This window comes from Streptomyces sp. GS7, assembly GCF_009834125.1.
GTDB lineage: Bacteria > Actinomycetota > Actinomycetes > Streptomycetales > Streptomycetaceae > Streptomyces.
Genome location: NZ_CP047146.1, coordinates 8,686,890 through 8,744,560, shown reverse-complemented (window position 1 = coordinate 8,744,560; position 57,671 = coordinate 8,686,890). Strand labels below are relative to the sequence as shown.

Annotated in this window: 42 protein-coding genes, 1 tRNA gene, 1 other RNA gene and 1 pseudogene (2 of these 45 cut by a window edge); 31 read left to right on the top strand and 14 right to left on the bottom strand. The window is 72.7% G+C overall.

Annotation, left to right across the window (positions count from 1 at the left end; all coding sequences use genetic code 11):
* Nucleotides 1-77: the 3' end of a terpene synthase family protein gene (locus tag GR130_RS38065; protein ID WP_159510497.1), read on the top strand. Its footprint begins 2,200 nt before the window's first position; 77 of the gene's 2,277 nt are visible here — the last part of the coding sequence; its start codon lies off the left edge, out of view; its stop codon occupies nt 75-77.
* A 98-nt stretch (nt 78-175) separates the two neighbouring features.
* On the opposite strand, the gene GR130_RS38060 is transcribed toward GR130_RS38065, so the two are convergent.
* Together GR130_RS38060 and GR130_RS38055 are read right to left on the bottom strand one after the other, a co-directional pair.
* Entirely contained in the window at nt 176-595 is a 420-nt protein-coding gene (locus GR130_RS38060; RefSeq protein WP_159509049.1) for a hypothetical protein, read from the bottom strand.
* 131 nt (nt 596-726) lie between these two features.
* Nucleotides 727-1,038 carry a hypothetical protein gene (locus GR130_RS38055; RefSeq protein WP_236573853.1) on the bottom strand — a complete coding sequence of 104 codons (312 nt, stop codon included), beginning with the start codon at nt 1,036-1,038 and terminating at the stop codon, nt 727-729.
* Nucleotides 1,039-1,200: 162 nt separating this feature from the next.
* On the opposite strand from GR130_RS38055, the pseudogene GR130_RS38050 reads away from it, so the two are divergent.
* The 6 genes and pseudogenes from GR130_RS38050 to GR130_RS38025 form a co-directional block, all read left to right on the top strand.
* Nucleotides 1,201-1,860, top strand: a pseudogene (locus tag GR130_RS38050) (DUF5753 domain-containing protein); the annotation flags it as partial.
* Between the two features lie 623 nt (nt 1,861-2,483).
* Nucleotides 2,484-4,142, top strand: coding sequence for a helix-turn-helix domain-containing protein (locus GR130_RS38045; protein WP_236573852.1), 1,659 nt, complete (start codon nt 2,484-2,486; stop codon nt 4,140-4,142).
* A 143-nt stretch (nt 4,143-4,285) separates the two neighbouring features.
* Nucleotides 4,286-6,874 carry a SpoIIE family protein phosphatase gene (locus GR130_RS38040; RefSeq protein WP_159509047.1) on the top strand — a complete coding sequence of 863 codons (2,589 nt, stop codon included), beginning with the start codon at nt 4,286-4,288 and terminating at the stop codon, nt 6,872-6,874.
* 353 nt (nt 6,875-7,227) lie between these two features.
* The gene (locus GR130_RS38035) at nt 7,228-8,700 is read left to right on the top strand and encodes an amino acid permease (RefSeq protein WP_201305116.1); all 1,473 of its coding nucleotides are present in this window, start codon (nt 7,228-7,230) and stop codon (nt 8,698-8,700) included.
* A gap of 268 nt (nt 8,701-8,968) precedes the next feature.
* Nucleotides 8,969-9,172 carry a hypothetical protein gene (locus GR130_RS38030; protein WP_201305115.1) on the top strand — a complete coding sequence of 68 codons (204 nt, stop codon included), beginning with the start codon at nt 8,969-8,971 and terminating at the stop codon, nt 9,170-9,172.
* Nucleotides 9,173-9,295: 123 nt separating this feature from the next.
* A complete protein-coding gene (locus GR130_RS38025; protein WP_159509045.1) occupies nt 9,296-11,245 on the top strand; it encodes an ABC transporter ATP-binding protein in 1,950 nt (649 codons plus the stop codon).
* Between the two features lie 36 nt (nt 11,246-11,281).
* Here GR130_RS38025 and GR130_RS38020 read toward each other — a convergent pair whose 3' ends face one another.
* Nucleotides 11,282-13,981, bottom strand: coding sequence for a SpoIIE family protein phosphatase (locus GR130_RS38020; RefSeq protein WP_159509043.1), 2,700 nt, complete (start codon nt 13,979-13,981; stop codon nt 11,282-11,284).
* A gap of 466 nt (nt 13,982-14,447) precedes the next feature.
* On the opposite strand from GR130_RS38020, the gene GR130_RS38015 reads away from it, so the two are divergent.
* Nucleotides 14,448-14,930: a hypothetical protein gene (locus tag GR130_RS38015; RefSeq protein WP_159509041.1), complete on the top strand. Its 483-nt coding sequence runs from the start codon at nt 14,448-14,450 to the stop codon at nt 14,928-14,930.
* Nucleotides 14,931-15,006: 76 nt separating this feature from the next.
* Here GR130_RS38015 and GR130_RS38010 read toward each other — a convergent pair whose 3' ends face one another.
* Complete coding sequence (locus GR130_RS38010; protein WP_159509039.1) at nt 15,007-15,447, bottom strand: DoxX family membrane protein; 441 nt, start codon at nt 15,445-15,447, stop codon at nt 15,007-15,009.
* A gap of 224 nt (nt 15,448-15,671) precedes the next feature.
* Here GR130_RS38010 and GR130_RS38005 point away from each other — a divergent pair, with 224 nt between their 5' ends.
* The 3 genes from GR130_RS38005 to GR130_RS37995 all read left to right on the top strand — a co-directional run bounded on the left by GR130_RS38005 (nt 15,672) and on the right by GR130_RS37995 (nt 22,372).
* Nucleotides 15,672-16,901, top strand: a complete 1,230-nt coding sequence (locus GR130_RS38005; protein ID WP_159509037.1) for an amidohydrolase family protein — start codon at nt 15,672-15,674, stop codon at nt 16,899-16,901.
* Nucleotides 16,902-16,991: 90 nt separating this feature from the next.
* Entirely contained in the window at nt 16,992-17,915 is a 924-nt protein-coding gene (locus GR130_RS38000) for an FkbM family methyltransferase (protein WP_159509035.1), read from the top strand.
* A gap of 443 nt (nt 17,916-18,358) precedes the next feature.
* Nucleotides 18,359-22,372 carry an nSTAND1 domain-containing NTPase gene (locus GR130_RS37995; protein ID WP_159509033.1) on the top strand — a complete coding sequence of 1,338 codons (4,014 nt, stop codon included), beginning with the start codon at nt 18,359-18,361 and terminating at the stop codon, nt 22,370-22,372.
* A gap of 233 nt (nt 22,373-22,605) precedes the next feature.
* Here GR130_RS37995 and GR130_RS37990 read toward each other — a convergent pair whose 3' ends face one another.
* From GR130_RS37990 to GR130_RS37975, 4 genes are all read right to left on the bottom strand, one after another.
* Nucleotides 22,606-23,364, bottom strand: coding sequence for a glycosyltransferase family 2 protein (locus GR130_RS37990; RefSeq protein WP_159509031.1), 759 nt, complete (start codon nt 23,362-23,364; stop codon nt 22,606-22,608).
* A 3-nt stretch (nt 23,365-23,367) separates the two neighbouring features.
* A complete protein-coding gene (locus tag GR130_RS37985; RefSeq protein WP_159509029.1) occupies nt 23,368-24,156 on the bottom strand; it encodes a GntR family transcriptional regulator in 789 nt (262 codons plus the stop codon).
* A 32-nt stretch (nt 24,157-24,188) separates the two neighbouring features.
* On the bottom strand, nt 24,189-25,553 hold the full coding sequence (locus tag GR130_RS37980) for a sensor histidine kinase (RefSeq protein WP_443043790.1): 1,365 nt from the start codon (nt 25,551-25,553) through the stop codon (nt 24,189-24,191).
* Nucleotides 25,554-25,659: 106 nt separating this feature from the next.
* On the bottom strand, nt 25,660-26,337 hold the full coding sequence (locus GR130_RS37975; protein WP_159509026.1) for a response regulator transcription factor: 678 nt from the start codon (nt 26,335-26,337) through the stop codon (nt 25,660-25,662).
* A 120-nt stretch (nt 26,338-26,457) separates the two neighbouring features.
* Between GR130_RS37975 and GR130_RS37970 the strand changes: the two genes are divergently transcribed.
* Entirely contained in the window at nt 26,458-27,867 is a 1,410-nt protein-coding gene (locus tag GR130_RS37970) for a DUF2079 domain-containing protein (RefSeq protein ID WP_236573851.1), read from the top strand.
* 313 nt (nt 27,868-28,180) lie between these two features.
* Here the strand turns inward: GR130_RS37970 and GR130_RS37965 are convergent.
* A tRNA-Ser gene (locus GR130_RS37965) sits at nt 28,181-28,265 on the bottom strand.
* 120 nt (nt 28,266-28,385) lie between these two features.
* On the opposite strand from GR130_RS37965, the gene ffs reads away from it, so the two are divergent.
* The 10 genes from ffs (at nt 28,386) to GR130_RS37915 (ending at nt 39,660) form a co-directional block, all read left to right on the top strand.
* Nucleotides 28,386-28,484: signal recognition particle sRNA small type (gene ffs, locus GR130_RS37960), an RNA gene on the top strand.
* Nucleotides 28,485-28,570: 86 nt separating this feature from the next.
* A complete protein-coding gene (locus GR130_RS37955; protein WP_159509024.1) occupies nt 28,571-31,066 on the top strand; it encodes a DNA polymerase III subunit gamma and tau in 2,496 nt (831 codons plus the stop codon).
* A gap of 261 nt (nt 31,067-31,327) precedes the next feature.
* Nucleotides 31,328-31,678 (top strand): YbaB/EbfC family nucleoid-associated protein, encoded by a 351-nt coding sequence (locus GR130_RS37950; RefSeq protein WP_078893978.1) that lies wholly within the window; start codon nt 31,328-31,330, stop codon nt 31,676-31,678.
* A gap of 51 nt (nt 31,679-31,729) precedes the next feature.
* Entirely contained in the window at nt 31,730-32,329 is a 600-nt protein-coding gene (recR, locus tag GR130_RS37945; protein ID WP_159509022.1) for a recombination mediator RecR, read from the top strand.
* On the top strand, nt 32,322-32,984 hold the full coding sequence (locus GR130_RS37940; RefSeq protein ID WP_159509020.1) for a DUF5063 domain-containing protein: 663 nt from the start codon (nt 32,322-32,324) through the stop codon (nt 32,982-32,984). Before recR ends, GR130_RS37940 begins: the two co-directional genes overlap by 8 nt.
* Nucleotides 32,985-33,316: 332 nt before the next feature.
* Nucleotides 33,317-34,588, top strand: a complete 1,272-nt coding sequence (locus GR130_RS37935) for an aspartate kinase (protein WP_159509018.1) — start codon at nt 33,317-33,319, stop codon at nt 34,586-34,588.
* Nucleotides 34,585-35,715 (top strand): aspartate-semialdehyde dehydrogenase, encoded by a 1,131-nt coding sequence (locus tag GR130_RS37930; protein WP_159509016.1) that lies wholly within the window; start codon nt 34,585-34,587, stop codon nt 35,713-35,715. Before GR130_RS37935 ends, GR130_RS37930 begins: the two co-directional genes overlap by 4 nt.
* Nucleotides 35,716-36,221: 506 nt before the next feature.
* The gene (locus GR130_RS37925) at nt 36,222-36,797 is read left to right on the top strand and encodes a SigE family RNA polymerase sigma factor (protein WP_201305259.1); all 576 of its coding nucleotides are present in this window, start codon (nt 36,222-36,224) and stop codon (nt 36,795-36,797) included.
* Nucleotides 36,798-37,288: 491 nt separating this feature from the next.
* Nucleotides 37,289-38,284 (top strand): hypothetical protein, encoded by a 996-nt coding sequence (locus tag GR130_RS37920; RefSeq protein WP_236573850.1) that lies wholly within the window; start codon nt 37,289-37,291, stop codon nt 38,282-38,284.
* A gap of 344 nt (nt 38,285-38,628) precedes the next feature.
* The gene (locus GR130_RS37915) at nt 38,629-39,660 is read left to right on the top strand and encodes an SURF1 family protein (protein WP_236573849.1); all 1,032 of its coding nucleotides are present in this window, start codon (nt 38,629-38,631) and stop codon (nt 39,658-39,660) included.
* Nucleotides 39,661-39,843: 183 nt separating this feature from the next.
* Here GR130_RS37915 and GR130_RS37910 read toward each other — a convergent pair whose 3' ends face one another.
* On the bottom strand, nt 39,844-41,793 hold the full coding sequence (locus tag GR130_RS37910; protein WP_236573848.1) for a S9 family peptidase: 1,950 nt from the start codon (nt 41,791-41,793) through the stop codon (nt 39,844-39,846).
* A 68-nt stretch (nt 41,794-41,861) separates the two neighbouring features.
* Between GR130_RS37910 and GR130_RS37905 the strand changes: the two genes are divergently transcribed.
* Nucleotides 41,862-42,704: a class I SAM-dependent methyltransferase gene (locus GR130_RS37905; protein ID WP_159509014.1), complete on the top strand. Its 843-nt coding sequence runs from the start codon at nt 41,862-41,864 to the stop codon at nt 42,702-42,704.
* A 378-nt stretch (nt 42,705-43,082) separates the two neighbouring features.
* A complete protein-coding gene (locus tag GR130_RS37900) occupies nt 43,083-44,123 on the top strand; it encodes a hypothetical protein (protein WP_159509012.1) in 1,041 nt (346 codons plus the stop codon).
* Nucleotides 44,124-44,240: 117 nt separating this feature from the next.
* Here the strand turns inward: GR130_RS37900 and GR130_RS37895 are convergent, their stop codons facing one another.
* The 3 genes from GR130_RS37895 to GR130_RS37885 all read right to left on the bottom strand — a co-directional run bounded on the left by GR130_RS37895 (nt 44,241) and on the right by GR130_RS37885 (nt 47,800).
* The gene (locus tag GR130_RS37895) at nt 44,241-46,334 is read right to left on the bottom strand and encodes a M3 family metallopeptidase (protein WP_443043740.1); all 2,094 of its coding nucleotides are present in this window, start codon (nt 46,332-46,334) and stop codon (nt 44,241-44,243) included.
* Nucleotides 46,335-46,556: 222 nt separating this feature from the next.
* Nucleotides 46,557-47,015, bottom strand: coding sequence for a hypothetical protein (locus GR130_RS37890; protein WP_159509010.1), 459 nt, complete (start codon nt 47,013-47,015; stop codon nt 46,557-46,559).
* A gap of 38 nt (nt 47,016-47,053) precedes the next feature.
* Nucleotides 47,054-47,800, bottom strand: a complete 747-nt coding sequence (locus tag GR130_RS37885; protein WP_159509008.1) for a TetR/AcrR family transcriptional regulator — start codon at nt 47,798-47,800, stop codon at nt 47,054-47,056.
* A 37-nt stretch (nt 47,801-47,837) separates the two neighbouring features.
* Between GR130_RS37885 and GR130_RS37880 the strand changes: the two genes are divergently transcribed.
* A complete protein-coding gene (locus tag GR130_RS37880; protein ID WP_236573847.1) occupies nt 47,838-49,373 on the top strand; it encodes an FAD-dependent monooxygenase in 1,536 nt (511 codons plus the stop codon).
* A 348-nt stretch (nt 49,374-49,721) separates the two neighbouring features.
* Here GR130_RS37880 and GR130_RS37875 read toward each other — a convergent pair whose 3' ends face one another.
* Nucleotides 49,722-50,303, bottom strand: coding sequence for a hypothetical protein (locus GR130_RS37875; RefSeq protein WP_159509006.1), 582 nt, complete (start codon nt 50,301-50,303; stop codon nt 49,722-49,724).
* Between the two features lie 405 nt (nt 50,304-50,708).
* On the opposite strand from GR130_RS37875, the gene GR130_RS37870 reads away from it, so the two are divergent.
* The 6 genes from GR130_RS37870 to GR130_RS37845 all read left to right on the top strand — a co-directional run.
* Nucleotides 50,709-51,788 carry an ABC transporter substrate-binding protein gene (locus tag GR130_RS37870; RefSeq protein ID WP_159509004.1) on the top strand — a complete coding sequence of 360 codons (1,080 nt, stop codon included), beginning with the start codon at nt 50,709-50,711 and terminating at the stop codon, nt 51,786-51,788.
* 95 nt (nt 51,789-51,883) lie between these two features.
* Nucleotides 51,884-52,903, top strand: a complete 1,020-nt coding sequence (locus GR130_RS37865) for a FecCD family ABC transporter permease (RefSeq protein ID WP_236574076.1) — start codon at nt 51,884-51,886, stop codon at nt 52,901-52,903.
* Entirely contained in the window at nt 52,900-53,724 is an 825-nt protein-coding gene (locus tag GR130_RS37860) for an ABC transporter ATP-binding protein (RefSeq protein WP_159509000.1), read from the top strand. Before GR130_RS37865 ends, GR130_RS37860 begins: the two co-directional genes overlap by 4 nt.
* A 315-nt stretch (nt 53,725-54,039) precedes the next feature.
* A complete protein-coding gene (locus GR130_RS37855; RefSeq protein WP_201305114.1) occupies nt 54,040-55,449 on the top strand; it encodes an MFS transporter in 1,410 nt (469 codons plus the stop codon).
* Nucleotides 55,450-55,465: 16 nt separating this feature from the next.
* Nucleotides 55,466-57,292 carry an asparagine synthase (glutamine-hydrolyzing) gene (gene asnB / locus GR130_RS37850; RefSeq protein ID WP_159508996.1) on the top strand — a complete coding sequence of 609 codons (1,827 nt, stop codon included), beginning with the start codon at nt 55,466-55,468 and terminating at the stop codon, nt 57,290-57,292.
* Between the two features lie 11 nt (nt 57,293-57,303).
* A protein-coding gene (locus tag GR130_RS37845; protein ID WP_159508995.1) for a cytochrome P450 family protein crosses the window boundary here: on the top strand, nt 57,304-57,671 show its 5' portion. 910 nt of this gene lie beyond the right edge of the window; 368 of the gene's 1,278 nt are visible here — the first part of the coding sequence; its start codon is at nt 57,304-57,306; its stop codon lies off the right edge, out of view.

Sequence of the window (57,671 nt, the reverse complement as noted above, 5' to 3'; positions counted from 1 at the left end):
AGACGGTGGGGGCGGGGACGGGGACGGCGGCGACCCGGTTCGTGCCGGGGCAGGAGGCGGTGGGGTTGTTGTGGTGAAGTGGCGGCCGGTGCGCACGAGTTGTCCCCTGCCGCGCCCACGGCCTGGAGGAGGGCGCCTCTCCTGCCAGGCCGTTGCGCTATGGGGTGCGATCAGGTCAGCGCACGGTGACGATCACGTTGTGGGAGACGGCGCCGCCGGCGGTGACGCGGTAGACGGTCCGGCCCTTGTGCGCCGGCTTGATGTGCAGCTGGTACTCGCCGTGCTTCTGGACGGTGGCAGTGACCGGCAGGTTGACCCAACGGCGGTGGTCCTGCTGCTGGAGGCGGACCTTCGAGCCCGGACGGACGCCGGTCACCTTGCCGGTGATGCGGAGCTCCTGCCCGGCCCGGACGTCGCGCTTGTTCGCCGCCGCGGACACGGTGACCTTGGCGGGCTTGCCGACCTTGTGGACCGGGTGGTGGGCGGCTGCCACGAGGGTGCCGGGCGCCGGGGCGGCGACGGCCGCGGCCGTGCTCCCGGCGATGGCTGCGGTGCCGATGACGGCTGCGACGGCGAGGCGGTGAACACGCTTCATGATGTTGTCCTCAGGGGCCTTGCGGGTGCCCGGAGCGGCACCTCTCAGCAACCCCAAACTCCTCTGGAACTCCTGAAGTTGCGGGTGGGAACCCGCTTCACAGCAGACTCTTATGTTCAGAGTCCTCATGTTCAGAGTCTTGCTGTTCCTGGAGCTGACGGACATCCGTACTCGGGCCGGACCCGGTGCGGACTGCACGCGACGATGCTGACGGAGAGGAAGCGGTTGCCGGTCACCCACCAGCCGCCCACGCGGTCCTCACCTGCGGCGAGGGCCCGAACGGTCGCCTGGCGGGCGGCGGGTGGGGCGTAGGTGCCGGTGAAGAGCGCCGCATGCCGTGCGACCTGCTCCGCGTACCAGTCCGCCCCGTCCTCCGGTGTGTGGAGCGTGGCCACGATCCGCGCGGCCGGCTTCAGCAGCCAGTCGGCGCACTCCAGCGGCATGACCTGCGCCGAGCGGAACTCGGGGTGGGCGGGGCGGCGTTGGGCGTCCCCGAGCTTGATGAGGACGTCGCCGTGGCCTAGCCAGAGGTAGGCGTGGTGGTGGGGGGGTGGTCATGGTTCTCCGGGTGGGTGGGCGGCCCCGGGCCCGCCGGGCTCCGGGGCCGGGCCTGTCGGGCCGACAAGGAGGCGGAGGGGTTGGTCGCCCAGTCCCTCAACGCCGAGTCGATGTACACCGAGTGGCGCCACCAAGTGCGCGACGGACTGCGGCAGCTTCAGAATCGCTCGGCGCCGTTGTTCCGTGAGACTCGGCTCTTCCGCGTGTACTCAGCGACCTTGGTGCCGGGACTGCTCCAGACCGAGGGCTACGCGGCGGCTCTGCTGAGCACGATCGCCGATTTCCGCGGGCTCCCGGTGAACGACGGTGCCGAGGAGGCGGCCCGCGTGCAGCGCTCCCGCGTCATCCACGAGACGGGGCGCCGCGTCGTGCTCCTGGTCGAAGAGTCAGTGTTGTACCACCAGGTGGGCAACACCGACGCAATGGCAGCCCAGTTGGGGTACTTGCTGACCGCCGGGGCTCTCCCCGCCGTGTCGCTGGGTGTGATTCCCAAGACGGTTCGGGAGCGAAAGCACTGGCCGATCGAGACATTTCACGTGTACGACGACCGCCTCGTGTCGATCGAACTGGCCTCCGCCCGGGTAAGGATCACCCAGCCTGACGAGATCGCGCTCTATCTCAAGGCATTCGAGCGCCTGCGGGAGATGGCTGTGTACGGCGCCGCGGCGCGGGCGCTCATCGTGCGGTCCATCGAGGCGCTGGGCTGACCCTCGTCCAGGTGGAGATGGCCACAGGAGACGTTCCACGTCTATGACGAAGAGCCGGTGTCGGTGGAAGCCGTCCCGGCGGAGGTGAGCATCACCCATCCCCACGAAATCGCCCTCTACTTCACAGTGTTCGATCGGCTTAGGGAGATGGCCGTGTACGGGTAGCTGGACGCGGACGTCGTCGTCTCATGGGTGACGCTCGCCGTGGACAGCCCGGCGCAGGCGGCCGGGGCGATCGGTGCGGATGCGCGGAGGACGGCCGGTGGGCTGTCCGGGCGGGCGCGGCGGCGGGCGCTGTCCGGGGTGGACGGCGGCGGGCGCATAGGGGCCGTCGCCGTGTTGCACCGGGGGAGGTGTGCGGGCGGGCGTGGGAATGCGGCGCGGTGTGGGGGTACCCCAGACTCCGTCCGGCGGTGGTGGGGCGTGCGGGGGCGCGTTGCCCGGTGCTCGCCGGGGAGGCGGTCGGATTCGTGTGAGGGCGGCGGTCCGCCGCAGGACCGCGCGGCTAGCATCGGTCCTGAGGCCGATCCGGTCCGATCCGGTCAGGTCCGGTCCGAACGAGCTGGGCAACGAGCAGGACACCGGGCAAGGCAACGTACGAGGCAACGGGCAAGGCACCGAGCATGGATGCAGATTCCGCGGCTGCGGGCACTCCGAGCGGTGATGCGGGCAGTCCGAGTGGTGAGGGGATCAGCCTGCGGCAGTTGCTGATGGCGCTGGGGGAGCCGTTGGTGACGTTGCAGGCGGCGCCGGTGGGGCTGGATGTGGTGATCCGGAGTGTGGCGCTGCTGGATCCGGAGGATCCGGCGGTGGCGCGGGCCGGGGAGCTGGTGCTGGCGATCGGGGCGCGCGGGCGGGCGGCGTTTCCGGCGCTGCGGGCCGGGGGGCGGGACGGGGCCGCGGCGGTGGCGGTGAAGCTGGACACGCCGGAGCAGGCGGCGGCGCTGCGGGAGACCGCCGTGGAGGCGGGGGTGGCGCTGCTGTCCGTACGGGCCGACGCGCGCTGGGACCAGGTGGACGCGCTGGCGCGGGCGGCGCTGGAGGACGTGGCGTCGGGGCGCAACGGGGAGGGCGGGGACGAGGGGGACCTGTTCGCCCTGGCGCAGACGACGGCGGTGCTGACCGGGGGGATCGTCAGCATCGAGGACGTGGCGAACCGGGTGCTGGCCTACTCCCGGTCGGCCGACTCCGCGGAGGTCGACGATCTACGGCGGCTGTCGATTCTGGGGTGGCAGGGGCCGGAGCCGTATCTCGCGCGGCTGCGGAAGTGGGGGGTGTTCCAGCGGCTGCGGGCCTCCGACGACGTGATCCAGATCGAGAGCCATCCGGAGCTGGGCATCCGCCGGCGGCTGGCGGTGGCGATCCGGGCCGGGGAGCGGCAGCTGGGGACGATCTGGGTGCAGGAGGGGTCGACGCCGCTGAGCGAGCGGGCGGAGCAGGTGCTGACCGGGGCGGCGCGGGTGGCGGCGCTGCATCTGGTGCGGCGCCGGCGGGAGCTGTCCGCGGATGTGACGCTGACCCGGACGCTGTCGGCGGGGCTGCTGGACGGGAGTACGGGGCCGCAGCCGCTGGCGGCGCATGTGGGGCTGGACGTGGCGCGGCCGGCCGTGGTGCTGGGGTTCTCGTACGGGGCCGCCGGGGCGCCCGAGTCGGAGCTGACCCGGGCCGAGGTCGGCAACCTGATCTCGGTGCACACCGCGGCGCGGCACCGCAGCGCCCTGGTCACCCAGGCCGACGGGCGGATCTATGTGCTGCTGCCGCAGCTGCCGCGGAGCATCGACGTCGGGACGTTGCGCGGGTGGGGGCAGGAGATCGCGGACGCGGCGCGGCGCCATCTGGGGCTGGAGCTGCGCGGTTCGGTGGGCTGCGTCGTACCGGGGCTGGGCGGGGTGCCGGAGTCGCGGCGGGAGGCGGACCGGATCCTGGACGCGATGGTGAGCGCGGGGGTCGGCACCACCGTCGCGGCGCTGCCGGACATCCAGGCCGAGGTGCTGGTGAGCGAGGTGCTGGCGCTGATCTCCGCGCATCCGGACCTGCGGGATCCGCGGTTGAGCGCGCTGCTGGCGCACGACCGGCGGCACCAGGGGCGGTTGGCGGAGTCGGTCCTGGCGTATCTGAACGCGTTCGGGGACGTGCGGGCGGCGGCCGAGCATCTGCATGTGCACCCGAACACGCTGCGGTACCGGATCCGGCGGGCGGAGGCGCTGACCGGAATCGATCTGAGCCGGCCGGATCAGCGGCTGCTGGCGATGCTCCAGCTGCGGCTGCCGGGGGAGGGGTGAACGGTGTCGCGCAGTGGTGCCGGGTGGCCCCCCGTACGCCCTGCTCCGCCCCCGTACGCCCGGGCTCCCGGGCGCCGATTCTCCTAGAATGAGCATGGTGTTTGCGCCACTGGGGCAACGGTCTGCAACGGGCTGGCGATGAGATGACCTCGGAGACGGACCGGCCGGAGCGGCCGGGCGACGGGGCGGGCGGCAGGGTGGGCGACGGCGGGGACCGGGCGGCCTGGGACATAACCATGGCGGCCGTGGCCGAACTGGACGCGCGGGGGACGGTGGTCGCCTGGACGCGGGCGGCGGAGCGGCTGCTGGGGTATCCCGCGGGTGAGGTGCTGGGGCACGGAGCGCTGGAGCTGCTCGCCGTGGCGGGCGATGCGGAGCGGGCGGCGGCGGTGGCGCGGTGGTGCCGGGCGGGGGACGGCTGGAGCGGGTCGGTGGCGGTGCGCCACCGGGACGGCCGCGCGGTGCAGCTGGCGGTGCAGGTGTCCCGGGTGGCCGGCATCGCGGAGGCCGGTACGGAAGGTGCCGGTACGGCGGATGACGGTGAGCCCGATGACGGCGCGGGCCGCGGCGGCGAGCGGTGGGCGGTGCTGGCGCTGGAGGAGTGGCGGGTGCCGGGGGGCGGGGTGAACCAGCTGATGCTGGAGCCGTTCCTGGCGCAGGCGCCGGTCGGGATGGCCGTCCTGGACACCGAGCTGCGCTATGTCTGGGTCAACGACGTGCTGGAGCGGCTGATACCGCTGGAGCGGCGGCTGGGGCGGACGGTCGGGGAGGTGCTGCCGCCGGAGGAGGCGGCGGCGTTCGACGAGCGGATGAAGCGGGTGCTGGCGACCGGGGTGCCGGTGATGGACTACGAGTTCCGCAGCCCCACCTACGCGGACCCGACGCAGGAGCGGGCGTATTCCGCGTCGTTCTTCCGGCTGGCCGGCCCGCACCGCCGGAAGGCCGGGATCTGGTACATGGTCATCGACGTCACCGAGCGCTGGCGGGCCCAGGAGCGGCTGGCGCTGCTGAACGACGCCAGCGCCCGGATCGGCAGCACGCTGGACGTGACGCGGACCGCGCAGGAGCTGGCCGACGTGGCGGTGCCGGCGCTGGCCGACTTCGCCGCCGTCGATCTGCTGGACTCGGTGCTCCGCGGCGAGGAGCCGGTGCCGGGGCCGGTCGACAGCACGCCGACGATGCGGCGGTCGGGGCAGCGGTCGGTCCGCGAGGGGTGCCCGGAGGCGGGGCCGGCGGTGGGGGAGGTGGTGCGGCGGGCGCCGTCGTCGGCGGTGGCGCGCTGTCTGCTGTCGGGGGAGCCGGTGGTGGAGTCGCAGCTGGCCGCCGGCAGTTCCTGGATGACCGAGGATCCGCAACGGGCCGATGTCGTCAGGGAGTTCGGGTTCCGGTCGATGATGGTGGCGCCGGTGCGGGCCCGGGGCGTCACGCTCGGCGCGGCGACGTTCGTACGGTCCCGGCGGCTGGGGCCGTTCGCGGCGGACGACGTCCGGCTCGCCGAGGAGCTGGTGGCGCGGGCCGCCGTGTGCATCGACAACGCCCGGCGGTTCACCCGCGAGCGCACCGCGGCCCGGATGATGCAGCGGAGCCTGCTGCCGCACGCGCTGGCCGGCGGTTCCGCGCTGGACGTGGCGTCGTGGTACTACCCGGCGGACGCGCCGAGCGGGGTGGGCGGCGACTGGTTCGACGTCATCCCGCTGTCGGGGGCGCGGGTCGCGCTGGTCGTCGGGGACGTGGTGGGGCACGGTATCGACGCCGCGGCCACCATGGGGCGGCTGCGGACGGCCGTGCGGACGCTGGCCAACCTGGACCTGCCGCCCGACGAACTGCTGGCCAGGCTCGACGACTTGGTCATCGGGCTCATGGAGACCCGGCGGGACGGCGGGTCGGCGGCCGGCGAGGACGACGGCACCCCGGCCACCCCCATGGGGTTCATGGGCGCCACCTGCCTCTACGTCGTCTACGACCCGGTCAGCAGGCGCTGCACGATGGCTCGCGCCGGCCATCTGCCGCCCGCGGTCGTCGCCCCGGACGGCACCGTGGCGTTTCCGGACCTGCCCGCCGGGCCGCCGCTCGGCCTGGGCGCGCTGCCCTTCGAACCGGCCGAACTGGAACTGGCCGAGGGCAGTTTGCTGGCGCTCTACACCAACGGCCTGCTGCAGACCGGCGATCGGGACCTCGGGGTCGGGATGTCCCGGCTGAGCCGGGCCCTGGCGGCGCCCGGGGCGACGCTGGAGGAGGTCGGCCGGAACGCGGTGGCGGCGCTGCTGACCGGGCCGCCGTCCGACGACGCCGCGCTGCTGCTGGCCCGTACGCACGCGCTCGGCACGGGCCAGGTCGCCTCGTGGGATCTGCCCACCGACCCGGCGGTGGTGGCGCGGGCCCGTGCGCTGGCCGGGCGGCAGCTGTCGGTGTGGGGGATGGAGCCGCTGCTGTTCACCACCGAGCTGGTGGTCAGCGAGCTGGTCACCAACGCCATCCGGCACGGCGGCGGGCCGATCACGCTGCGGCTGATCCGCCAGGACGCGGCCCTCATATGTGAGGTGTTCGACACCGGGAGCACGGCACCGCATCTGCGGCACGCGCGGACCACGGACGAGGGCGGGCGCGGGCTGCTGATCGTCGCGCAGCTGACCCGGCGCTGGGGGACGCGGTTCACGGCGAACGGGAAGATCATCTGGGCGGAGCAGGGGCACCGGGACGCGCTGAAGGACGCCGCGGCCGTCGTGCTGTGAGGGCGCGGTCGTGGTGCTGTGGCGCCGCGGTCGTCGTGCCGTGAGGGCGCCGGGGGCGGCGGCGCCCGCCCGCGGCGGGGCGCCGCGCATTGGCCGGTCGGACAGCCCTGGCGGCTGAGTTTGTCGGCCCGCACAAATACCTCGCCGCACGGCGGCACATACGCTTGCGCAAATCCATTCCGGACGTGATGCGGCTCTCACCTCCCCAAAGGAGGCGGAGCACAAAGCGCGGGACACGAGGCCACCGCACCGCGCGGGGCCGACGCCAGGACCGCGCCATCCGAAGACCGTGGCCCCGAATGCCGCCGTTTTCGCGCCTGGCATGCCCCTCCGACGAAGTCATGGATATCGAGATGACCTCACCTCGCCCTGCCCCTGTGGCGTCTCCTCCCACCGACGGCACGCACGGCGGCCCGGCCACACCGGACCCCGGTGCGTCCCCGGGCCTCAAGTCCGGCCTCAAGAACCGCCACCTGTCCATGATCGCCGTCGGCGGCGTGATCGGCGCGGGCCTCTTCGTGGGGTCCGGATCGGGCATCGCCGCGGCCGGCCCCGGCATCCTGCTGTCGTACGCGCTGGTGGGCATGCTGGTCGTCTTCGTGATGCGGATGCTCGGGGAGATGGCCGCGGCCAACCCGACCTCCGGGTCCTTCTCCGCGTACGCGGACCGGGCGCTGGGCCGCTGGGCCGGCTTCTCGATCGGCTGGCTGTACTGGTTCTTCTGGGTCGTGGTGCTCGCCGTCGAGGCGACCGCCGGCGCGGCGATCCTCACCAGCTGGGTCCCGGCCGTCCCGCAGTGGGCCTGGGCGCTGATCGTGATGCTCGTCCTGACCGCCTCGAACCTGGCCTCGGTGGCCTCCTTCGGTGAGTTCGAGTTCTGGTTCGCGGGCATCAAGGTCGTCGCCATCGCCTGCTTCATCGTGCTGGGCGGGCTGGCCATCGCCGGTGTGCTGCCCGGTTCGGGCCACGCCGCGAGCGGCTTCGGCAACCTCACCTCGCACGGCGGCTTCCTGCCGCACGGGCCGAGCGCGATCCTCACCGGTGTCCTGATGGTCGTCTTCTCGTTCATGGGCAGCGAGATCGTCACCCTCGCCGCGGGCGAGTCCGAGGACCCGCGGGGCGCGGTGACCAAGGCCACCAAGAGCGTGATCTGGCGGGTCGGCATCTTCTACCTCGGCTCGATCCTGGTCGTGGTCTCCGTCCTGCCGTGGAACGACCCGTCGATCGTCAAGAAGGGCTCGTACGTCGCCGCCCTGGACGCGATGGGCATCCCGCACGCCGGCCAGTTCATGAACGTCATCGTGCTGACCGCGGTGCTCTCCTGCCTCAACTCCGGCCTCTACACGGCCTCCCGGATGGCGTTCTCGCTGGGGCAGCGCGGCGACGCCCCCCGGTCCTTCGCCCGGACGAGCGCGCGCGGCGTCCCGCAGACGGCGATCCTGGCCTCGGTCGTCTTCGGCTTCGTCGCGGTCGGATTCAACTACCTGTGGCCGAAGACCGTCTTCCAGTTCCTGCTGAACTCGTCGGGCGCGGTCGCGCTCTTCGTCTGGCTCGTCATCTGCTTCTCGCAGCTGCGGATGCGCGGCATCATCCTGCGCGAGAACCCGGAGAAGCTGGTCGTGCGGATGTGGCTGTTCCCGTATCTGACCTGGGTGACGATCGCGATGATCTCGTTCGTGCTGGCGTACATGCTCACCGACGGCAGCGCCGGCGGCGGACGCATCCAGGTGCTGCTGTCGCTGCTGCTCGCGGTGATCGTGGTCGGCATCTCGCTGGTACGCGACCGGCTGGGCGCCCGCGCGAACCGGGACGCCGTCGCCGGCTAGCCGCTGGTCAAACGCCCGCATCCCGTCCCGGTGGAGCCTCGCGCACCACCGGGACGGCGGTGTTCCGGGGGTGCCCACACCGCGTGAACGGCCTTCTACGGCAAGTGAATTGTCGGGATCTATGCCTTTGCCTGAATTTTCACGTATGACCCTTGTTGGGACTATTTGGGCGACGTAGCCTCGGAGATGTCGCGGCCGGAGAGATCCGAATCGCGGACCCGAAACGATGCGGATGGCCGCGGCGAAGCTCCGATCACAGGAGGCGGAGATGGCTTTCCGGGTACTCAACCACGGCGGAGGCTGCGGCGGCTGGGGCGGTTGGCGCTTCGGCGGACGCGGCTACGGCGGACGCGGAGGTTACTTCTTCGGCGGACGCGGCTACGGCGGACGCGGAGGTTACTTCTTCGGCGGACGCGGCTACGGCGGACGCGGAGGCTTCTTCGGCGGACGCGGCGGCCGTGGCGGCCGGTAATGTTCGCACCCCAGAGTTAGAGGCAGGCCCGCGTCTTGGCGCGGGTCCGTCTCATGACCTGGGGCCCGTACCGTCCGTAGTTCCCCGATGACGGATCCGCGGTGACGCGGTGACGTGACGGCCATGCATCTGCGCAGCGCACGCCGCAGTCCAGGGCCGAGGGCGGCCCCCGAACCGCCGCCGACGGCCCAGGGACCCGTGCACCCCGCGCCGGAGGCCGTCCCCCCGGCGCCGGAGACCGTCCCGGCAGCGCCGCAGGCGACCGGCCTGTCGACCGACGCCCCGATCCTCACCCGCCACGTGGGCGCCGCCGAGGCGTTCCGCCGCTTCTGGCCGCTGACGCGGGGCGACCGCAAGTGGATGCTGCTGATCGGCCTGTTCGCCGTCATCGCCGCGCTCGCGGAGACGGTGGCGATCCTGCTCTTCGCCCGCCTCACCGACGGCGCCCTCCAGAAGGGGTCGGTCAGCGCCTTCTGGACCCCGGCGGGCCAGTGGCTCGCGGTGGCCGTCGCCGGCGCCGTGGTGGGTTATCTGGGCGACTCTCTGGCGGCCTGGACCGCGGAGCGCTTCCTGCTGCGCCTGCGGGCCCGCGTCTTCGCCCACCTCCAGACGCTGCCGCCGCACTTCTTCCAGCGCAACCGCCGCGGCGACCTCGTCGAGCGGCTGACCGGCGACATCGACGCCATCGAACACCTCGTGATCTCCGGCCTGCTGGGGGCGTCCACGGCCCTGTTCAGCGCCCTCTTCTACGGCGCCGCGGCGCTCTGGCTGCGGTGGGACCTGGCGCTCGCCACCTTCGTCGCGGCCCCGATCTTCCTCGCCGCCACCCGCCGCTTCACCAACCGGCTGCGCACGGTCTCCCGCCGGGTGCGCGCGGCGGACGGCGCGGTCACCTCCGTCGTGGAGGAGGCGCTCGTCAACGTCGTGCTCACCCAGGCGTACAACCGGCAGCGCGACGAGGAGGCGCGGCTGGCCCGCGAAGCCGGCCGCTTCCTGCGCGCCTGCGTCACCAGCGCCCGGCTCAACGCGCTCTACGGCCAGCTCACCGAGGTCCTGGAGACGATCTGCGTGCTGGCCGTCATCGGCCTGGGCGCCTGGGAGATCTCCCAGGGCCGGATGACACTGGGCCAGCTGCTCGCCTTCGCCGCGTTCATCGGCTACCTCTACCCGCCGATCCGCTCCCTGGGCAGCCTCGGCCTGACCGCCACCGCCGCGACCGCCGCCGCCGACCGGCTGCTGGAGATCCTCGACGCCGACCCCTCCGTCACCGACCCGCCGCCCTGGGCCACCACCCGCCTCGCGCACCGCGCACGGGGCGCGCTACAGGCCGACCGGGTCAGCTTCAGCTACCCCAACTCCCTGCACCGCGCCCTCAGTTCACTCTCCTTCGCCACCGGCCCCGGCGAGTTCCTGGTCGTCACCGGCCCCAGCGGCGCCGGCAAGTCCACCCTGGCGGCCCTCCTGCTGCGCTTCTACGATCCGGACGCCGGCACCATCCGCCTCGACGGAGTCCCCGTCAACCGCCTCCCGCTCGCCCAGCTCCGCAGCAGCATCACGCTGCTGCCGCAGCAGACCCTGGTCCTCCACGACACCGTGGAACACAACATCGCCTGTGGCCGCGACGACCCCGTCCCGACCCACGACGACGTGGTCCGCGCGGCCCGGGCGGCCGACGCCGACTCCTTCATCACCGCCCTCCCCGACGGCTACGACACCGTCATCGCCCCCGCCACCACCGGCCTCTCCGGCGGCCAGCTGCAGCGCATCGCCATCGCCCGCGCGATGCTCCGCGACGCCCCCGTGCTGATCCTCGACGAGCCCACCACCGGCCTCGACACCCTCGCCGCGCAGCGCATCCTGACCCCGCTGCGCCGCCTGGCCGAGGGCCGCACCACCCTCGTCATCACCCACGACCTGGACCTCGCCGCCGACGCCGACCGGGTCCTCGTCCTCAACCGCGGCCGCCTCGTCGAATCCGGCACCCACCGCCAACTCCTCGCCCGCAGCGGCCTGTACGCGACGCTGTTCGCGGCGTACCCGCAGACGCGGGACGGGGCGGTGCACTCCCGCTGACCGGGTCCCGGGCGCCGCGCCCGTCGGCGTCCGGTGTCACCACCCGCCCTGCTCCAGCGACAGCTCGGCCCAGATGATCTTCCCCTCCGGGGTGTAGCGGGTGCCCCAGTTCTGGGTGAGCTGGGAGACGAGGAAGAGGCCGCGGCCGCCCTCGTCCTCGTCGGCGGCGTAGCGCAGGTGCGGGGAGGTGCTGCTGGTGTCGGAGACCTCGCAGATCAGGGTGCGGTCGTAGAGCAGGCGCACATGGATCGGGCCGGTGGCGTAGCGGATGGCGTTGGTGATCAGTTCGCTGATGACCAGCTCGGTGGTGAAGGCCGCCTCCTCCAGGCCCCATACCTCCAGCTGCCCGGTGATCGCGGCCCGGGCGTCCGCGACCGCCGCCGGGTCGGACGGGACGTCCCAGTGCGCGATGCGGTCGGGCCGCAGGACGCGGGTGCGCGCGACGAGCAGGGCGATGTCGTCGCGCTGGCGGTCCGGGAGCAGGGCGGCGAGCACCGCGTCACAGGTCTCGTCGGGCGTCCGGCCGGGATGCGCGAGAGCGGCGGCGAGCGTGCCGAGCCCGCCGCTGATGTCCCGGTTGCGGCCCTCGACGAGGCCGTCGGTGTACAGGGCGAGGCTGCTGCCCTCGGCCAGTTCCAGGTCCACCGCCTCGAACGGCAGACCGCCGAGGCCGAGCGGCGGTCCGGCGGGCAGCTCGGGGAACTCCACGGTGCCGTCGGGGCGGACCAGCGCCGGCAGCAGGTGGCCCGCGCGGGACATGCTGCACACCCCGCTGGACGGGTCGTAGATCGCGTACAGGCAGGTGGCGCCGGTGACCACCGCCTCCTCGTTGCCGGTGGCCGCCTCCTGGTCGATGCGGTTGACCAACTCGTCCAGGTGGCTGAGGAGTTCGTCGGGCGGCAGGTCCAGGGTGGAGAAGTTCTGCACCGCGGTACGCAGCCGGCCCATCGTGGCGGCGGCGTGCAGCCCGTGGCCGACCACGTCCCCGATGACCAGGGCGACCCGGGCGCCCGGCAGCGGGATGACGTCGAACCAGTCGCCGCCCACCCCGGTCTGCGCGGGCAGGTAGCGGTGGGCCAGGTCGAGGGCGTTCTGCTCGGGCAGGCCGCGCGGCAGCAGGCTGTGCTGGAGGGTGACGGCCATGGTGTGCTCGCGGGTGAAGCGGCGCGCGTTGTCGATGCACACGGCGGCCCGCGCCGCCATCTCCTCGGCCAGTGACAGGTCGCCCTCCTCGAAGAGCGGGGTCTCCTGGGTGCGCCAGAAATTGGCGATCCCCAGAAGGACGCCGCGCGCCTGGAGCGGAACGGTGATCAGGGACCGGCAGCCGTGGTTCATCACCTGCCGCAGACGCCCGGAATCCTGGGTGAGCCACTCCTCGGCGGCCTCCAGGTCGGAGACGAGCACGGGCTGCCCGGTGACGAAACCGGCGGCCATCGGCGTGATCGCCGGGTACCGGTGCAGCTCGCCGGCCCGGTAGAGGGGACTGTCGTCGCGGATCCCGGCGACCGCCACACGGCGCAGCTCCGGCGCCTCGTGGTACGCCCCCGAGGGCGGCTCCTCGCCGCTGAGGACGGGCTCCGCGAGGTCGACCGTGGCGTAGTCGGCGAACCAGGTCAGCGCGACCTGGGTCAGCTCCTCGGCGGTGCGCCGCACGTCCAGGGTGGTGCCGATGGCCACGCTCGCCTCGTACAGCAGCCGCAGCCGGCTCTGCGCGGACTCCGCCTTGCCCGCCAGGGCCAGCAGCTCGGTCGAGTCCCGCAGCGTGGCCACGCTGCCGGGCGGGCCGCCCCGGCGGTCGGTGGGCCGGTTGTTCACCGCCAGGAGCCGCTCTCCCACCTGGAGCACCTCGTCGGTCGCCGTCCGCCCGGAGACCAGCAGCTCGGTCGTCCGGGGGGCGAGCCCGAGATCGGTGACCCGGCGGCCCTCCACGTCCGCGGCCAGCCCGAGGAGGCGCCGCGCCTCGTCGTTCGCCAGCACCACCCGCCCGTCCGCGTCGACGATCAGCACCCCCTCGCGTACGGCGTGCAGCACCGCGTCATGGTGCTCGTACATGCGGGTCATCTCCACCGGCCCGAGCCCGTGCGTCTGGCGCCGCAGCCGGCGGCTGGCCAGTGCGGTGCCGGTCGTGGCGAGCGCCAGCGCGGCGGCCCCCGCGGTGAGGACGACCGGCAGCTGCCGGTCGATCGCGCTGCTGACCCGGCTGACCTTGATGCCCGCCGACACCATGCCCACGACCGCGCCCTTGGCGTCCATGACCGGGACCACCACCTGCGCCTCGTGGCCGAGGGGGCCGTACACGCTCTCGGTGGTGATGCGGCCCTGCAGCGACGGCCCGATGGTGCCGACGAAACGCTTCCCGATCTCCTGCGGCTTGGGGTGCGTGTAGCGGATGCCCTGCCGGTTCATGACGACGATGAAGTCGACCCCGCCCTGCTTGCGCGCGGCCTCGGTCAGCGGCTGGAGCACCTTCGAGGGGTCGGGCCCGCGCATGACGTTCACCAGCCCCGGGCTGTGCGCGAACGCCTCCGCCGCGGCGAGCGAGCGGTCCCGCGCCCCCTGGAACCGGTCGCTGCGGGACTGCACCAGCAACGTGACCACCGCCGCCACGACGAGCAGCACCACGATGAGGATCTGGAGCACGAACATCTGTTCGGCGACGCTGCGGGAGCCCGTCACCGACCGCAGCCGCCGCCCTGCCGACGGCGACCACGAAAAGCGGCCGGATTTTCGGGCCATGCCCCATATGTACCCCGTGCGCTGTGCGTCCGATACGCACCACGCCGGGATATCGCATGACTGTACGACGTATCGGGGCCACGCGGGGGCCTGCGGCCGCCCGGGCGTGTGGAACGGGCGGCCGGCCGACCAAGTGGTCGCGATGAGCCCGGCCGGTGCGGCCGGCCCGTCCGTACGGGATGAGCCCGGCCGCCGCGGCCGGCCCCGTCCGTACTGTCCGGCATCGCGGCGCTACTCCCTGTGCGGGGAGGTCGGGGCGTGGAGGCGGGCCGCCCGGCCGGTCGGGAGCACGGTGCCGGCGACCGCGCCCCTCCGCTCTGGCTTGTTCACGGTTTACGTGGCACCCTGCCGGCGCCCGTCCCCGGCGGCCCGCGCGCCCTGCGGCGCCGCGGGCCGCCAGGGGCCGCCGGTGAGCCGATGACGTGGACGTCCCGACGCGGACGTTCCGACCGACAAGGAGACGGCCGTGAGCGAACCCCATGGCGGTGAGCGTGAGACCGCATCGCACGAGGAGATCCTCAGGAAGCAGCACGCGGCCCGCGGCCGGAGCGCCATCGACCGCGCGACGGCCCTCTGCCGCTTCGTGGGGATAGCGGACGACGACGCGCGAGCGGTGCCGACGAGCCCGACCGCGAAGGCGGCCAGCGCGGTGCGCCTGTCGGCCCGGGCGCTCGCGCACGCGTCGGAGCTTCCCCCGGACCCGGCGGCGGACGCCCGTTGTGCGCGAAACGCCGCCGCGGCGGCGGCCGTTGCCGCCAAGGTCGCACAGTCCCACGCGGGCCCCGGCGACCTCGCGGACGCGGCCTACCGCGCCGCCGTCAGCGCCTCCCTGGCCGGCGGATACGCGGCAGGGCAGCCGGCGATGGGCCGCGACGAGGCGCTGAACCGCAAGGCGGACGCGGACGAGGCGGCGGCCGTCGCGGCGGCCGAGGCGGCGGGCTGGATGTAGCTCGACGGCCGGGAGGGGGCGCCGCCGGCGCCGTGCGCGTGCTGGTCATGACGGCGTCCGACCCATCGGGCGGGCCCTAGAAGACGACGGCGTCGAGCGACCAGCACTGCCAGCTCATGGCGAAGAGCGCCGTGGCGGATATCAGCGCCATCATCAGGTTCTGCCCCTGCTCGGCCCAGTCGTGGATCATCAGCACGAGGTAGACCAGGTTCAGGGCGAGGCCGGCCACGAGGGCCGCGGGGGTCAGCAGTCCGGCGATCAGGCCGAGTCCCAGGGCCAGTTCCGCGTAGGCGACCACGTACGCCATCAGCCGTGGGCGGGGCTTCACGACGCGGTCGAAGCCCTTGCGGACCACCGGCCAGCGGTGCTGGTCGGCGATGCCCGCGGCCCAGGTGATGCCGCTGCCGGCGAACCAGCTCTTCTTGTCCTTGTGCCGCCAGCTCTCCAGCCACCACAGCCCGAGGCCGATGCGGAGAACCGCGAACCATTCGGCGCCGGTGAGCCAGATCGTGTGCATACGGGCCGTTCCTCTCAGCTCCGGGGTGGGCGCGGCGGGTGCGGCCGCCGGCATAACTGATGGCTCGTCAGTTCAGCGGAGGGGGTGCGATCGCGCAAGGGGGCGAGTTGCCGGGCTTCCCTTGTGGTTGCAGGGGCGAACCCCTAGCCTCCGCACGAGCAGAACTGATGGTTCGTCAGATTCGGCTTGGCGGGACTCACCGGTACGGGAGTTGGGGGTACGGCGTGACCAGCGGAAAGAGCGGCAGCGGAGAGCTTCCGAAGATCATCAGCGTGGACGATCACGTGATCGAGCCGGCGCATCTCTTCGAGACCTGGCTTCCGGGCAAGTACCGCGACCGGGGCCCGAAGCCCTTCACCGCCGGCATCGGCGAGCTGAAGTACGTGGGCGGCAAGTACCGGTTCACCACGGACCCGGACGGCCAGATCACGGACTGGTGGGAGTACGAGGGGCTGTTGTTCCCGTACAAGCGCATCATCGCGGCCGTCGGCTTCTCCCGCGACGAGATGACCCTCGACGGCATCACCCGGGACCAGATGCGGCGCGGCTGCTGGGACCCCGGGGCGCGGCTGGCGGACATGGACGTCAACCACGTCGAGGCGTCGCTCTGCTTCCCGACCTTCCCGCGCTTCTGCGGCCAGACCTTCGCCGAGGCGCAGGACAAGGAGGTCGGGCTGGCCTGCGTGCGGGCGTACAACGACTGGATGGTGGAGGAGTGGTGCGGGGACAGCGGCGGCCGGCTGATCCCGCTGTGCCTGATCCCGCTCTGGGACGTCGGCCTCGCGGTCGCCGAGATCCGGCGCAACGCCGCCCGCGGCGTCCGGGCGGTCACCTTCAGCGAGATCCCGACCTACCTGGGCCTGCCGTCCATCCACTCCGGCTACTGGGACCCGTTCTTCGCGGTCTGCGAGGAGACCGGGACGGTGGTGAACATGCACATCGGGTCGTCGTCGCAGATGCCGGCCGCCTCCCCGGACGCCCCGCCCGCCGTCCAGGCGTCGCTCTCCTTCAACAACGCCATGGCCTCGATGATGGACTTCCTCTTCAGCGGGGTGCTGGTGAGGTTCCCGCGGCTGAAGCTCGCCTACAGCGAGGGGCAGATGGGCTGGATCCCGTACGCCCTGGAGCGGGCCGACGACGTCTGGGAGGAGCACCGGGCGTGGGGTGGGGTGAAGGACCTGGTCCCCGAGCCGCCGTCGACCTACTACTACCGCCAGATCTTCTGCTGCTTCTTCCGCGACCGGCACGGCATCGAGGCGATCGAGACGGTAGGGGTCGACAACGCGACCTTCGAGACCGACTACCCGCACGTCGACTCGACCTGGCCGCACACCAAGGACGTGGCGGCCGACCACGTGGGCGACCTCCCCCGGGACGTGGCCTACAAGCTTCTGCGCGGCAACGCGATTCGTATGCTGGACCTGCCGTTCGACCGTGATCGGGCGGCTGTCTGACCATCGTCCGGGCCGACGTGGGCCGCGATGGGGTTCCGGGGGCGCGGGCCCTCGGCGCGGCGGTTCGCGGACCCGCTGAGAGGCGATCGGATGAGCGACACCATGAGCGAGGCCCTGGTCACCCTCGGCCGCGGGTATCTGCGGGACGCCCCCGGTGTGCTGGGAAAGGCGGAACTGGCGGAACGGTTCCTGAACGCGCGGCTGCGGGACCGTCCGCGCCGGCGGGTCGTACGGACGCGGTTCGGCGCCCGGATGGCCGTCGACACTCAGGACCTCATCCAGCGCTACATCTACCTGTTCGGCCTCTGGGAGCCGCATCTGACGCACTGGCTCCGGCGCCGGCTGCGCCCCGGCGACACCTTCGTCGACGTCGGCGCCAACATCGGCTACTTCAGCCTGCTGGCCGCACAACTGGTCGGCGAGCGGGGCGGGGTCGTGTCGATCGAGGCGACGCCGGCGTTCCACCGCAGGCTCCGGCGGCACGCCGAGCTGAACGGGCTCACCCGCATCCGCGCGCTCAACGCCGCGGTCTCCGACGCCCCGAGGACGCTGACCTTCATCCTCGCCAGCAACCACAACATGGGTGCGGCCAGCATCGTGCCGTACGAGGGGCCGGCCGAGGCCACGTTCGACGTCGAGGCGTACCCGCTGCCGGACCTGCTCGCACCGGAGGAGGTCGCCGCGGCCCGGGTGATCAAGATCGATGTGGAGGGCGCGGAGGGGGCGGTCGTACGGGGGTTGAAGCCGCTGCTGCCACGGCTGCGGCCGGACGCCGAGATCACGGTGGAGGTCACCCCCGAGCGGATGGAGCGGCTGGGGGACTCGGTCGGGGAGCTGATGGAGACGATGCGGGAGCACGGGTTCCACGCCTACCGGCTGGCGAACAGCTACGCCGCGGGGAGCTACCCGGCGGCGGTGCGCGGGCCGGTGGCCGCCCCGGTGCGCTGGCGGGGGCCGGTCGTCGAGGAGAGCGATCTGGTCTTCTCGCGGGTGGACGCCGAGGAACTGCCGTAGCGGCCGGCGGCGGCTCGTACGCCCGTTACGCGCCGCGCCATCCGGTACCGGTCCCTCCCCTCGTGGGGACCGCTACCGGATGGCACAGGCGACGTCGATCCGCGCCGCGGTGGCGTGGATCGCGGAGGGCCGGATCCGTGGTCGACGTGAGCGGTCCGCGGGGGACCGGCGCCATGGATCCCTCGGCCTCATGAGCCGAGACGTCGCCACCGGGTCATGAACTCCGGAGGCGGTGGCCGAGAACACGTGTGGGGGGCGTGTTTCCGAGTGCTGAGCTGCCGGCCCCTCCGGGTCGTTCCCGGTGAGGTGCCGCTGAGCTGCGATCCTGCCAGCTGCGGGCCCGGCCGAGGAGGTTCCGGTTCCGGGCCCCCTGCTTCGCCGCAGGTCAGCCGGTTAAGGTGACTTTTCCGGTCCGGATGTAACAGGTGCGGGGGAGTAAAGGGGTGGAGACCTTGAGTTCCGACTCAGGGGCACGCACAGCCTTCGCGGAACGTCTTGCGCTGCTCTACAAAGAGGCGGGCAACCCGCCGCTCAAGCAGGTGGCCGAGGCGGTCGTCCGGCTCTCGCGGGTCGACGAACGAGGGCGCCCGGTGCGGGTGTCCGTGCAGCGGATCAGCGACTGGCGGCGAGCCAAGAACGTGCCCGCACAGTTCGCCGCGCTCGCCGCGGTGCTGCACGTCCTGATTCCCCAGGCGCGGCGCCAGCGGCCCGTTCCGGTGTCCGCGGGCCTGTACGACGTGGCCCACTGGCAGCGGCTGTGGGAGCGCGCGGTCGCCGGCCCGGTGGGCGACCGCGCCGCGCCCTCCGGACAGGAGGAGGAAGGCCCGCCGGCCGACGCCCCGGCCGTCCCCGGTGTGTGCCCGTACCGGGGGCTGGCCTCGTACCGCCGGCAGGACGCCCGGTGGTTCTTCGGCCGGGAGCGGAGCACGGAGGCCCTCGTCGCCCAGCTGCGCGCCGCGGAGAAGACGGGCGGCCTGGTCATGCTGGTGGGCGCCTCCGGGGCGGGGAAGTCCTCCCTGCTGAACGCCGGTCTGGTGCCCGCGTTGCAGAGCGGTGCTCTCGGCGACGACGGGGACGGCCAGGGGAGGGAGGTGCTCCAGCTCGTGCCGGGAGGCGACCCCCTCGGGGAGCTGGGCCGCCGGATCCCCGAACTCACCCCCGTCATCACCGCGGCGGCCGAGCAGCCCGGTACCCCGCCCGACCCGCACGCGGTGCGGGAGGCCACCACGGCATGGGCGCGGCGCGGGACGCCGTCCGCCGCCCTTCCGGTCCTGCTCGTGGACCAGTTCGAGGAGGCGTTCACCCTCTGCTCCGACGAGGCGGCCCGCCGTACCTTCATCCAGCTCCTGCACGCCGCCTGCACACCCGCCGACCCGGGCGACCCGGCCCCGGTGCTCGTCATCCTGGGCATACGGGCCGACTTCTACGAGCAGTGCCTCGGCCATCCCGAACTGGCCGACGCCCTCCAGCACCGGCACATGGTGCTGGGACCGCTGACCGCCGCGGAGCTGCGCGAGGCGGTGAACGGCCCGGCCAAGGCCGTGGGCCTGGAACTCGAACCGGGGCTCGCGGAGCTGATCGTCCGTGAAGTGAGCGCCGACGGCCCCGGCGGGGCGCACGACGCGGGGGTGCTGCCGCTGCTCTCCCACGCCCTGCTCGCCACCTGGCAGCGGCGGAAGGCGGGGCGGCTGACGCTGGCCGGATACCGCGCGGCGGGCGGCATCCAGGGGGCGGTGGCGGCGACCGCCGAGCGGGCCTGGTCCGGCCTCGACCCGACGGGGCGCACGGCCGCGCGGCTGCTCCTGCTGAGGCTCGTCCGGCTCGGCGAGGACACCCAGGCCACCCGCCGGCGGGGGACGCGGCGCCAGCTGGCGGAGGAGTCGACCGACCCCGGCAAAACGCAGGAATCGCTCGAAGCGCTGGTGCACGCCCGCCTGGTGACCCTCGACGCGGAGGCCGTGGAGATCACCCATGAAGCGCTGCTGCACGCCTGGCCGCGGCTGCGCGACTGGATCGACGAGGACCGCAACGGCAACCTGCTGCGGCAGCGGCTGGAGGAGGACGGCCGGGCCTGGGAGGGCTCGCACCGCGACCCGTCCCTGCTCTACCGCGGTTCCCGTCTGGAACAGGCCCGCACCTGGGCGGAATCCGCCGGCGACACCTTCCTCACCCGCAGCGCGGTGGAGTTCCTCGCCGCCTCGGTCCGGCTGCGCCGGCGTACGGTCTGGCTCAGCCGCGGCGCGGTGGCGGCGCTGGTCGTCATGGCGATGCTGGCCGCCGGCGCGGCCGTGGTCGCGTGGCAGCAACGGGACGACACCGTCTTCGAGCAGGTGCTCGCCGAAGCCGACCGCGCCCAGTACACCGATCCGTCCCTGTCGGCGCAGCTCGACCTGGTGGCACACCGCCTGCGGCCCGGCGACCAGGGCACCGACAACCGCTTGATCTCGATCGTGAACGCGCCGCTGGCCACGCCGCTGGCGGGCCACACCGGCGCGGTCTACCTCACCTCGTTCAGCCGGAACGGGCGGCTTCTGGCCACCGCCAGCTACGACCGGACCGTCCGGCTGTGGGACGTGTCCGACCGGGCGCGCCCCAAGCCCCTGGGCACGCCCCTCACCGGCCACACGAGCTGGGTGAGCACCGCGGTCTTCAGCCCGGACGGCACCACCCTCGCCAGCGCCTCGGACGACGGCACCATCCGGCTCTGGGACGTACGGGACCCGTACCACCCCCGCCCGCTCGGTGCCCCGGTCACCGGCCACGACGGCACGATCTACCTGCTCGCCTTCAGCCCGGACGGGCACACCCTGGCCGCCGCCGACGAGGACCACACCGTCCGCCTGTGGGACGTGGGCGACCCACGCCGGCCGGCCCCGCTCGGCGCGCCGCTGACCGGCCCCACCGCCGCGGTGCGCTCCGTGGCGTTCAGCCCCGACGGCCGGACGCTGGCGGCCGGCGGCGACGACGCCGCGATCAGGCTGTGGGACGTGGCCGACCGGAACGCTCCCCAGCCGGTCGACACGGTGCTGACCGGCCACACGGCCACCGTGCACTCCGTGGCGTTCAGCCCGGACGGCCGGACGCTCGCCAGCGGCAGCGCGGACAACACCCTCCGCCTCTGGAGCACCGCCGACCCGAGTCACCCGGCGGCGATCGGCGCGCCGCTCACCGCCCACACCGGGCCCCTGTGGTCCGTGGCCTTCAGCCCGGACGGGAACATGCTCGCCGCGGGCAGCGCGGACAGCACCGCGAGCCTGTGGAACGTCAGCGACCCGGCCTACCCGTCGCAGGTCGGCGAGTCCCTCGCCGGCGGCAGCGGCGAGATGTACGCGGTGGGCTTCAGCCCCGACGGGCGGACCCTCGCCACGGGGAGCGGCGACAGCAAGGTCCGGCTGTGGTCCATCCCGACGTCGAACATGGTCGGCCGGATCGGCGCGTTCCGCCCGGACGGCCGGGTGCTCGCCACCGCCGCCCCCGACCGGAAGGTCCGGCTGTGGAACGTGCAGACGCCCGAGCGGCCCGTGGCGCTGGGCGAGCCGTTCCTGCCGGGGCAGGGCAACGTCTACGCGCTGGCGTTCTCCCCCGACGGCCGCACCCTCGCGGTGCGCACGGGAAGCCCGCGCCCCGCGGTGCAGCTGTGGAACGTCACCGACCCGGCCCGGCCGGTCCCCTACGGGCCGCCCCTCCCGCTGCCGATCCGCTTCGCGGGCCCCGACACCGTGGCGTTCAGCCCGGACGGCCGCACCCTGGCCACCGCCTACGACGACTACACCGTCCGGCTGTGGAACATCGAGGACCCGGCCCGCCCCCGTCCGCTCGGCCCCCTCCTCACCGGCCACAAGGGCTATGTCAACACCCTCGTCTTCAGCCCGGACGGCCGGACACTGGCCAGCGGCAGCGCGGACGACGCCATCCGCCTCTGGAACACCGCCGACCCGGCGCACGCCACCCTGCTCGGCACGCCTCTCACCGGCCACCTGGGACCCGTCAACGTGCTCGCCTTCAGCCCGGACGGCCGGACGCTGGCCAGCGGCAGCGCGGACGACACCGTCCGCCTCTGGAACACCGCCGCCCCCGGCAGGGCGACCCGGCTGGGCTCCCCCCTCACCGGCCACACCGAAGAGGTCGTGTCACTGACGTTCAGCAAGGACGGCCGCACCCTGGCGAGCGGCGGCAACGACAACACGGTCCGGTTCTGGAACGTCGCGGCCCCCGACCGGGCCGCCCCCATCGGCCAGGCCGCGAGCCCCAGCGCCAAGACGGGCAACTTCCTGGCGTTCAGCCCCCAGAGCCACATGCTGGGGGTGTCGAGCGGTGCGGGCACCGTCCGGCTGTGGAGCCTGGACACCGACACGGCGATCCGCCGCATCTGCTCCACCACGCGGGGCGTGCTGACGCCGGACAAGTGGCATGAGTACCTGCCCCATCTCTCGTACGAGCCCCCGTGCGACGCGTGACGAAGCCGGGGTCCGGCCCACGCTGGACGTGACCCCGGTCACAACTTCACCCCGCAATGCGGCAGCTGACTCCCGTCACGCAGGCAGCCTTGCTAGGGTTGATCACAGCCCGATCGCTGGTGCATCCCCCGTCGCCAGCGATCGGGCCTTTTTCTGCCCGAACGCCCCTCGCCGCCGCCCGCGAACTCCCCGTCGGGCCACCCCGACCAGGGGACGTACCGGGGCACTCCGGGTCAATCCATGCCGGGATAGCGCCAGTTGAGGTCGGCGAGCCGGCGCGCCCGCGCCTCCACCACCGCCATGCGGGCGGCGCGCTCGGCGGCGTCGGTGTGGGATGCCTGCCCGGTCGCCTGCCCGGGCCACTTCCGGTAGAGGAGGCCCACCTCGGCGGAGAACCAGCCGCGGCTGACGGCGTTCAGCGCCAGGAGCAGCCCGGTGTCCTCGGAGGCCGGGAGGGCCATCCAGCCGCCGAGGGCGAGGAGCAGGTCACGGCGGACGAAGAGGGTCGCCGGGTGGACCTGGGCGAGGAAGTCGTGCGCCTTCCAGAAGTCGAGGACGGCACCGCGCTCGATCGGGCCCGGCTCCGGGTCGCCGTCGAAACCGGCGGTGGAGCCGTCGGGGAGGAGGTCGAGGACGCGGGAGGTCGCCCAGCCGATACCGCGGTCGCCTTCGAGCGCCGCCAGGTCCCGGGCCAGCGTGCCGGGCGGCAACTGGTCGTCCGCGTCCAGGACTTTGACGTACTCGCCGTCCGCCTGCGCGAGGGCGATGGTGCGCGCGACGCCCGGACCGCCGGGGCGGCCCTGCCGGAAGGTCACCCGGGCGTCGTCCGGGACGTACCGGGCGACCTCGCCGCTCGTGCCGTCCTCCTGGATCACCCAGTGCCACTCCCACCCGTCGGGGAGTTCCTGCCGGGTGAGCGATGCGTGGGCGTCCGGCAGAAACCGCGCGGAGGGCGCGTGGACGGCGGTGACGACGATGATGCGCCGGCGCACGGCTCACCACCTTTCCAGGGGAGTGGTGAACAGCAGTTCCGTACGGTCGCCGGGCAGGACGAGGTCGGTGACGTCCACGACGCGGCCGTCGGTGGCGTACGAGGTCTTCCGGAGCACCAGGACGGACGTCCCGGGCGGCAGCTCCAGCTCCTCGGCCTCCTCCGGCATCGGCGGGCGGGCGGTGACGCGCTCCTCGACGCGGTCCAGCTCGATTCCGACGGAATGGAACTGGCTCTGCGTACCCCCCGGCCACGGCTCCTTGGTCTCGTCCAGCAGATCGGGGTTCGACGCGATCATGTCGCGCACCAGGTAGGAGGTCACCAGGCTGAAGGGCGCGCTCTCGGTGGCGTGCCGCGTCCGGTAACTGCGTTCGAGAAGCGCCGCACCCTCGCGCACGCCGAGCGCCGCGGCGAGATCGGCACGCGCCGGTATCTCGCGATAACGGGCCCGGAAGACAAGGTCGTTCACCTTCAGCCCCGTGTCGTGCTCGGTGGCACCGGTCATCGCCCGCTGCGCCACCGGCGCACGGGCCCGGTCCTTCTCCCACTGGTGCCGGAGGTTGGTCCGCCGCGCGAGGGTGCGCTCACGGCGGACGAAGTTGCCGATGCCGTGCCGCTTCTCGATGAGGCCCTCGTCCCGCAGCGCGCGCAGCGCCTCCCGGACGGTCGGCACACTGCGCCCGAACCGCTCGGCGAGCTTCGTCTCCGCCGGCAGCCGGTCGCCGGGCCCGAGCCGACCCGCGCGGATGGCGGTGCGCAGCTCGTCCGCAATCCGCTCGTACGCCACTGCCATGGAAGCTCACCGTTCCGCCGAATACCTCCAGGCTACGACTCCTCATGAGGAGTTGACGACCGCGGGGCTCGCCCCTCCTGGAGGGGCAGTGCGGCGACGAAGCGGGCTCCGGCGGCCGGTGGGGTCTCGCCGAGAGTGAGGGTGCCGTGGTGGTTGTGGGCGATCTCGCGGGCGATGGCCAGGCCGAGGCCGGTACCGCCGCTGGTGCGGTTGCGGGAGGCGTCGAGGCGGGTGAACCGCTCGAAGATCCGCTCGCGGTGCTCGGCGGGAATGCCGGGGCCGTCGTCGCGGACGTCGACCAGGGCGGTGCCGGCGGGGGCGGAGACGGTGACCTGGACGCGGCCGCGGGCGTGCCGCACGGCGTTGTCGAGGAGGTTGCGCAGCAGCCGCTCCAGCTGCCGCGCGTCGCCGTGGACGGTGACGCCGTCGCCCGCCGGGCAGTCGACCTGGACGGAGACGGAGACGGACGCGGGCGCGTGCCGGCGTGCCTGTGCGGCTGCCTTCCGGGCCAGGGCGCCCAGGTCGACGGGGTGGGCGGTCGACGGGGTGCGGTTGTCGAGATCGGCGAGCAGGAGCAGGTCCTCGATGAGCCGCTCCAGGCGTTCGGCGTCGCCGAGGGTGCCGCGGATGACCTCGGGCCAGTTCGTGCGGTCGGGGTAGTGCAGGGCCACTTCGAGGTCGGCTCGCAACGAGGCGAGAGGGGTGCGCAGTTCGTGGGAGGCGTCGGCGGTGAAACGCCGCTGCTGCTCGACGGCCTGTTCCAGCCGGTCCAGGGTGTCGTTGGTGGTGGCCGCCAGGCGCGCGATCTCGTCGTGGCGGGGTGGGACGGGCACGCGCAGGCTCAGGTCACGGCTGGTGATGGTGCGCAGGCGCTGCTGGATGACCTCCACGGGGCGCAGGGCCCGCGAGGCGGTGGTCCACACGATCAGGGCGACCAGGAGGACCGCCGCGGGAAGGCCGACGTACAGCACCTGGTCGACGGTGGCGACGGCCTCCTCGGCCTCCTGGGGGGTGACGAGGATGTGCAGCGTGAGGTTCTCGACAGGGGCGCGCGCCCTGCCGTCGAGCAGGCCCGGGCCGTGGAAGGCCGAGGTCACCACCCTGAAGTCGTGGTCGGAGAGTTCCCTGCTGCCGGCCGGGGCATCGTCGGCAACGGCGCCCAGGTGGAGGTCCTGCTCGATGGGGACGGTCGGTCCCGGCCGGTCGGGGAGCCCGTACAGCGGGGCGGGTACGAAAGGCTGCAGGTCGGGGTCGCCTTCGACGAAACGGCCCGCAGGGTCGACGATCACCCAGGTGTAGGGGGTCTCGAAGAGGACCTGGCCGCTGCCGTAGCCGTACTTGTAGCGCTGCTCGATGACGTCCAGGCTGGCTCTGGCCCGGTTGCGGATGTCGCCCATCTTCGAGGCGTAGACCTCGTGGCGGAGCCACCATGCGCCGGCGGTGAAGGCCAGGGCGGCGGTGAGGGCCGCGGCCAGGGCGGCGCGGAGGCGGATCGGCAGGCCCCTACCGATCATCGTCGACCAGCCGGTAGCCGACGCCGCGCACGGTACGGATGCTGCAGCGGCCGAACGGGATGTCGATCTTGCGGCGCAGCGCCCTGATGTGGACGTCGATGATGTTGCTGGCGGCCTCGTGATGGGCGTCCCAGACCTCTTCCAGCAGGTTGGCGCGGCTCACCACCTCTCCGGCCCGCAGTCCGAGGTAGGCGAGGACGGCGAACTCCTTGGCCGTGAGCTCGATCTCGGTCCCGCCGCGGCGGCACCGGCGGGTGGCCGGGTCGAGGTGCAGGTCCCCGATCTGCACGGCGGGCCGACGCACGGGGCCGCCGCGGCGGATCAGCGCCCGGAGCCGGGCCAGCAGCACCACGTAGGAGAACGGCTTGGCCAGGTAGTCGTCGGCCCCGGTGTCCAGGGCCTCCGCCTCGTCGTACTCACCGTTCTTGGCGGTGAGCATCAGGATCGGGGTGCGGACGTCCTCGCGCCGCAGCCGGTCGCAGACCCGGTACCCGTCCAGGCCGGGAAGCATGATGTCCAGGATGATCGCCTGGTAGGGCTGCTGCCGGGCCATCCACAGGCCGTGGCGGCCGTCATGGCACACGTCGACGGCGTAGCCCTCGCTCTCCAGGCCGCGGCGGAGCACGGAAGCCAGCCGCTCCTCGTCCTCGACCACCAGCACGCGCACTCCGCAATCGTCCCATGGGCGCGCATCCCCACATGAAGATCGCTTCATGCGGCTTCATCGCCGCTTCATGCCCGCCGGCCGACGGTGGACGCCCCCGCCCGCGTCCCGCAGGAGTGCCCGGTGTCCACCCCCGCCCCGTCCCGCCCCCGTCCGTCCACGGACCCGGCGCCGCCCCGCGGCGGTGACACCCACCGACGACACACGACCCGCCCCCACCTCCTGGCGGCACTGTTCCTCGCCGCCTACACCGCGCTGTCGGTCACCAGGCACCTCCAACTCCGGTCCACCGGCTACGACCTGGGCATCTTCGAGCAGGCCGTACGCGCCTACGCCCAGCTGCGCGCCCCCGTCTCCGAGCTCAAGGGCGCCGGCTACAACCTCCTCGGTGACCACTTCCACCCCATCCTGGCCACCCTCGCCCCGCTCTACCGGCTCTTCCCGACCCCGCTGACCCTGCTCACCGCCCAGGCCGCCCTGGTCGCGCTGTCCGTCATCCCGGTCACCCGGCTGGCGATCCGCACCACCACCCCACGGCTCGGCACCGCGATCGGCATCGCCTACGGCCTGTCCTGGGGCCTGCAGAAAGCCGTCGCCTTCGACTTCCACGAGATAGCCTTCGCGGTCCCGCTGCTCGCCTTCTGCCTGGAAAACCTGGCCCTGCGCCGCTGGCGCACCGCCGCCGCCTGGGCGGCGCCACTGGTCCTGGTCAAGGAAGACCTACCGCTGACCGTCACCGCGATCGGCCTGTACCTCCTGCTGTCCGGCCGCCGCCGACTCGGCCTTGCCGTATCGGCCTACGGCGTGCTCTCCGGCCTGCTGATCGTGCTGGTCGTCATCCCGGCCCTCAACCCCGGCGGCCACTACGACTACCTCAACACCGCCACCCAGGCCGCCGGCGATCCGCTCACCCGGCTGCTCCTGCCACCGCGGAAACTCGGCACGCTGCTCGCGCTGCTCGCCCCGACCGCGTTCCTGGCCCTGCGCTCGCCGCTGGTCCTCCTCGCGCTGCCCACACTCGCCTGGCGCTTCTGGTCGACGAACCCGGCGTACTGGGGGCTGGACTACCACTACAGCGCCGTCCTGATGCCCATCGTCTTCCTCGCCTTCGCCGACGCACTGGGCAGGCTGCACCGGCCCGAACCGACCACCCGGATCGTGGCCGTCAGTGTCACGGCGAGCCTGCTGGCTCTCCCCTTCCTCCCCCTGCGGGATCTGGCCGGCCCCGCGTGGCGACCCAGCCCCTGGGCCGGCGCGGTCCGCGAGGTCACGGCCGCCGTACCGGACGGCGCCGAGATCGCCGCCGTCAACCGCCTCGCCCCGCAGCTCACCTCACGGGCCCGCGTCCACCGCTTCCCGCAAGCCCTGGACAGCGGCACCAGGCCGGAGTGGCTGCTGATCAGCGACCCGGCCCGCGGCGGCCTGCCCGACTTCCCCTGGGAGCTGCCCCGCCTGCCGCAGATTCCCTCACTCGGCTACCGATTGGTCCTGGAGCGCTCCGGCATCCAGCTCTACCGGCTCGCCGACCGATGACCGGCCGGCCCCGTCACATCAGCCCCACGATCACGCGTCCGGTGCGGTACTCGGGCGGGCCCGGCGGGAAGTTCCGTCACCGGGCGGTCCGGCCGGAACGGAGTCGGGCCGTGGCCGTCCGTGACGCGGGCCACAGGGCCAACGCAGGCGGCCCGGCACGGCACTTGACGCCGCCCTCCGGCGACCAGGGGCAACAGGGAGCGGAGCGGGGACAGAACGCAGAGCGGAACAGGGGGCAGAACTGAGACCGGACAACGACGAAGGTCCCGACCGGATTCCGGTCGGGACCTTCGTCTGCCCTGCTGGGCGAGTGCGGAGGATACGAGATTCGAACTCGTGAGGGGTTGCCCCCAACACGCTTTCCAAGCGTGCGCCCTAGGCCACTAGGCGAATCCTCCGCCGCAAACAATACAAGACGTCGGGCAGTGCTCGCGAACATGATCCGGAGGAGGAGGGTCGACGGGGAGGTGTGGTCGGGGGCCGGGTCGTTTCCAGGGGGTGGATCCGCTAGTGTGGAGCGCAGCCCCTCACGTGGCGCTATCTGACTGAACTCCCCCAGGGCCGGAAGGCAGCAAGGGTAGGTCGGCTCTGGCGGGTGCGTGGGGGGCGCTTGCGTTTGCGGACGGGGTCTCCCCTGTGCAGGGGAGGAGCCGGAGGTTCGGGGACGGGCCGGTTGTCGGTGGGGCCCGATATCGTCGTATGCGTGTCGTCCCTTGCGCTGTACCGCCGCTACCGCCCCGAGACCTTCGCCGAGGTCATCGGGCAAGAGCACGTGACCGATCCGCTGCAGCAGGCGTTGCGGAACAACCGCGTCAACCACGCCTATCTGTTCAGCGGGCCGCGCGGCTGCGGCAAGACGACGAGCGCGCGGATCCTGGCGCGGTGCCTGAACTGTGAGGAAGGTCCCACTCCCACGCCGTGCGGGAAGTGCCAGTCGTGTGTGGACCTGGCGCGGAACGGCCGGGGCTCGATCGATGTGATCGAGATCGACGCGGCGTCCCACGGCGGTGTCGACGACGCGCGTGAGCTGCGGGAGAAGGCGTTCTTCGGGCCGGCCGGCAGCCGGTACAAGATCTACATCATCGACGAGGCGCACATGGTGACCTCGGCGGGCTTCAACGCCCTGCTGAAGGTCGTCGAGGAGCCGCCGGAGCATCTGAAGTTCATCTTCGCGACGACCGAGCCGGAGAAGGTCATCGGGACGATCCGGTCGCGGACGCATCACTATCCGTTCCGGCTGGTGCCGCCGGGGACGCTGCGGGAGTACCTGGCGGAGGTGTGCGGGCGGGAGGACATCCCGGTCGAGGACGGGGTGCTGCCGCTGGTGGTGCGGGCCGGGGCCGGGTCGGTGCGTGACTCGATGTCGGTGATGGACCAGCTCCTCGCCGGTGCCGGCGCGGACGGTGTGACGTATGCCATGGCGACGGCGCTGCTGGGGTACACGGACGGGTCGCTGCTGGATTCCGTCGTGGAGGCGTTCGCCGCGGGGGACGGGGCGGCGGCCTTCGAGGTCGTCGACCGGGTCATCGAGGGGGGCAACGACCCGCGGCGGTTCGTGGCGGATCTGCTGGAGCGGCTGCGGGACCTGGTGATCCTGGCGGCGGTGCCGGACGCGGCGGAGAAGGGGCTGATCGACGCACCCGCCGATGTCGTGGAGCGGATGACGGCGCAGGCCGCGGTGTTCGGCCCAGGAGAGCTGAGCCGGGCCGCGGATCTGGTGAACGCGGGCCTGACGGAGATGCGCGGCGCGACCTCGCCGCGGCTCCAGCTGGAGCTGATCTGCGCGCGGGTGCTGCTGCCCGCGGCGTACGACGACGAACGATCGGTGCAGGCGCGGCTGGACCGCCTGGAGCGGGGCCTGGGCGCCGGCGCGGTGGCGCTGGGCGGTCCGGCCGGTCCCGGCGGCGGCCTCGGCGGTCCCGGTGGGGGCGGGCCCGTCGGTCCCGGTGGGGCGGTGCTGGAGTCCGGGGGCGGACCCGTGGCCGCGTATGCGCCGGGGCCGGAGGCGCATCCGCCGATGCCGGCCGAGCCGTCCGGTCCCGCCGCGGCGCGGGCCGCGGTGCGCGGGGCGGCGGGCGCGGGTGGTGGCGGCGGTGCCGATGCCGGTCTCGGGGCAGGTGCAGGGGCAGGTGCAGGGGCAGGTACTGCGGTCCCGCCGGCTGCCGCTCCGGGGACGGGTGCGGTGCCGGGTGGTGCGTACGACGGTGGGCAGGCGGCGCCCCAGGGCGGCCCCCAGGGTGGTCCGCAGGGCGGTGCTCCGGGTGGTCCGCAGAGTGGTTCGGCGGCCGGTGGGCGGCCCGGAGCCTGGCCCGGCGCCACGCAGCTGAGTGGTGGCGGTGCCGCGGGCGGGGCGCGGCAGCCCGGCAGCTGGCCGTCGGCCGTGGCGCCGGGGCAGGGAGGTCAGGGCGGTCAGGGAGGCGCGGGAAGCCAGGCGGCGTCCGGTGCTTCCGGGGCCGGTGGCTCCGGTGGGGCGTCCGTGCCGGGTGCGTCCGTGCCGGGTGCCGGGGCGGCGCCCGCGCCCGTGGGGCAGCAGGTTTCCGGCGGTGCGGCGCAGGGGGCCGCGCAGGTGCGGCAGATGTGGCCGCAGATCCTGGACGCGGTGAAGGACCGGCGGCGGTTCACCTGGATCCTGCTGAGCCAGAACGCCCAGGTCTCCGGGTTCGACGGGACGACGCTCCAGATCGGCTTCCCCAACGCCGGGGCCCGGGACAGCTTCGCGAACGGCGGCAGCGAGGAGGTCCTCAAGGACGTGCTGGCCGAGCGGTTCCAGCTCCAGTGGCGGGTCGAGGCGATCGTCGATCCGTCGGGTGGTGCCAGTCCGCCGGCCGGCGGTGCCCGCGGCGGCGGGGGCGGCTTCGGCGGTGCCCCGGCCGCGCCGCAGCAGGCGGCCCCGCAGCCGGCTCCCCAGCCGAGCGCCCCGGCGTCCGAGGCCCCCGGCGGGCAGTACGGGCCGGGCGGTGGCGGAAGCCAGGGCGCGCGGATGGCACGGGAGGCGGTGGCCCCGTCGGCGTCCGCGGGCGGTGGCCAGGGCGGGCCTCCGGTGGAGCCTTCGTACAGCGCGCCGGAGCCGCCGATGGCGATCGAGTACGACATGCCGGCCGAGGACGATCCGGATCTCGTCGACTCGGCGCTCAGCGGTCATGAGCTGATCGTGCGCGAGCTCGGCGCGACGGTCGTCGAGGAGTTCAACAACGAGTGACGCACAGTCACAGGTGAGGGGGAGCGGCAGCGGTGGGTGATCGCGAAGTTTCGCTTCGTACGGGCATATTCGGCCGCATATGACGCGCGGATGACCCGTGTTCGACCGGTCTGCCCGGAGTCGTTGAGGCGCGGGGAGGGCGGGTGTGCGGGAGCTGGGAGGGAGATCCGTGCTCCTCCCTGCGGCGTAGGGCGCGGGGCCCGGGAAACACGTAGGCTCGGGCTACCGCACCAATCGTTGTCGTATGGCAGGAGTCACGTCGTGATCCCCGGTGGTCAGCCCAATATGCAGCAGCTGCTTCAGCAGGCCCAGAAGATGCAGCAGGACCTCGCAGCCGCCCAGCAGGAGCTGGCGGAGACGCCCGTGGAGGGCTCCGCGGGCGGCGGTCTGGTCAAGGCGACGGTGACGGGCTCCGGTGAGCTCCAGGCGCTGGTGATCGACCCGAAGGCGGTCGACACCGACTCCGCGGAGGACACCGCCGAGACCATCGCCGATCTCGTCCTCGCGGCGGTCCGGGACGCCAACGCCAGCGCACAGAAGCTCCAGCAGCAGAAGCTCGGCCCGCTCGCCCAGGGGCTGGGCGGCGGCGGCATCCCCGGCCTCCCCTTCTGAGGAGCAGCCAACTAGCGTACGCAGCACGGCAGAAGAGGGAGAAGACGTTCCGTGTATGAAGGCGTGGTCCAGGATCTGATCGACGAGTTGGGCAGGCTGCCCGGCGTCGGTCCCAAGAGCGCGCAGCGGATCGCCTTCCACATCCTTCAGGCCGAGCCGACCGATGTCCGCCGGCTCGCGAACGCGCTGATGGAGGTCAAGGCGAAGGTCCGGTTCTGCTCCGTGTGCGGCAATGTCGCGCAGGAGGAGCAGTGCCGGGTCTGCCTGGACCCGCGGCGCGATCCGGCGGTCATCTGCGTCGTGGAGGAGCCCAAGGACGTCGTGGCGATCGAGCGGACGCGGGAGTTCCGCGGCCGGTACCACGTCCTCGGCGGGGCGATCAGCCCGATCGAGGGCGTCGGCCCCGACGACCTGCGGATACGGGAACTGCTGGCCAGGCTCGCGGACGGCGCGGTCACCGAGCTGATCCTGGCCACCGACCCGAATCTGGAGGGCGAGGCCACGGCCACGTACCTGGCCCGCATGATCAAGCCGATGGGCCTCACAGTGACGCGACTGGCCAGCGGACTGCCGGTCGGAGGCGATCTGGAGTATGCCGACGAGGTCACGCTCGGGCGGGCCTTCGAAGGGAGGAGACTTCTCGATGTCTGATGCCACGCTGCACAACACGACACAGAACCCGGACGACTTCGCCGTATCGATCTCCGACTCGATCGAGAGTTTCATCGTTGCGGTGACCGAGGTCGCCAAGGGCGACGAGCCGGACAGCGCGGTGCCCTTCCTGCTGCTGGAGATCTCCCAGCTGCTGCTCACCGGCGGCCGGCTGGGGGCCCATGAGGACATCGTTCCCGACGAGCGGTACGAACCGGACACCGGCCCGGAGCCGGACGTGGACGAGCTGCGCGAGCGGTTCGCACGGCTGCTGGACCCGGTCGACGTGTACTCCGAGGTCTTCGACCCGTATGTGCCGCGCAGCGAGCCGGTGGCCTCGCGGCTCTCCGACGACCTCGCCGACGTCATCACCGACCTGCGGCACGGCCTCGCGCACTACCGCGAGGGCCGGGTCACCGAGGCGCTGTGGTGGTGGCAGTTCTCCTACCTCTCCAACTGGGGCCCGACCGCCTCGGCCGCGCTGCGCGCCCTCCAGTCGCTGGTCGCCCACGTACGCCTCGACCAGCCGCTGGACGCGCTGGACGGCCTGGACACCGACAGCGACGCCAACGGGGACGAGGAGCGGCTGGCCGAGGAGGCCGGCAAGGTCATGGCGGAGGAGATCGCCGCACCGCTGGGGCTGCGCGGGGTGTGAGGGCAGGGTGACCGCCGGTCTCCGGTCGGTGCGCGGGGTGTGACCTGGGTTACGTTCCCGTGTGTCCGGGTGTGGAGCGGGCAGGTGCTCGCCGAGCCGGTGCGACGGTGCACCGCGCGGAGCCGCCGAGGGACGCGGCGTTCACGGTGCTCACCGAGGCGTGATGTCGGTGGGCGGGATGATCGGGATGGTCACAGCGTGGTCTGCGTCTCACCATGTGGTGGTAGCGGGGCGTATGCCGCCCGCTCGTTAGACTGAGCCGACCGCAGTACCCCCGTTTCCGGGGGTCCGGGAGGGACTCCCTCCCGCAGAGACAGTTGCGAGGAGCGCACGTGGGCCTTGTCGTGCAGAAGTACGGCGGCTCATCCGTTGCGGATGCCGAGGGCATCAAGCGCGTTGCCAAGCGAGTCGTCGAAGCCAAGAAGAACGGCCACCAGGTGGTCGTCGTGGTTTCGGCGATGGGCGACACGACGGACGAGCTGATCGATCTCGCTCAGGAGGTGTCCCCGATTCCGTCGGGGCGCGAGTTCGACATGCTGCTGACCGCCGGAGAGCGGATCTCCATGGCCCTGCTGGCGATGGCGATCAAAAACCTCGGCCACGAGGCGCAGTCCTTCACCGGCAGCCAGGCAGGTGTCATCACCGACTCCGTGCACAACAAGGCACGGATCATCGATGTCACGCCGGGCCGTATCCGGGACTCGGTCGACGAGGGCAACATCGCCATCGTCGCCGGCTTCCAGGGCGTGTCCCAGGACAAGAAGGACATCACGACGCTGGGGCGGGGTGGCTCGGACACCACCGCCGTGGCGCTGGCCGCCGCCCTTGACGCCGAGGTCTGTGAGATCTACACCGATGTGGACGGTGTCTTCACCGCCGACCCGCGGGTCGTGAAGAAGGCCCGGAAGATCGACCAGATCTCCTTCGAGGACATGCTGGAGCTGGCCAGCTCCGGCTCCAAGGTGCTGCTGCACCGCTGCGTCGAGTACGCACGCCGTTACAACATCCCGATCCACGTCCGCTCGTCCTTCTCGGGGCTGAAGGGCACGTGGGTCAGCAACGAACCGCAAGGGGACAGGCCGATGGAGCAGGCAATCATCTCGGGCGTCGCGCACGACACCTCCGAGGCGAAGGTCACGGTCGTCGGGGTCCCGGACAAGCCGGGTGAGGCCGCGCGCATCTTCCGCGCCATCGCGGACTCCGAGGTCAACATCGACATGGTCGTCCAGAACGTGTCGGCGGCCACCACCGGGCTGACGGACATCTCCTTCACGCTGCCGAAGGACGAGGGCCGCAAGGCCATCGCGGCGCTGGAGAAGACCCGTGCCGCGGTCGGCTTCGACTCGCTCCGCTACGACGACCAGATCGCCAAGATCTCGCTGGTCGGCGCGGGCATGAAGACCAACCCGGGCGTCACCGCGACGTTCTTCGAGGCGCTGTCCAACGCGGGCGTGAACATCGAGCTCATCTCGACCTCCGAGATCCGCATCTCGGTCGTCACCCGCGCCGATGACGTCAAGGAGGCGGTGCAGGCCGTGCACAGCGCCTTCGGACTCGACACCGAGAGCGACGAAGCCGTCGTCTATGGCGGCACCGGACGATGATTCCGGCCGAGGCGGGCCGCCCGTCCTTCGCTGATGCGGCGAGGGCGGGGGCCCGTGCGGCCGCCAAGCCGGATCTCGCCGTCGTCGGTGCCACCGGCGCCGTCGGCGCGGTCCTGCTCGGGATCCTTTCCGAGCGGGCCGACGTCTGGGGTGAGATCCGGCTGATCGCTTCTCCCCGCTCGGCCGGCCGCAAGCTGACCGTGCGGGGTGAAGAGGTCGAGGTCGTCGGACTGAGCGAGGACGCCTTCGAGGGCATCGACGTCGCGATGTTCGACGTGCCCGACGAGGTCGCCGCGCAGTGGGTGCCGGTCGCGGTGTCCAAGGGCGCGGTCGCGGTGGACAGTTCGGGCGCGTTCCGGATGGACCCGGAGGTGCCGCTGGTGGTGCCCGAGGTCAATGCGTGCGCGGCCCGGATGAGGCCGCGCGGCATCATCGCCAATCCGAACTGCACCACCCTCTCGATGATCGTCGCGCTGGGCGCGCTGCACGCCGAGTACGGGCTGAGCGAGCTGATCGTCTCCTCGTACCAGGCCGCGACGGGGGTCGGGCAGGCCGGCGCCGAGACGCTGCGGGCACAGCTCGCGGCGGTGTCCGGTACGGACCTGGGCACCACGCCGGGCGATGTGCGGCGGGCGGTCGGCGACACCCTGGGGCCGTTCCCGGCGCCGCTCGCGCTCAACGTCGTGCCGTGGGCTGGCTCGCTCCAGGAGGACGGCTGGTCCTCGGAGGAGCTGCGGATCCGCAACGAGTCCCGCAAGATCCTGGGGCTGCCGGACCTTCCGGTCACCGCGACCTGCGTACGGGTCCCGGTGATCACCACGCATTCGCTGGCCGTGCACGCGCGGTTCGAGAACGAGGTCACGGTCGCGGGCGCCCACGAGATACTGGCGGCGGCCCCCGGCGTCGTGCTGAGCGACGACCCGGCGGAGGGCGAGTACCCGACGCCGGCGGATGTGGTGGGGACGGATCCCACCTGGGTGGGCCGGGTGCGGCGGTCGCTGGACGATCCGCGGGTGCTGGAGCTGTTCGTGTGCGGGGACAACCTGCGCAAGGGGGCGGCGCTGAACACGGCGCAGATCGGGGAGCTGGTGGCGGCCGAGCTGGCGGCCGGGGAACCGCGGGCGTAGGGGATGGCCGGTGGGCCGGCGCGGTCGCCGGGCCCGTTGTCCCACGTCGGCCGGACCCGGGACGGGAGTTGGCCGGATGCGGTGTCGTGGCTCAGGACGCCTGGGACATAATTTGTACGTCGTGTGAAGATTTTGTGCGCTGGGCGCTGGTCCGGACCGCTTGAACTGGGCTGATGTCCTGTTCGATCATTCGCTTCCTCGGGTGCTGCAACCGTCGGCCCGTGGGGGGCGTCTCTCCGGCCACCTGCGGGTGGTGCGAAGTGTCCGCGGGTTGTTCCAGGGTCCTGGGTGGCGGGGCGAATACGTCGGGACGATTGGGACATTGGGGAAGAGCTGGTACGCATGAGGGCATTTAACGCATCGTCACAAGCGATGCCTTGCGCGTACAACCCTTTTGGGGGGAAGCGTGTCCAACAGGCGTGGCAGAGGTACTCGGTTTCACCATCGCTCCGGCGGGTGCGGCAGGCGCGGCAGTGCGCCCGCAGCTCCCGCGGGTGTCCGGGGGCATGCCGGTGATCGCCCCCTGGCCCGCCGCGCGCCCCGCGCAGCTTCCTTCTCAGCGTGGGGACACTGACGACGCGATGGCAGCGGGCACCACAGTCGACCACCTCACCGAGACGTATCGCGCGCACTACCGCTCGCTTCTCGGCCTGGCCGCGCTGCTCCTCGACGACACCGCCTCCTGCGAGGACGTCGTCCAGGAAGCCTTCATCCGCGTGCACTCCGCGCGCGGTCGGGTCCGCGACCCCGAGAAAACCCTGGCGTACCTGCGGCAGACCGTCGTCAACCTCTCGCGCTCCGCACTGCGCCGCCGCATCCTCGGGCTCAAGCTGCTGTCCAAGCCGATGCCCGACATGGCGAGCGCCGAGGAGGGCGCGTACGACCTCCTGGAGCGCGACCAGTTGATCCAGGCCATGCGCGGACTGCAGCGCCGCCAGCGCGAGGTACTGGTGCTGCGCTACTTCGCCGATATGACGGAAGCCCAGGTCGCGCAGACGCTGGGCATATCCCTCGGCTCCGTCAAGGCGTACGGGTCGCGCGGTATCGCGGCGCTCCGCGTCGCTATGGAGGCTCCGGCGTGAGTGGAGCAGGAGCCGGGCGCGGTACCGAGCCCGGTAGCACGGACGAGACCGGCCGGGCGGCCGGGAGCGGTGGTGCGCACAGAAACGGCGGTGCGGGCGAGAGCGGCGGCGCGTACGAGAGCGGTGCCGCGTATGAGTGTGGTGCCGCGTATGAGTGTGGCGGCGCGTACGAGAGCGGTGGGGCCGAGCAGGGCGGTCGTGCCGAGCTGGGCGGTCGTGCCGAGCTGGGCGGTGTTGTGGGTGAGGGGGATGGGTCCTCTTCCGGCTCCGGTTCTGGCTCTGGCTCCGGTTCTGGCTCGGGTTTCGACTTCGACTTCGGCTCCGGTTTCGGTTTTGACTTGGGTTCCGGCTCAGGTTCCGGCTCAGGCTCTGCTGACGGGGCTGGTGGTTCGGCCGGCGGTGGCGTCGGCGGTGGGGGCCTCGGTGGACGTGGCCTCGGTGGTGGGGACTTCGGTGGCGAGGGCCTTGGCGGCGAGGACGAGCTGAGACGGTTGTTGCGGTCCCGCGTCGCCGATCTGGAGCCTGCGCCGGACGCGTTGGAGGAGCTGCGGCGCGCGGTCCCGGCCCGTCGTCAGCGGCGGCGGCACGCCCTCGTGGGCGCGGTCGCGGTGCTGCTGCTCGGCGGTACGGCGATCCCGGCGATGGTCCGTGTCGCCGACTTCGGCGACGGCTCCGGGGACCGTTCCACCAACACCGCCAGCAGCCGGCGCGCCGATCACGACACCGCGGGTACACGCGGCGAAGGCCCCGCACAGGCCAGTGCGCGGCCGACCGGCAGCGACGGCCGGAGGCCCGGCAGCGGCCGGACCGCGGCCACGGGGGACCAGGGCGCCGTGACGCCCGGTACGGGCGAGGCCGCCGGCGTCGGTACGCCCGCCCCCGACACGACCATGGACGTCACCTCGCCGGCCTGTGGACGCGACCAGCTCGGCCGGGGGACCAGCACGGTCGGTCCGGCGGACTCCGCGGGGCGGGTCTACGGCGCGTTCCGGGTGGTCAACACGTCCGGTACCGCCTGTTCGGTGCAGGGCGGCGGGACCGTCGAGCTGACCCCGCAGGGTTCCACGAAGTCGGACAAGGTCCATCTCGTCGACCACACGACGGGCGACGACGCCACCGGGCTGCCGGATCCGGCCACGACCCCTGACCAGCTGGTGCTCAAGCCGGGGCAGGCGTACGAGGTCAAGTTCGCCTGGATCCCGGCGGCGGGCGGCGGCAAGACCGGCTGCGTCACGCCGAGACCGTCGCCGACCCCCGACCCGTCCAAGGGGCCCGCGGCGTCCCCGGGCGCCGCCGCGCCGGCCCCCGACGGAGCCGGCGGCGGCCAGGTGGGCAGCGGAGAGAGTTCCGGGGACAAGGGGCCGGCGGCCGGCGGTGTGCTCCTCAGCCACACTCCGGAGTCCGGCGAACCGGTCGCGGCGGACGCCAAGATCGCGGACGCCTGCGCGGGGACGGTGTACCGCACGGCGCCGCTGGCGGCGTCGTAGCGGGGGCTGACTCGGGGGACTCGGGCTGTTCCGGGGGACTGGGGCTGCTTCGTGGCGCCGCTCTGTGGTGGGGGTTGCGGGCGCGTGCGGCGGCTGTCGGTTGCCGGCCGCAGGCTGTGTCGGTCGTCCGTCGTCGGCCGCTGACCATCGGTTGTCGGTTGTCGGTTCTCGGTTGATCGCTGATCGCTGATCGCTGATCGCTGATCGCTGATCGCTGATGGCTGGTCTCTGTTCGCTGGCGGCCGTCATTGGCCGGTCGTCATCGGTGCAGGTCCAGGGGCCCGGAGTCGCGGCGGGGAGGGGGCGGTGCCGCCGCGCGGTGCGGGACCCGTACCGTTGGTGGGGTGTACCGGTTCCTGCTGACCCCGCGGTGGTGGGGAATCAACGTCTTCGCCGTGCTGGCGATCCCCTTCTGCATCTTCATGGGCAGCTGGCAGCTGAGCCGCTTCGACGCCCGGGTCGCCACGCACCAGCAGCAGGAGAACCGATCCGCCCAGGCCAAGACCGCGGCCGCCCGTCCGCTGGACAGCCTGCTGCCCGTCAACCAGGTCACCTCCGGCCGCCAGGCCAGCGCCCGCGGCCAGTACGACAACGCGCACCAACTGCTCGTACCGGGCCGCACGTTGAAGGGCAAGAACGGTGACCAGCAGGGCTTCTACGTTCTGACCCTGCTGCGTACGGACAGCGGCAAGGCCCTCCCGGTCGTACGGGGGTGGCTGCCCGGCGACGCGAGTGTGCCGGCCGATACGGCGAAAGTGCCCGCGCCGCCCAAGGGAGAGGTGACGGTCACCGGCGCGCTGCAGGCGTCCGAGAACCAGGGCACGGACGGGGTGCAGGCCGGCGGCGGTCTGCCGCAGGGGCAGCTCGGCATGATCAGTGCGGCCTCGCTGGTCAACATCGTGCCGTACGGGGTCTACGACGCCTGGATCACGCTCACCGATCCGACGGCCCCGCTGCACGCCGTCCCGCCGGCCGCCGCGGAGGGCAGCGGCCTGGACATGAAGGCGTTCCAGAACCTCGGCTACACCGGCGAGTGGTTCGTCTTCGCGGGGTTCGTCGTCTTCATGTGGTTCCGCCTCGTACGCCGTGAGGCCGAAGCCGCCAAGGACGCGGCCCTCGGCATCCTTCCGGAGGAACCGGCGGGCACCGCGGCGACCCCGGAGGCTTCATCGAACACCGCGGCGCCCCCGGAGGCTTCGTCGAACCGGAAGCCTGCGTCGAACCGGGAGGCTGTGTCGCACCCGGAGGCTGCGGTGACCCCGGGAGCTGCGGCGAACTCGGAGGCTGCGACGGGCGCAGCCCCCGCCCCGGCCGCGGACGCCGAGGCCGATGGGGGCGGGGACGGGGACGGGAAGAAGACCGTGGCCCGTGCCTGAGCCCGTGGCCCGTGCCTGAGCCCGTGGCCCGTGCCTGAGCCCGTGGCCTCACTGACCACTGGGGCCTGACTGATCACTGCGGCCTGGCTGCTGCTGGGGCGAGGCCGATCTCGGGGCGGCTTGGGCCCTGGGGGGCCTCCCCCCCCGCCCCCTCCCCCCGCCCCGCCCCTCCCCCGCTCGGTTCTACTCCTTCGGCTTCATGTGCCTCCGTGCGAAGTCGAGTTCCAGGCGGACCTGCTTGATGCGCTCTTCCACCACCAGGGAGCCGTGGCCCGCGTCGTAGCGGTAGACCTCGTGGGGGTGGCCGCGGCCCTCCAGGCGCTGGACGTAGTTCTCGACCTGCTGGATCGGGCAGCGGGGGTCGTTGACGCCGGCGGAGATGTAGACGGGGGCGCGGACCGCGTCGACGTACGTCAGCGGGGAGGACGCCTCGAAGCGCTCGGGGACCTCTTCCGGGGTGCCGCCCAGGAGTGTGCGGTCCATGGCCTTGAGGGCTTCCATCTCGTCGTTGTAGGCCGTGACGTAGTCCGCCACCGGGACCGCGGCCAGGCCCACCGCCCAGGCGTCCGGCTGGGTGCCCAGGCCCAGCAGCGTCAGATAGCCGCCCCAGGAGCCGCCCGCGAGCACCAGCCGCTCCGGGTCCGCGAGGCCGGAGGCGACCGCCCACTCGCGCACCGCGGCGATGTCCTCCAGCTCGATCAGCCCGACGCGGTGCTTGAGCGCGTCCGTCCAGGCGCGGCCGTAGCCGGTCGAGCCGCGGTAGTTGACGCGGACGACGGCGAAGCCGTGGTCGACCCAGGCGGCCGGTGAGGAGGCGAAGGCGTCGCTGTCGTGCCAGGTCGGGCCGCCGTGGATGTCGAAGACGGTCGGGAAGGGGCCCTTGCCGGGGGGCTGCTGCACCAGGGCGTGGATACGGCCGCCGGGCCCGTCCACCCAGGCGTCGGTCACCGGGACCGATCCGGGGGCCTTCATGCCGGGCGGGTCCAGGACCACGGTGCCGCTCGTCGACCGGACCTCCGAGGGCTGGGCCGCGGACGACCAGAGGAACTCGACAGTGCCGTCCGGTCGGGCCGTCGCGCCGGAGACCGTGCCGGCGGGGGTCTCGACCCGGGTCAGCGCGGGCCCGCCGGTCCGGGTGCCGCCGTCCGCGGTGCCCGGTGCGCCCAGGTCGTAGCGCCACAGCTCGCTGCGGGCCTGGTATTCGTGCTCGATCAGCAGTGCCGATCCGTCCGGATACCAGTCCGCGCCCACGTCGCCGGGCAGGTCGATCTCCAGGGCGGTCTCCACGCCCGTCAGCGGGTCCCAGATCATCGGCTCCCAGCGGCCCCGTCGCTGGTGTCCCACCAGGAGCCGGCTGTCACCGTCCACCGGTGCGAACCCCATCACCGACAGGCCCAGTTCCTCGGTGCCGCCATGGGTGTCGTCCAGCTCGGCGACGGTCGAACCGTCCGGGCGGACGACGCGGAGGGCGGAGTGCATCGCATCGGCGTGCTCGGTGTGCTCCACGGCGATCAGCGAACCGTCGTGGGAGAGGTCGCCGACGCCGGCCGATTCGCGGTGGCGGTAGATCTCCACCGGCGGCTCCCCGGGCCGTACGAGGTGGACCGTCGAGCCGTCCTCGTCCGTGGAGCGGCCGATGACGGCGGTGCCGTCGTGGCCGATGGCCAGACCGCCCGGATACGAGGGGGCGAGCCCCGGCGCGGCCGGTTCGTCCGCGCCGCCCGCGAACGGCTGCCGCATCCACACGCCGAACTCGTCCCCGTCGGTGTCGGAGAACCACCAGATCCACTCGCCGTCCGGCGACAGCGTCCCGTCCGTCGTGCCGTGCGGGCGGTCGGTGGCCTGCCGCTGGCCGCCGGTCGCGCGGTCCCAGGCGTACAGCTCGAAGGTGCCGGTGGCGTTCGAGACGAACAGGGAGCGGTCCGGGGCGTACTCGGCCCACTCCGGCAGCCCGATCCGCGGGGCGCGGAAGCGCTTCTCCCACTCCGGCAGGTCGGCGGCCGGGCCGGTCGAGCCGTCAGCTGCGCCGCCGGCGCCGCCCGGAGCCTTGGCCGCGGGGGTGGCGGCGGAATCGGGGGCGGGCGGGGGCGGATCGGCGGGGGTGCGGCCGGGGCCTGTGGTCTCGTCAGTCATGGGGCCATTCTGCGCCCGCCGCGGAAAATGCGTTGGCGGGGCCGACAGGCTGTGGATAACTTCGCGCTATGCGACAACACACGCCCGATGACTGGCGCGAGGTGAACCGCGCGAGGTGGGACGAGCGGGTGCCTCTCCACATCGCGAGCGATTTCTACGACCAGGACGCATTCCGGCGGACCCGGGACGTCATTCGCGACTTCGAGGCCGCGGAGGTCGGTGACGTCACGGGCCGGAGCCTGCTCCATCTCCAGTGCCACTTCGGCCAGGACACGCTGTCGTGGGCGCATCGCGGAGCAGGCCGCGTCGTCGGTCTGGACTTCTCCGCTCCGGCCGTCGAGGCGGCCCGCGAACTGGCGGCCGAGTTCGGCTACGGCCCGGACCGCGCGTCGTTCGTGGCCGCCGATGTCCATGACGCCGCGGAAGCCGTCCCCGACGCCGCCTACGACATCGTGTACACGGGCATCGGCTCGGTGAACTGGCTTCCGGACCTGGTCCGGTGGGCCGAGACCGCCGCGTCGCTGGTCGCCCCCGGTGGTTTTCTCTACCTCGCCGAATTCCACCCGCTGTGCGATGTGCTGGACGACAGGACCGGATCGCAGGTCGTCCATGACTACTTCCGCCGTGAGGCGTGGGACGAGGACGCTCCCGGCAGCTACACGGACTTCGGTGCGGTGACGGTCCACAACAGGAGCGTCGAATGGCAGCATTCGCTCGGGGACGTCGTCAGCGCGGTGGCGGGTTCCGGACTGCGTATCGAATTCCTGCATGAGCACGACATGACGATGTTTCAGCGGTTCGGCGAACTGCGGCGGGGCGACGACGGGTTCTACCGGTTTCCGGAGGACCGGCCCCGTATCCCGCTGATGTACTCGCTGAAGGCGATCAAACCGCCCGAAGCGCCAAGCTGACCAAAGCGGCCAAGCAGACCTGACGCGGTGTGCGATGCGGCCTCCGACGTGGTCTGCGGTCGGCCGCCAACCTGGTCCGTGATGTGGCCTCCGGCACGGTCTGCGCCGGTGGGGTGCGCTGCGCGGTGCTGCCCGCGATCTGCCCCCGGGGTCACCGGAATTGCTCCGGTGCCCGCCGGTTACTGTGGTGGACGCCCGGTCGGTTTTGTCCGGTCGGCGTCAGCGTGGCAGGGCCGTCAGCAGGGCAGGACGGCGTCGGCCCCGCGGGACCGGCCACGCCGACGGGCGCTCCAGACAACACTTCGGGCGACGGCTCCGAAGGACGACTTCACGGGGGTTCATGTGCGTGTGCGCAGAGGGACGGTCGGTGCCGCGGGGGTGAGCGTGCTCATGCTGCTGGCCGCGGGGTGCGGCGGCGCGTCCGGCGGGAAGGCGGCACCGGGGGCGTCGCCCGCCGTCGTACCCGCCAAGCCGCTCCCGATGGAGTCCGCGGCCCGTGCGGGCACCTGGACCGACACCGACCACAAGCCGCACGCGCTGCAACTCAAGCCCACCCGCCTGGCCCGCGGCGACCAGTCCGACCTCGCGCACATCCGGCTGGACGACGGCCTCAAGGGGAAGGTGCCGTACTACCTCACCTTCTCCTACACCAACACCGGCAAGGACACCGTGAAGGGGCTGTACCCGGAGCGGAACTTCTCGGTCACAGGGGCGGACGGCCAGGCCGGCGAGCAGGTCTCGCTGTTCCGGACCAACCCGTTGGCCACCGACTCCGGGCTGCCGCCCGAGTGCCGGGAGCCGGGGAAGACGCAGCTGGCCGCCGGTGAGACCACGGCCGAGTGCCTGATCTTCATGCTGTCCAAGGGGCAGAAGCCGGCGAACGTCTCCTACAAGGACGACGGCGGAGACACCCTGCTGTGGCAGATCGGCGGCACCCAGGGGGGCGCGGCCGGTGTGCTGCCCGCCAACAAGCCCGCCGACGCGGCCACGACGGACAGCGAACGCCATACGGTCACGGTCCTGGCCACCCCGAAGAGCGTCCGCGCCGGGTCCCTCGACGATCTCAGCCGCTTCGACCTGCACGCGGACCAGAAGAAGCTCATCCCGTACTACGTGACGGTGGAGTACAAGAACACCGGCAAGTACGACCTGCTGCCGAGCATGAACGACAGCCTGACGCTGACCACCGTCAGCGGGCAGCAGGCGCGGAAGTTGATCCTGCTGGACATCGGCGGCCCCGGGGTGACCCAGTGCCCCGAGGCCACCCCCGACAAGATGGTGAAGCCGGGGGCCTCGGTGACCGAGTGCACCATCCACATGCTGCCGAAGGGCGATCCGCCGGCCTCGCTGACCTTCCAGGGGAACGGGGACGGCGCCCAGCCGGTCACCTGGCGGGCGACCCCGGACGGCGCGAAGTAGCAGAAGCAGCGGCGAAGTAGGAGAAGTGGCAGAGGGGCCCGCGGGGTGGAGCGCGGGCCCCTCCGTTCCGCCGGCTCCTCCGTCGGCTTCCTTCGCGACGCCTCCGCTGCCCCTTCGCTAACCCTCCGCGCCCCGCCTGGCCAGCAGCGGTCCGATGTCCGGGGCGTGGCCGACCACCGCGTGGAACGCCTCCATCGGGTCGACGCTGTTGCCCCTGCCGAGCAGTTCGCGGCGGAAGATCTCGCCGCTCTCGCGGACCGTCCGGCCGTTCTCCCGGAACCAGCGCACCGTGTCCGCGTCCAGTACTTCCGCCCAGCGGTAGCCGTAGTAGCCGGCCGCGTAGCCGCCGCCGAAGACATGGGCGAAGTAGCCGGTCCGGTAGCGCGGCGGGATGGCGGGCCGGGCCAGGCCGTGGCGCTCCAGCGCGGCGGCCTCGAACGCCGCGGTGCCGTCCTTGTCCGGCAGTTCGGCGGCGGGGAGGGTGTGCCAGGACCAGTCCAGCAGTGCGGCGGCCAGGTGCTCCACGCTGTCGAAGCCCTCGCCGAACCGTTCCGCCTCGCGCAGCTTGGCCGGCAGCTCGGGCGGCATCGGCTCGCCGGTGCGGTGGTGCCGGGCGTAATGGGCGAGGACCTCGGGCCACTCCGCCCACATCTCGTTGACCTGCGACGGGAATTCGACGAAGTCGCGCGGCACCTTGGTGCCCGCCAGCAGTGGATAGCGGACGTCGGAGAACAGCCCGTGCAGCGCGTGCCCGAACTCGTGGAAGAGCGTGATGACTTCGGGCCAGGTCAGGAGTACGGGGTCGCCGGCCGGCGGCTTGGGGATGTTCAGGTTGTTGACGACCACGGAGCGCTGGTCCAGCAGCCGGGACTGGAGCACCAGCTCGTTCATCCAGGCGCCGCCCCGCTTGGACTCCCGGGCGTGGAAGTCGCCGATGTAGAGGCCGACGGGGCTGCCGTCGGCGTTGTGCACCTCGAAGACCCGGGCGTCCGGGTGGTACGCCACCAGGTCGGGGCGCTCGCTGAAGGTGACACCGTAGACCAGGGTGGCGGCGTGGAAGACGCCGTCGTGCAGGACCCTCTCCAGCTCCAGATAGGGGCGCAGCGCCGCGGCGTCGAGGTCGAACCGCTCCTTTCGGACCCGCTCGGCGTAGTACTGCCAGTCGGCCGCGCGGACCTCCGCCACGCCCGCCGCCTCGGCCAGCGCGGCGCCCTCGCGCTCGGCGTGGGCGAGGGCCGGGCCGGTCAGCCTGCCCAGCATCTCCTCGACGGCGCCGGCCGTACCGGCGGTCTGGTCGGCGACCTGCCAGGCGGCGTGGTGCGGATAGCCCAGCAGCGCGGCGCGCTCGGCGCGCAGCGTGACCACGGCGACGGCGAGCGGGCCGTTGCTGGTGAGGCCGCGCTCCAGGGAGGCGGTGAGCAGCCGCTCGCGCAGCGCCGGGTCCTCCAAGAAGGCGAGCTGGGGCGGGTTGGTGAAGTTGCGCAGGCCGAGCACGTAGTGGCCGTCGTGTCCGAGATCCCGGGCGCTCTGCGCCGCGGCGGCGATGTCGTCCTTCGATAGCCCGGCCAGCTCCTCGGCGCGCTCCACCACCAGCGCGGCCGCCGCGGTGTCGACCCGCAGGTTCCTCCCGAACTCGGTGCACAGGGCGGCGATCTCGGCGTTCAACTCCCTCAGCCGGGCCTGCTGTTCGGGTGCCAGCCGCGCCCCGGCGCGGACCCGCAGGGCGTGGTGGCGCTCCAGCAGCCGCCGCTGCTCACCGTCCAGCCCCAGGTGGTCGCGCTGCTCATGGAGCGTCTCCAGCCGGGCGAACAGGGCGGGGTCGAGGAGTACGGCGTCCTCATGGGCGGACAGCCGCGGGACGATCTCGGCCTCAAGCGCCTGTGTCGCGTCATCGGTGTCCGCATGCGTCTTGTTGAAGAACACCCGCGACACCCGCAACAGCACCGCGCCGCTGCGTTCCAGCGCCTCCACGGTGTTCTCGAACGTCGGGGGCGCGTCGCTGCCCCCGATGGCGGCGACCTCGGCCAGCTGGTCGGCCATACCGCGTTCGAAGGCGGGCAGGAAGTGCTCGTGCCGGATACGGGCGAACGGCGGGAGTTCATAGGGCAGTTCACTCGGCGTGAAGAAAGGGTTCGGCATCAGCGGGGCCGCGTCGGTGGCCGTCGGCGCGGGTACTGCGGAAGCCGGTGGGGAACTCTTCGCAGAAGTCATGACACGCGACACTACGCGGGGGAGCGGGGGCCGGTCCGGCGGTTGTGCACGGCGGTCGGCGACGCATCGCGGGACGCCATGGGGACCCCACCGCGATCACCGCGACAACCGCGACCACCGCGATCACCGCGACCACGGGGACGGAACGGCCGGACCGAACCCGCGGGCCGGGACGGGGCGCCGTCCGTTGCGGCCACCGGGCGCGCCCCGGGGGCAGTACGCCTACGCCTCCGCCCCGGGGCAGTACGGCCCCGGTGTCCGCCTGTCCCCTCCGATGGCGCGCAGCAGCGGCACCTGCGTCGCGAGGACGAACACGCAGAAGAGCGTGATGGGCAGCAGCCCCACCGGGCGCAGCAGCAATGCCGGATCCCGGTGTACCTGCGGCCAGTTGACGATCCAGTTCGCGGCGGCGTCCAGCACCATGACGCCGCCCGCCAGCAGCACGCCGGCCGGCCGCACCCGCCCCACCAGCACGACGAGCAGCGGGTCGAGGACGAGCAGGCAGGCGAAGAACACCCGCAGCGGGAGCGGGGCGAAGGGCGCGTAGCCGTGGATCCCGCCGCGCGCCAGATCGACGATGTGCCAGCACGCTCCCTGGAAGAAGCCGATCCCGTACACCGCGAGCGCTCCGCGCGCCCACGGTGGCTGCTGCCGCCACCGTTCGCGTAACCCAGGTCTCACCGGGCCAACTTACGGCATGCGGCCGCCGGTTGGGGCCGTCAGGCCGGGGGGCGGTCCTCCGGCGGGAGCAGGGTGGCGAGTCCGTCGAGGAGCCATTCCAGGACCTGCTCGAAGGACTGGGGCTCCGGGGCGAGGCGCTGGGGATCGGTGGCCCAGCTGATGAAGTGGGGGTGCTTGCCCGCTGCCGCGATGCGTTCGAGATAGGGGGCCGCGGCGGCCTCCAGGTCGCTGTCGGAGTGGAGTCCGACCCGGGCACGCATGGCCTGCTCCTCCAGCAGCGCGAGCCCGGAACCCAGGACGTGGCCGAGCGCGGTGTTGATGAACCCCATGCGGGTGGTCGCGTCGAGTCCGAGCGGTTCGAGCTCGGCGAGCGCGGTGTCGTAGACGTGGAGGGCGTTGGGGCCCATGGGGGGACGGCTGAAGGCGAGGCGCGCGAACCAGGGGTGGCGCTGCACCGCGTCCCAGCCGGTGCGGCCGAGTCCCTGGAGCGCATGCCGCCAGCCGTGTCCCTGCGGCACGCTGATCTGGCCGTAGACCTGGTCGGTCATGAGATCGACCAGGCCGTCCTTGCTACCGACGTAGCGGTACAGGGCCATGGGGCTGCGTACGCCCAGCCGTGCGGCGAGCGCCCGCATGGTGATCTCGCCGGGCACCTGGTCGTCGGCCAGCTCCACCGCGGCGTTCACGATGCGCTCGCGGCTGAGCTGCTCGGTGGCGCGCGGGGGTGTGGGCTCGTCGAACCACACCAGCCCGCCAGGAACGGTCCGGCGCTCGGAAGAAGTCATGGTGGACTCACTCTAACGTTGGTGTACGTTGTCCACCATGAGTGGACAACGTACACAGACTTCTGAGGTGCTCGTGGTGGGCGGCGGACTGGTCGGCCTCACCACCGCGTTGGTGCTGCGCCACCACGGGGTGGCGGTGACGGTGGTGGAGAAGCGCTCGACCACCTCGCCGCAGCCCAAGGCCCGCCGTTTCCACATACGCAGCATGGAGATCTTCCGGGAACTCGGACTGGCCGAGCTGGTCCACCACGCGGCACGCGATCTCGCCGGCCACGACCGGATGGCCGCGGGACGGACGCTCGCCGAGGCCGAGCAACTGCCGCCGTGGCAACCGGCCGGCCCGAACGGGGGCTTCGCCGACGTCAGCCCGGCGGCCGCCTGCCTGATCGCCCAGGACGTGCTGGAACCGGTGCTGCGCGAGGCCGCGGTCGAAGCCGGGGCCGCGGTGCGCTTCGACACCGAGCTCGTCGCCTTCGAGCAGCACGACGACGAGGTGGCCGCCGACCTCCTCGACCGCGGCGACGGAGGCCGCTCGCGACTGCGGGCGCGCTATCTGGTCGCCGCCGACGGCGCCCGCAGCCCCATACGCCAGGCACTGGGCATCGCCCGCTCGGGCCGCGGCACCCTGGGCGACCCGAGCGTGAACGTCTACTTCCACGCCGATCTCGGCGAGATCGTCCGGGGCCGGGAGTTCAACCTCTGCCAGATCGAGCACCCCGACGCGCCCGGCGCACTGGCATCGGTCGACGGCCGGCGCCGCTGGGTGTTCATGGGCAGCGGCAGCGCCACCGACCGGGACTGGCCCGCCCTGCTCCGCGCCGCCCTCGGCGTGCCCGTCCCGGACCTCGAAGTCCGCAGCGTCCTGCCGTGGCAGGCCGAGATGCTCGTCGCCGACCGCTACACCGCCGGCCGCGTCCACCTGGCCGGCGACGCCGCACACGTCATGCCGCCCTTCGCCGCCAGCGGCGCCAACACCGGCATCGCCGACGCGCACAACCTGGGCTGGAAACTCGCCGCGGTCCTCCGCGGCCACGCGGCACCGGCGCTGCTGGACAGCTACGACGCGGAACGCCGCCCGGCCGGCTGGTTCGCCGCCGACCAGTCAAGTCGCCGCACCCTGAACCTCCGTGACTGGGCGTCGGCTCCCGATCCGGCACTCGCCCACCCCTTCGTACTGACCGCGGGCGGCTTCCAGTACACCGAGGGAGCCCTCTGCAACGACCCGGAGAGGACCGACGACCCCGAACCGATCACCGAATTCAGCCCCGCCGGCCGGGTCGGCACCCGCATTCCCCACCGCTGGCTCGACCGGGCCCGCACCCGGTCGACACTCGACCTCGCCGGACCCGGCTGGGCCCTGCTGACCGGCAGCCGCACCCCGCACCCCACGACCGGACACCCCGGCCTCGCCGTGCACCGCCTCGACGTGGACTTCCTGCCCGCCGGACAGTCCCTGCTCATCAGGCCGGACCACATCATCGCCTGGCGGGGCACGGACTCCGCCGCGGCCACCGAGGCGTTCACCGCGCTGCTGAACGGCCGCAACGGTGCGCCCGAGTTCGCCGGAACCTAGGGCCCGTCCGACGGGCCAGGGCCGGAAAGGCCCTGGCCCACGGCGCGAAGGCACCCACCGGGCGAGCGGCAACGCACCGCGGACCGCAGCCGGCACCACCTCCCGACCGCGAGGGCCGGGGCAGGCGCCCCAAGGCCCGGTACACACGTCAGGGGCCCGCCCCGCCTTCGCGGATCAGGCCCCTGACCAGGTGGCGCCCCTTCGCCCACGGAACGGACCTACGCCCACCACCTCCCCGACCCGAACTCCCGGCCGCAAGCTCACTCCCGGCCGCAAGCCCACTCCCCGCCGCGAGGCCATGCCCTGCCGCGAGGCCATGCCCTGCCGCGAGGACATCCCCCCGCGAGGTCATTCGACGAAGAAGGACCAGAACGGGATCGTGGCGTACCGATGGTCCTCGGGCGTGGGCACGGGCCGGCCGAACTCGTGGTGGAAGTAGTCGACCAGATCGGTGCCGTAGTAAATGATGTCCGTCTGGTGCATCGACAACACCGGCGTACCCGTGCGGTGCGGATCGGCCAGCAGGTACCGGTGCGAGTAGACCGGCGCCATGACCGGGACCTCGGCCAGGTAGGCGCGAGCCGCTTCCAGGGCTTCCTTCGTGCCCGCCGGCCGCGGACTCCAGTCCGGATGCCAGAAGCGGTTGTGCTCGACGTCGAACAGCACTCCCTCCACCGGCCAGGCCAGCCGCTCCGCCAGGTCCTCCGGGTCGCCGTCCCGCCAATCAGGCCAGCTGCGGCTCCCCGTCGGCAGCCCGGCACCCAGCAGCGTCCGGTGCTCCGGAGCGAAACGGAAGCACCACCGCTCCTCGACGCGATCGAGTTCCCGATCACTCATGCCCCGCTCGATCTCGACCCGCTCCGGGAGCAGGGCAAGCAACGCCTCGGCGTCTTCAGGGGTCAGCGGGTTCTCGGGGCTGATCGCGGTCATGTACGGCACGGTAGGACACCCGAGGGCCGGTACGCAGGGAGATTTCGCCGGGACCCCGGCTCGGGAAGCCCGGATGACGCGGACCGGGAACCGGCCGGCCCGCGGTGGAACCATGCCCGCCGCGTGAGCTGCGCCACGGCCCCGAGGGGTGCTGTCCGCGGCGACCCGCAGGCCCGGAGGGGTTCCCCACCTCATCCTGTCGCGAGGGAGGACGGCTCCGGCGCTGCGGCCACGGTGCGTGCCGACTTCCTCCGGGTGCCCCGGATCTCGCCGTTCAAGCGCTCGGAGCGGTTGCCCTGAGCCCAAGTGGCAAGGGGTCGGGAACTCCACAGGGGTTCGCCCCGACTACTGGAGCGGGTGGCGGAGGTTCGTCCGCCGCCGCCGAGTGGATCGTGGAGGGTTTCGATGCGTTCTCGTGTGTGGGGCGGTACGGCGGTCGTCGTGCTCGGCGGCCTGCTGGCGGCAGGTTGCGGCGGCGGGGTGAAGGACGCGTCGGGCGGGGGCACCGGGAAGGCGGGGGAGTCCGCTTCCGGTGGCTACCCGGTGTCCGTCGCCGACTGCATGGGCGCCAAGACCACCTTCTCCGAGGCCCCGAAGAAGATCGTCACCAGCAACGCCTCCAGCCTGGAGTTGCTGCTCCGCCTCGGCGCCGGGGACAAGGTGATCGGCACCGGCTTCCCTCCGGGCAAGGGCACCCTGCCCGGCGCGCTGGACGCGCAGGCGCAGAAGGTCGACGTGCTCGGCCGGAGCGTGATCCCGAAGGAGAAGCTCCTCGGCTCCGGCGCCGACCTGTACATCGACACGTTCGCGGCCATGGGGGGCATGGGCGGCGGAGGGATGGGCGATGTGCCGACCGAGGAGGAGTTCAAGGCGGCCGGGATCAGGCACATCTACCTGAAGTCCACCGCCTGCGCGGCGCGGAGCAAGAGCCCGGTGACGGACCTGTCGGCGGTCGAGGCCGACATCACCTCGCTCGGCGCGGTCACCGGCACGAGCGCCAAGGCGAAGGAACTCGTCGCGGGGATGAAGGAGAAGGTGGGCGCTGTGCAGAAGGCGGTCGGTGGTACGGAGGAGAGCAAGCGGCCGACGTACTTCTTCTTCGACTACGAGGCCGGTACCAAGCAGCCCACCGTCATCTGCAACCGCCAGGTCGCCAACGCGGTGATCACCCTGGCCGGAGCCCGCAACGTCTTCGCCGACTGCGACGGTGACCGCAAGCAGGTCGGCTGGGAGGACGTGATCGCCAAGAACCCGGACTGGATCCAGCTCGGGGTACGCAACCGGGGCAGCGAGGCGGCGAACAAGAAGGCGTTCGACGAGGCGCAGCAGTGGCTGGAGACCAATCCGGCCACCAAGGGCCTGAAGGCGGTCCAGGAAGGCCACTTCCTGCGCATCGGCTCCGAGCAGACCACCATCGCCGGGGTCGGGAACGCCGACACGGTCGAGGCGATCGCCAAGACCCTCTACCCGGGCAAGGTCGGCTAGTCGTGCTCTCCACGCTGTCCGCGTCCCGCCGCAAGGCCACGGACGGGAGCCGGGGCGACGCGAGCCGGGACGACGGGAGCCGGGGCGCGCGCAGTCTGCGCGCCGGACCGCTGGCGCTGGTTCTCGGCGTGGCACTCCTCGTCGCGCTGACGGCCGCGGTTGCCTGGGGGTCGACGTCCATCCCGCCCGGCGAGGTGTGGAGCGTGGTGGGGCGGCGGCTGGCCGGTGAGGGCCCGCGCCCCGGTACGGACGACCTGATCGTGTGGCAGCTGCGGGTCCCGCGTGCGCTGCTGGCCGCGCTCGTGGGTGCCGGGCTCGGCCTCGTCGGTACGGCGGTGCAGGCGCTGGTGCGCAACCCGCTGGCCGACCCGTACATGCTGGGCATCTGCAACGGGGCGTCGCTCGGTGCGGTCGCCGCCATCGTCCTCGGTCTCGGCGCGGGCGGGGCGCTGGGCCTGGGGCTGTCCGGCGCGGCCTTCGTAGGCGCGCTGGCCACGTTCGCCCTGGTGTGGGTCATCGCCCGGCGGGGCGGGGGATTCGCGCCGCTGCGGCTGGTGCTGGCCGGGGTGGCGATCGGCCAGTTCCTGTCCGGCTTCACCAGCTATCTGGTGTTGCAGGCCGGGGACGAACAGCAGACCCGCAGTGTGCTGTTCTGGCTCATGGGCAGCCTGAGCGGCGCGAGTTGGCCGCTGCTGGCGGTGCCCGCCGTCGTGGTTCCGGCCGCCCTGCTGTGGCTGCAGGCGCGCGCCCGGGGGCTGAACGCCCTGCTGATGGGTGACGAGACGGCGGCCGGGCTCGGCGTCAACGTCACCCGGCTGCGCCGGGAGCTGTTCGCGGTGACCAGCGTGGTGACCGGCGTCCTGGTGGCGGTGTCCGGCGCGATCGCCTTCGTCGGCCTGATGGTGCCGCACGCCTGCCGCCTGGTCGTCGGCGGCGACCACCGCCGCCTGCTGCCGCTCTCGGCGCTGTTCGGGGCGCTGCTGCTGGTGGTGGTCGACATCGTCTGCCGTACGGCGATGGCCTCGCAGGAGCTGCCGGTCGGCGTGGTCACCTCGCTCATCGGGGCTCCGGCCCTGCTGTATCTGCTGGACCGGCGACTGTGGAGCGGCAGTTGAGAATCGAGATCGAAGACCTGCACGTCGCCTACGCCGGCCGTACGGTCGTGTCGGGCGCCCGTCTGGTGGCGGCCGAGGGCGAGATCACCGGCCTGGTCGGGCCGAACGGCAGCGGCAAGTCCACGCTCCTGCGCACCGTCTACCGGCATCTGAAGCCCACGGCGGGACGGGTGCTGCTGGCGGGCACCGACCTGCGCGAGCTGTCCGCGGTCCGGTCGGCGCGGCATGTGGCGGCGCTGCCGCAGGAGCGGGGCGGCGACTTCGAGCTGACCGTGCGCGAGGTGGTCGCGATGGGGCGCACGCCGTACAAGCGGGCCTTCGCGGGCGATGACGCCGCCGACCGGGAGATCATCGCCCGTGCCCTCGCCGACGTCGGGATGGAGGCGGCGGCCGGGCGCCGGTTCACGACCCTGTCCGGCGGCGAACGCCAACGTGTCCTGCTGGCCCGCGCGTTCGCCCAGAACCCCGACGTCCTGGTGCTGGACGAGCCGACCAACCACCTCGACATCCGCCATCAGGTCGAACTGCTCGCCCTGCTGCGCACCCAGCGCCGTACGACACTGGTGTCGCTGCACGACCTCAACGCCGCCGCGGCGGTGTGCGACCGGCTGCACGTCCTGAGCGCCGGAGCCGTGGTCGCCTCCGGGCCACCGCGCGATGTCCTCACTCCCGCCCTGCTGGCCGAGGTGTTCGGCGTGCGGGCGGCCGTGGTCGACCATCCGCTCACCGGTGATCCGCTGATCGCTTTCGATCACCAGGCGCCGGTCGGCACGGGGACGGACGCGGCGGTGGAGGTACGCACCGTTCGCACCGGCGGATGAACGAGGCCGGGCAGGAGGGCGGGGGGCTTCCGGTTGCGTACGGATCCGCGGGTGCGGATGTTCAGGGCGACGCCCTCACCTCAGGAGTCGGCCGGGCCGGGCACTGAGTTCCACGGAGTCGCGGGGGAGTGCGGCCGTTCCGCTCGCTGACCGCGGCGCCGCTAACGGAATCCGACCCGCCGTGCTGGTCATCGCAGATAACCAGCCGCCCGGTCACTTTTCTGAGCGGAGCCGGGAACTCCCCCCAGATCCCTCACGACTCCTCAGACGGGGCTGCTGTCGGGCAGTCCCGTCAGGACGATGAGGGGTGGAAGGGTGACACACCACGGTCCCGGTGCGGAACAGCCCGGTCACATACCCGTCGGCGAGGACCGCTGGCCGCTGGTCGCCGTGGCGGGAGTGCTGGCGTTCGTGGCGATGCTCGACATGAACATCGTCAACGTGGCCCTGGCGGACATCGCCGCGGGTCTTCATGTGTCCACCGCGACCGCCCAGTGGGCCCAGCTTGGCTACCAACTTCCCGTCGTGGCCCTGCTGTTGCCCGTCGGCCGGTGGCTCGACGGTGTGGGGCTGCGCTCCGCCGTGCTGACCGCGACCTGCGGATTCGGCCTGTGCAGCGCCCTGGCCGCCGCCGCACCCTGGGCGGCCTGGCTGATCGCCGCCCGCCTCGCGCAGGGTGCGTTCGCGGCGGTGCTGTTCGTGCTGATGCCGGTCCTCGCGGTCCGTTCCGTACGTCCGGAGAAGCGTGGGCGGGCGATGAGCGTGCCCGCCACCCTGGGCCCGCTGGGCGCGGTGACCGGACCGGCCGTGGGCGGGCTGCTGTTGGACCACTTCGGCTGGCACGCGGTCTTCCTGGTCAAGATCCCCTTCTGCGTGCTCGCCCTGGTCGTGGCCTGGAAGGTCATGCCGCGGGACGGCGGGCTGCGCCGGCCCGACCGGCGGTCGGTGGCGGACGCACTGCTGGTGGCCTCGGGTGTCGCGGTTCTGCTGCTGGCGTTGACCCTGGCATCGGGCCGCCCGGCGTGGCTGGTGCTCGCGCTCGCGGCGGTGCCGACGCTCTGGTGGTGGCTGCGCGGCCCGGGTGGCCGGCCGGTGGCCGGTGTACTGCGGGCCACGGGGCTGTTCCGGGCCCACGGCGCGGTGCTGTCCCTCGCGGCCGGATTCGCCGCCATGCACTACGTGGTCGCTCTTCACCTGCAGCGCGACAACGGTGTCAGCGCCACCACGACCGGGCTGACCGTCCTCGCCTTCCCCCTCGGCATGGGCCTGGCCGGGCAGGTCGGCGGACGCCTCGCCGACAGGTACGGTCCCCGGCCGGTCGCGGTCACCGGTGCCGCCGTCACCGCCACCGGCCTGCTTCTGCTGGTCCCGCTGGGCCACGGCTGGTCACCGCTGGACGTGGCCTGGCGGCTCGCGCTGGCGGGCGTGGGCATGGGCCTGAACGGTGGCCCCACCCAGGCCCTGGTCATGGGTGCCGCGCCACGGGACCGGACCGCGACCGTCGGGTCCACGATGCAGCTCGCCCGCACGCTCGGCTTCACTCTCGGGCCCGCCCTGGCCACCGCCGTCTGGGGGCTGGCCGGACCCGACCAGGGCGTGCGGGCGGGGCTCGCGCTGGCCGCCACCGCCGCCTGTCTCGCCGTGCCCCTGATCACCCTGCCCGGCAGGAGACCCGCACCCGTCCCCGAGAAGACGACCGACGCGGCGCCCGCCGCCCGTAACTGACCCTGGAGGCACGCGTATGTGCGGAATCACCGGCTGGGCGTCCTTTCACCGCGACGCCCGCACCCAGGCGCCGGTCATCGAGGCCATGACCGACACCCTCACCCCGCGCGGCCCGGACGCGGGCGGCGTCTGGCTCGGCGAGCACGCAGCGATCGGCCACCGCCGCCTGGCCGTCATCGACCTGGCCGGCGGCGTGCAGCCGATGACCGACCGGCCCGACCAGCCGAACCTCGTTCTCAGCTACAGCGGCGAGGTCTACAACCACCACGAACTGCGGGCCGAACTCCGCGGCCGGGGCCACGACTTCCGCACCCGCAGCGACACCGAGGTGGTACTGCGCGCCTACGCCGAGTGGGGCGAGGAACTCGCCGAGCACCTGGAGGGCATGTTCGCGTTCGCCGTCTGGGACGAGCGTGCTCAGCGGCTGCTGCTGGTACGCGACCGCCTCGGCGTCAAACCGCTGTTCTGGGCCGCCGTCGACGGCGGCCTGGCCTTCGCCTCCGAGCCCAAGGCCCTGTTCGCCCACCCGGAGATACGGCCCCGGGTGGACGCCGACGGGCTGCGGGAGGCGTACAGCCTGCTCTTCAACACCGGGCCGACGGTGTGGTCGGGCGTCCGGGAGGTGGAGCCCGGCGGCCTGCTCGTCCTGGACCGGGACGGCATCCGCGAGCGCCGCTACTGGCAGCTGGAGGCCGACGTCCACGACGACGACCGGGACACGGCGATCGAGCGGATCCGTGCGCGGGTCGGCACGGCCGCCCGCAGCCAACTGGAGGCGGACGTCCCGGTGTGCAGCCTGCTGTCCGGAGGCATCGACTCCACCGTCCTGACCGCACTGCTCGCCGACGAACTCCGGCTGCGCGAAGGCCCGGACGCCCGCATCCGCTCCTACGCCGTCGACTACAGCGACCAGGCCGAGCAGTTCACCGGCGACGTGCTGCGCACCGGTCACGACACGCCGTACGCCACCGAAGCCGGCGCCTTCACCGGCACCGACCACAGCACCGTCGTCCTCGACCCGCACGCCCTGCTCGACCCCGAGCACCGCAAGGCGGTCGTCGTGGCGCGGGACTCGCCGATCGGCGTCGGCGACATGGACACCTCGCTGTACCTGCTGTTCGGCGAGATCCGCACACACTCCACCGTGGCCCTGTCCGGCGAGGCGGCGGACGAGGTCTTCGGCGGCTACCCCTGGTTCCACCATCCGAAGGCACTGGCCGCGGACACCTTCCCGTGGCTGCTCGTCAACGGTGACGACGCCGCGATGCCGCTCAACCCGGAACTCGACCTGCGCATGGCGGAGTTCCGTGCCGACACGTATCGCAGCGCGCTGGCGGCCGTACCGCACCCGGACGGCGAAACCCCCGTCGAGCACCGGCAACGCGAGATGCAGCACCTGTCCCTGACCCGCTGGCTGCGCCAACTCCTCCACCGCAAGGACCGGTTGAGCATGGCCCGGGGCCTGGAGGTCCGCGTCCCCTACTGCGACCACCGCCTCGTCGAGTACGCCTTCGCCACGCCCTGGGCGCACAAGAGCTTCGACGGCCGGGAGAAGAGCCTGCTGCGCGCCGCCGGCACCGGACTCGCGCCCGACTCCGTACTGCACCGGCCCAAGAACCACTACCCGGCCACCCACCACCCCGACTACAACCGCGGCCTCCAGGACCTCGCCCGCGACGCCCTGTCCAGCGAGCAGGTCCGTGCCCTGGCCGACGAGTCCCGCCTCAAGCCCGCTCTCGACATCCCGCCCGACCTGCTGGTGTGGGGCCATCGCCTCCGCCTCGAACGCGTCGTCGACCTGGCCCTGTGGCTGGACCACTACCGGCCCGAACTCGCCCTCTGAGGAGCCCTCGCATGACCATCCAAGAGCCACCCCTGCCGGCCGCGGAGCCGAAGCCCCGGCCCGAGCCGCTGCCCGACCCGGTCCCGCTGTCGGGCTGCCCCTACAAGAGCAACCCCTACCCCCTCTACGAGCGGATGCGCGAGGCCGGCCCCGTCCACCGCGTGCTCTTCCCCAGCGGCGTACACGCCTGGCTCGTCACCGGCTACGACGCAGCCCACGCCGCCCTCAACGACGACCGCCTGGGCAAGAACCACGACCGCGGCAACGACCGCTGGCGCGCCCGCGCCTCGATCATGCCCGAACCCCAGCACTCCCAGCTCCAGGTGCACCTCCTCCACCAGGACCCGCCCAAGCACACCCGCATGCGGCGCTTCGTCAC

Excerpts from the sequence above, each read along its gene's own strand:
- GR130_RS38060 (WP_159509049.1), bottom strand. The coding sequence starts at position 595 with ATGAAGCGTGTTCACCGCCTCGCCGTCGCAGCCGTCATCGGCACCGCA.
- GR130_RS38055 (WP_236573853.1), bottom strand. The coding sequence starts at position 1,038 with ATGCCGCTGGAGTGCGCCGACTGGCTGCTGAAGCCGGCCGCGCGGATC.
- GR130_RS38045 (WP_236573852.1), top strand. The coding sequence starts at position 2,484 with ATGGATGCAGATTCCGCGGCTGCGGGCACTCCGAGCGGTGATGCGGGC.
- GR130_RS38040 (WP_159509047.1), top strand. The coding sequence starts at position 4,286 with ATGACCTCGGAGACGGACCGGCCGGAGCGGCCGGGCGACGGGGCGGGC.
- GR130_RS38035 (WP_201305116.1), top strand. The coding sequence starts at position 7,228 with ATGACCTCACCTCGCCCTGCCCCTGTGGCGTCTCCTCCCACCGACGGC.
- GR130_RS38030 (WP_201305115.1), top strand. The coding sequence starts at position 8,969 with ATGGCTTTCCGGGTACTCAACCACGGCGGAGGCTGCGGCGGCTGGGGC.
- GR130_RS38025 (WP_159509045.1), top strand. The coding sequence starts at position 9,296 with ATGCATCTGCGCAGCGCACGCCGCAGTCCAGGGCCGAGGGCGGCCCCC.
- GR130_RS38020 (WP_159509043.1), bottom strand. The coding sequence starts at position 13,981 with ATGGCCCGAAAATCCGGCCGCTTTTCGTGGTCGCCGTCGGCAGGGCGG.
- GR130_RS38010 (WP_159509039.1), bottom strand. The coding sequence starts at position 15,447 with ATGCACACGATCTGGCTCACCGGCGCCGAATGGTTCGCGGTTCTCCGC.
- GR130_RS38000 (WP_159509035.1), top strand. The coding sequence starts at position 16,992 with ATGAGCGACACCATGAGCGAGGCCCTGGTCACCCTCGGCCGCGGGTAT.
- GR130_RS37985 (WP_159509029.1), bottom strand. The coding sequence starts at position 24,156 with ATGGCAGTGGCGTACGAGCGGATTGCGGACGAGCTGCGCACCGCCATC.
- GR130_RS37980 (WP_443043790.1), bottom strand. The coding sequence starts at position 25,553 with ATGGGCGACATCCGCAACCGGGCCAGAGCCAGCCTGGACGTCATCGAG.
- GR130_RS37940 (WP_159509020.1), top strand. The coding sequence starts at position 32,322 with ATGTCTGATGCCACGCTGCACAACACGACACAGAACCCGGACGACTTC.
- GR130_RS37930 (WP_159509016.1), top strand. The coding sequence starts at position 34,585 with ATGATTCCGGCCGAGGCGGGCCGCCCGTCCTTCGCTGATGCGGCGAGG.
- GR130_RS37925 (WP_201305259.1), top strand. The coding sequence starts at position 36,222 with ATGCCGGTGATCGCCCCCTGGCCCGCCGCGCGCCCCGCGCAGCTTCCT.
- GR130_RS37910 (WP_236573848.1), bottom strand. The coding sequence starts at position 41,793 with ATGACTGACGAGACCACAGGCCCCGGCCGCACCCCCGCCGATCCGCCC.
- GR130_RS37905 (WP_159509014.1), top strand. The coding sequence starts at position 41,862 with ATGCGACAACACACGCCCGATGACTGGCGCGAGGTGAACCGCGCGAGG.
- GR130_RS37895 (WP_443043740.1), bottom strand. The coding sequence starts at position 46,334 with ATGACTTCTGCGAAGAGTTCCCCACCGGCTTCCGCAGTACCCGCGCCG.
- GR130_RS37885 (WP_159509008.1), bottom strand. The coding sequence starts at position 47,800 with ATGACTTCTTCCGAGCGCCGGACCGTTCCTGGCGGGCTGGTGTGGTTC.
- GR130_RS37880 (WP_236573847.1), top strand. The coding sequence starts at position 47,838 with ATGAGTGGACAACGTACACAGACTTCTGAGGTGCTCGTGGTGGGCGGC.
- GR130_RS37875 (WP_159509006.1), bottom strand. The coding sequence starts at position 50,303 with ATGACCGCGATCAGCCCCGAGAACCCGCTGACCCCTGAAGACGCCGAG.
- GR130_RS37870 (WP_159509004.1), top strand. The coding sequence starts at position 50,709 with ATGCGTTCTCGTGTGTGGGGCGGTACGGCGGTCGTCGTGCTCGGCGGC.
- asnB (WP_159508996.1), top strand. The coding sequence starts at position 55,466 with ATGTGCGGAATCACCGGCTGGGCGTCCTTTCACCGCGACGCCCGCACC.